Raw genomic sequence first — 41103 nt, forward strand, 5'->3', positions numbered from 1 at the left:
CAGCCCACACCATGCCATGTTGCATCGCAAATAAATTAATCTGCTGCAATACCGCCAATTTGTCGCCACTAAGACCGCCCCCATTGGTAAAACCAGCAGCCAGTTTGCCTTGCCATGCCCGCGCCAACCAACGTTTAGACGAATCTTCCATAAACTGTTTCAATGCAGCCGTGAGACTGCCCATATAGGTTGGACAACCAATAACGATCACATCTGCTTGGTCTAATAAGTCCCACTGTGGCGCAGCCACAGAAATGAGATGCACCTCTGCACCTGCCTGCTCGGCACCCTGAGTAATATATTGCGCAACTTTGGCTGTATGCCCATAAGGACTGTGATAAACCACACAAACTTTAACTTGGGGAATAATTTGCTCAATAACAGACATGGAGAATTTTAAAAACCAATGAATTAGATCAAGTTTAACATTTTCACTACGACATGGCGAATCAACAACACAAGGGATGCAATTTATTGCATGAATACAAAAGTTGCCATTCGTCCTGTTTTTGCATCACGACGATAAGAAAAATAATCTTCGGCTTGTTGATAAGAGCACTGATCTCCACCTAAAACAGTTTCCACGCCCAAACGGTTTAAAATAAAGCGTGCAATCGCATAAAGATCCGCATGATATTTACCCACCACTTGACCCGCAACAAAAGCAGTTTCGAGTTCAGGATATTTTTCACAAAATACGGCTTTAACTTCGGCACCTATTTCAAAACACGGTTGGCTAATTGCTGCACCTAGCCATGCCCAACTCGGCTGAGACTGCATTTCAGTGACAGTATTTTCAATAATCCCATTGGCTAAACCACGCCAACCGGCATGCAAATTGGCAACCTCAGTCCCTTCGGCATTTCCCAAGACTACAGGCAGGCAATCAGCTGTCATCATCATTAAAGCATGACCTGCTTTTTGCGTAACCAAGCCATCGCCTTCAAGCGCAATAAATGGAATTTGTTCATTTACGGTATGACAAATAGTGCTATGGGTTTGCGTCATCCATGTGATTTTATCTACACCAAATACAGATAACTGATTCAACAAGACCATACGATGCTGTTGAACACGTTGTGCATCATCATTGACATGCAAAGCCAGATTAAATCCAGACAGATTTTCATTTGCTGTTGCAATGGTTTGAGCATGTTCAATTCGTGTTTGCCCAACATAAACACCATTAGGCAGACCTTTTACAAATTCCATAAAATCCCTCCCAACCTCCCTTTTCAAAGGGAGGAGCTGAACAAATCATCCTTTATTAAAAAGGAACTTTACTTAATAGGCTTCATTTTCACTACGGAGGACTTCAAGCAACTGAGTAAAATCTTCAGGCCAATGTGCTTCAAACATCATTTCTTCACCCGTACGTGGATGTACCAAACCAAGTTTAGCGGCATGCAAAGCTTGACGCTTAAAGCTACGTAACTGATCAGTTAATGTTTCTGATGCGCCTGCTGGGAAACGTACACGATTGACATAAACAGGATCGCCAACCAAACCATGCCCAAGATAGCTAAAGTGCACACGGATTTGATGAGTACGCCCTGTTTCAAGTTGGGCCTGAATACGGGTAAAGTCACGGAAGCGTTCTTTCACATTATAATGTGTTACCGCATCACGCCCGCCGGGTAAGATCGCCATTTTGACACGATCAACAGGATGACGCTTAATCGGCTCATCAATGGTGCCACCCGCAATGACATTGCCATAGACAACTAAATCATAAACGCGATAAACGCTTTTCTTGGCTAACTGCTTGCTCAGAGAGAATTGAGCTTCTAAATTTTTTGCAACCACCAATAGGCCACTGGTGTCTTTATCAATACGATGTACCAAGCCTGCGCGAGACAGCTCTGCCAATTTTGGTGCATGATAAAGTAACGCATTCACCAAGGTTCCGGTTGGGTTGCCTGCACCAGGATGAACGACCATCCCCACTTCTTTATTGATCACAATAATATCGTCATCTTCATAGACAATATTTAATGGAATATTTTCAGGCTGGCTTGATGTTTGTGCTTCAAGTTCAACTTCGAGCGTAAGCAGCTCATTGCCTTCGCAACGGTACTTAGGTTTAACAATGTTACCATTTACCAACAGATGTCCGTCTTTCATCCATTGCTTGAGTTTTTCACGAGAAAACTCGCTCCAAACCAATGCGGCAACCTGATCAATACGTTGACCTAAATAGTTTTCATCAAGTTGAATTTGCAACGATAAACGTGTTGCAGTTGAGTCAGAATTATGATTATCTGCATCGACAGAATCTTCGAGTAAGAAATCTGTTTCAGAGATGTTTGAATTGGAAGATTGTGCTGAAGTCATTTGATGATCGGTACAAAAATGGTTTAATAGCACCATTGTAGCTCATTGCCCAGAATAACAGAGGAGTTTTTATGTCGCTACCACGTTATAAAATTACGGTGCTTGCACTTTCTTTAGGTGTAGCATCTGCATTTGTGGGCTGTAGCAGCAATCCAAGTAAGAAAGAAGTGGTGGATAAAGGTCCACAATCAAGTGAACAAGTTTACTTCGAAAAAGCACAAAAATCGCTTGATCGTAATCAATATACAGATGCGGTAAAGTCACTTGAAGCTTTAGATACTTACTATCCTACTGGGCAATACACACAACAAGCTCAACTAGAGCTTCTTTACGCGAAATTCAAACAAAAAGATTATGAAGGCACAATTGCGCTTGCAGATCGTTTCATTCGTTTAAATCCGCAGCATCCAAATGTAGATTACGCTTACTATGTCCGTGGCGTAGCGAATATGGAAATGAATTACGACAGCTTAATTCGTTATACATCTTTACAGCAATCACACCGTGATGTGAGCTATGTAAAAGTCGCGTATCAAAATTTTGTTGATCTGATTCGTCGTTTCCCAAGTAGCCAATATTCAGTTGATGCAGCTCAACGTATGAAGTTTATTGGTCAAGAACTTGCTGAAAGTGAAATGAATGCAGCACGTTTCAATATTCAACGTAAAGCATGGCTTGCTGCTGCTGAACGTGCGCAATGGGTCATTGAACATTATCCACAAACACCACAAACCCCTGAAGCGTTAGCGACTCTGGCTTATAGCTATCAACAGCTTGGTGATAAAGCGACCTCGCAACAATATATTGATATCTTAAAACTGAACTATCCGAACTTAGTAAAATCGAATGGCGAAGTGAATTTACGTGCTGCACGTAAAGAAGGTAGCTGGGTGAATCGTGCAACTTTAGGTTTGTTGGGTCGTGAATCTAAAACCAATCAAGTCAAAGATGAAGCGAAAAGCGATACTGAACAACGTAGCTTAACCAACCGCTTAAGCTTCGGTTTGTTTGGCAAACCGGAAACGGAACAAGCGACACCTGCTCCAGTTGCAGCGCCTGAAGCACCAGCAGCAACGGAAAATAAACCGAGTTGGAAAAACCGTTTAAGCTTTGGTCTATTAGACAAACCAGAAGCTGAAAAAACAACTGAGGATGATGCTGCAAATTAATTTGCAATCTTCTGATTCACAAAACAGGCAAGTATCCCCTTGCCTGTTTTTCATTTTATGCAACAATGATTTCTGACATTTTTGCCGAGCAAGAATGTTCTCTCCCTGTTTTAGATGGTTAAACACGCATGGCTATTCCACAACATACGATTGATCAAATCCTAGATCGAACCGACATTGTCGATTTGATCGGTCAGCGTGTGAAGTTAAAAAAGACGGGGCGAACCTATTCGGGTTGCTGTCCTTTCCATCAGGAAAAGTCCCCCTCATTCCATGTTTATCGAGATAAGCAGTACTATCATTGTTTCGGTTGCCAAGCCAATGGTAATGCCATTCGCTTTTTGATGGACATTGACAGTCGTAACTTTGTCGATGTAATGAAAGATTTATCTAATCAGACAGGCATCGAATTACCCAAAGATAATCACGACAATAAAAAACTTTCTTATAAGCGCAGCCCTCAACAGACTGCTGCTCAGCAAAAACCACAACCACAGCAAGAGCAGTCAATCGCACCAGCTCAGTCTATCCATGAAGCACTGGACGATCATTTTGTCGATATGGATCGCTTTATTGATGATCCTTTTGCACAGTTTGACCCTTCATTTAATATTGAAGAACAGGTACAAGAAGGCAACCTTTATGACCTATTGCAAAATGTTGCCCAATTTTATGAACGTCAACTCCCCAATAGCCAGAAAGCACAAAACTATTTCAAACAACGTGGTTTATCTGCACAGACCATTCAATTTTGGCGTTTAGGTTATGCGCCAGAAGATTGGCAACATTTAGAAAAAGCCTTCCCACAAGATATTGAAGGTTTAAAACAAATCGGCCTTATTCGTTCTAGTGACAGTGGCCGAGACTTTGACTTATTGCGTGAACGAGTGATCTTTCCAATTCGCGATCATAAAGGTCGAGTAGTTGGCTTCGGTGGCCGTGCTTTAAACGATGAGATCAAACCCAAATATATCAACTCCCCTGATTCAGAAGTATTCCATAAAAATCAATTGCTTTATGGCCTATATGAAGGCCGTAAACTCAAGGCCAATGACTGGTTCATGGTTGAAGGTTATATGGATGTGATCGCCTTACAGCAATATGGCATTAATGGTGCAGTCGCCACACTTGGCACAGCCAGTAACGCAGATCATTTAACCACGCTATTTAAACAAAATTCTCGAATCACCATCGCTTTTGATGGTGATGCTGCAGGGCAGAAAGCAGCACGACGTACTTTAGAAATTGCGCTTCCGCTACTCAATGATGGTCGTGAGTTAAAATTCTTTGTGCTTCCCAATGAACACGATCCAGACTCTTTAATCCGTCGCGAAGGCTTAGAGAATTTCCAAAAACTATTACAGCAAGCACCGTTATTATCAGACTTCGTATTTGCACATCTAACTGGACAGCATGACGTCAGCACTCCTGAAGGCAAAAGCTTGGTCATGGGTGAACTGCGCGAATTGACTGAATTATTACCTAAACATGGCTCATTCCGTTATTTGTTAACGCAGTCTTTTCGTGAAAAGCTTGGTCTCGGAAAACGTTTCACTCCACAAATCAGCCATGATGCCTCTTTATCATTTAATATTCAGACCAAAGATGAAGACTTTGCGGTTGCAATCTTAATGCATCACCCCTTCCTGTATATTCATTTTGAAGAATTACGCGCGGTGATTGATCAAAATGAACTCTTGGCGAAGATTTTAGCTGCACTGAATATTGTGTTTGATGATCTGCCAGATGATCAAGAACTCGCAACCTATTATGTACTCGGGGCCTGTAGCAGTTATAGTCATGAATTGGCTGATATCATGCAACGCACCAATATTCAGGCCTTAACCCAAGCACCAGAAGTTGCCGATAAACTTGCGAAGGAATATGCCTTGGGGCTGCAAGAGAAATATTTGCGCTTAAAGCTCAAATCACCCATTTCTTTGATTGAATCACGTAATTTACGTCAACAATTGAATGAGTTGACCAAGCAGATTAGTTTACGTTTATTGTCTTAATTGTCTATTACTGGCGTGGCTTACGCTCATGTTCAAACACATCTTGTAGATGTTGTTGCAGCCATTCAAAGTAATCTGGATTTTCAGCTTTAGCAGCTTCTCTGAGTAAAATTGAGGTTGGGTGCATTAGCTTTTGGGTTAAACGATGTGCAAACTCTTGCAGTACCTGTTCAGCTGAATTTCCATGCTGCAAAGACTCTAGCGCATGTGACAACTCTTTTTGGCTTACTTCTTCACTATGCTGGCGATACGCTTGAATTGTACCACTCGCCTCTTTTACTTTTTGCTGAGTCATCAATTGAGTTGCCAATTGATTGACCATGATTTCAGCTTCAACAGCAGCTTGACGACGTTGTGCTAAATTTTCATCAATCACGCTTTGCAAATCATCAACGCCATATAAATAGACGTTATCCAACGATTCAACTTTCGGATCAATATCACGTGGAACCGCTAAATCGACCAGTAACATTTGTTGGTAACGGCGTTTCTTTAAAGCAACTTTAACGTCAGCATATCCAATCACTTGATGCAAACTACCTGTACAACTTGAGATAACATCTGCTCTATGCAAATTTTGTGCAAGTTCTGCAAAAGGAATAATTTCCACATCGACTTGATGGGCAATTTCTTGTGCCAGAATATCTGCGCGTTCACGACTACGGTTACAAATCAGGATCTTCGCCACACCCATTTCTGCTAGATGTTTAGCGACAAGACTGTTCATCTCACCTGCTGCAACCACCATGACGGTTAATTTTTCAGGACGACTAAATACTTGCGATGCCAGCTGAGCAACCGCATAACCCATTGAAACAGCATGACTTCCAACGGATGTCTCTGAACGAACCCGTTTTGCAGCATAAAACGCATATTCAAAGACACTATTCAATTCAGGCGAAACAGTTTCTGCATCTTTAGACAGCGCCAATGCACTTTTAACTTGCCCTAAAATTTGTGGCTCACCTAACATCAACGAGTCTAAACCACTGGCAACACGCATTAAATGTGTAACAGCTTGAGCATTCTCGTAACGATAAACATGATGAATTAACTGTTTTACATCAATATTATTCACTTGGGCCAACCAATTCAGAACGCTATCCGCATCCTCTGTCATGGCATACACTTCAGTGCGATTGCAAGTTGATACAACCACCAAATCATTCAGTGATGAACCTTGGTTTTGTTCAAGCAATAGCGCAGCTAACCGCTCTGCATTGAAAGCGATTTGTTCACGAAGTTCAACAGAAGCTGTTTGATGGTTGACACCCAATGCAAAGAAAGACATATCAGATCATCATTTCGCTAAATTTATGTTATTGTGCAACATCGGTGTCATAAAAAGCATTACTTTGGATCAATAAAAATTGCGTCAGCTATATCGCCGTACCCTTTTTAGCGGCAAGACGATTAGACGGTATTCTACCACAATCTTGTTGTTAGGTAGCATGAGCTCTTATGTCTCTGCACAAGCAATACACGACATGTATGCAGATAACAGCTTTGAACATGCGCTTCAACAGAGCATGATTGCCGAATTTTCTCTTGCTTATGATGATATTGCAACCGCGCTACACAACTATACTGTACTTGCGATTCGAAGCAACTCAACCACAATTAAGCAACGCGCGTTAGATATCGCTTTAGAATATAATGACTTACAGTCAGCTTTAGACATTGCAACACATTGGGTTGAACAAGAACCAAAAGATGTTCCAGCTTTATTTTATTTGTCACATATTGCATTAAAAACACATGAGTATGAACTCGCAGCAAAGACTCTAGATAAAATTTTAAATATCGATCCGACTGCTGATCTTGAAGAGATTTTAGCGGGGATTGCACCAGAACAAGCACAAGATCGTGAGATTCTGCTCAATGCACTTCGAGCAAGCGCAGAAAGGAACAACCCTTCCATTTTGGCCCTCATTGCGGGTTTAGAAGCACAAGATGGCTTGTACGAACAGGCACTGAATAATATTAATCGCGCATTACGCAAACGCTCCAAATCGACCAGCTTTATTTTAATGAAAGCTAACTTATTGATGGCTTTACGTGATGATGAAGAAACGAAAAATTGGTTTGAAAAAGCCAGCCGAAAAAATAAAAATAATATTGATATTCGAATGGCTGAAGCACGTTATTACATTCAAATCAATCAACAACAAGAAGCTTTGGATAAACTTGAAAGCATCATTAAAGATCATCCTAAAGCTGAAGAAGCTCTTTTTATCGCAGGCTTAACCAGTATCGATTTAAAGCAGTATGAAAAAGCTGAGCAATATTTAGTCGAATTACGCTCATCTGCGAAATATCAAAATGAAGCTTATTATTACCTTGCGATCAATGCACAACGTAAACAACATTATGAAACGGCAAAAGCCTACTATCGCTTGGTTGATGGCAGTTTATACATCGTTTCACGTCGCAATATGATCGCAATTTTTGAAAAACAGGGACAACTCAATGATGCTCTGCGCTTTTTAACGCAAGAACGAGTCAACTATCCACAGCATGCCAGTTTCTTATATCAAGCGCAGGCCGATATTTTAAAGAAAATGGACAATAAAAAAGCAGCTTTGGCCTTATTGGATGAAGCGATTAAGAGCCTTCCTGATGATCCCGAATTGATTTATGCCGAAGTATTATTACTTGACCCATATACCGATCGAGATAAATTAGACAAAACTTTAAAACAGCTCTTAACGATTGAACCAAATAGTCCGACCTATCTAAATGCTTATGCCTACACATTGGCACTGCAAAACCGTCGTCTCAAAGAGGCACGAAAATACGCAGAATTGGCACTGGATTTCGCGCCTGAACAGGCCTCTATCCTCGACACATTAGGTTATATCGCCTTCTTGCAAAATGATTTTGATACCGCATCCAAAGTCCTAGGCCAAGCGTATTCACTAAGTGAGAATGTCAATATTGGTATTCGTTATGCCAAAGCCCTATATATGCAAGGCGCACTCACGCAATTTAGCGAGGTGTTACAGCAATTGAAACAAAAACATGCCAATGCCCCACAATTACAACAACTTGATAGCTTAATCTTACCCATCACCGTAAAAAAGAGTTAAATCCATGCGCTTGTTTTCAAAATTGTGCATCACTGTATGTAGTAGTAGCGTTCTATTTTTGACAGGCTGCCAACACTTAAGCCAACCAAATAAAGTAATTGCATCACCACAAATTCAAGATGAAAATAATTTTAGCTTACAAGGCAAAATTGGTGTCCGTACACCACAACAATCAGGCAGTGCTTTTTTTACATGGGTACAGCAACAAGAGCAATTCGATATTGAACTCACAGGAATTTTAGGTGTAGGTAAGACCCAAATTGAAGGCAAACCAGGTGAAGTGACGTTAAACAGTGCCAAAACTGGTCTAATTACAGCTGCTACACCTGAAGAATTACTAGAGAAAGCCACAGGTTGGCAAGCGCCGATTATGCATCTCGCTTATTGGGTACAAGCCAAACCAGCGACCTCAAATGCACAAGTGAATAAAGATGAAAATAATCGTCTAAAGCAATTGGTTGAAGATGGCTGGACGGTTGATTTTAGCTATAACGATGGTCAAACCCTCCCCAATAAGCTTTTGTTGAAGCAAGCACTTGCCGATGACAAAGAAAACCGTATTACAATGGTGATTCAAAACCGATAAGTTAGATTGTTTTTTTATGATTAGAGTGCCTTCCCCTGCTAAATTGAACTTGTTTTTGCATATCACAGGTCGTCGTGAAAATGGTTATCATGAATTACAGACTATTTTTCAACTGATTGATCTATATGACTGGATGACGTTTGAGCAAAATCCAGAACAAACCATTCAAATTAAAGGCTTAAGCGAAGTTAAACTTGAACACAATTTGATCTATCGTGCAGCACAATTATTACGCCCGCATGCAAAAAAACCATGTGGGCTAAATATCAGCATTGAAAAAAATATTCCAATGGGTGCTGGTCTCGGTGGTGGTTCATCCAATGCAGCAACCACACTGATTGTACTGAATCAGCTTTGGCAATGCGGCTTAAATGAACAGCAATTAGCTGATTATGGCGTACAGCTTGGGGCGGATGTTCCGATCTTTGTTTTAGGTCGTAATGCATGGGCAGAAGGGATCGGTGAACATTTATCATTCATAGACTTAGCTCAAAAAAAATTCATAATTTTAAAACCTGACTGTTTTATCAGCACTCAACAGCTTTTTTCGCAAAAAACATTGACAAGAGATTCTAAGATCACTACATTTTGCGCCTATCAGTTAGAACCTTCTAATTTTGGAAATAACTTTGAACCTCTGGCTCGACAGTTATACCCTGAAGTAGAAGAAGCAATGCAATATTTAGATCAGTTTGGTCTAGCAAAGCTTACAGGTACAGGTGCTTGTGTTTTTATTGAAGTAACCGATGAAATGAACGTAGAGCAAATTTTGCAAAACTCACCTTGTAAATCTTACTTGGTTAACAGTTTAGCAGAATCACCTTTAAGACATTTTTCAGTTGCATGTTAGGGGCGTCGCCAAGTGGTAAGGCACCGGGTTTTGATCTCGGCATCCGTTGGTTCGAATCCAGCCGCCCCTGCCAATTTTCATCTGTAGATATATGTAATATTTAGGGGCGTCGCCAAGTGGTAAGGCACCGGGTTTTGATCTCGGCATCCGTTGGTTCGAATCCAGCCGCCCCTGCCATTACATATCATCAAATTTAGGGGCGTCGCCAAGTGGTAAGGCACCGGGTTTTGATCTCGGCATCCGTTGGTTCGAATCCAGCCGCCCCTGCCATATATTAAGACAGACTTGTTTTATATTGATATTTGATCAAATATATTGACATTATCATCTAAAACCTTTAAAGTTCTGCCGCATTAGGGGCGTCGCCAAGTGGTAAGGCACCGGGTTTTGATCTCGGCATCCGTTGGTTCGAATCCAGCCGCCCCTGCCATCCAAATTCATTATAAGCCAACCGCCAAGGGTGCTTCATGCCCAATCTTGTCGTTTTTAGTGGAAGTGCTCATCCACATTTCGCTCAAAAAGTCGTAAGCCATTTACATATTCCTTTAGGTGCTGCTTCTGTAAGCAAGTTCTCTGATGGTGAAATTTCAGTTGAAATTACTGAGAATGTTCGTGGTAAAGACGTTTTTATCGTCCAGTCTACCTGTGCGCCGACCAATGATAACCTAATGGAAATTTTGGTTATGGCTGATGCTTTGCGTCGTGCAAGTGCTGGTCGTATCACTGCTGTTATTCCTTATTTCGGTTATGCACGCCAAGATCGTCGTCCACGTTCTGCTCGTGTACCAATTACAGCGAAAGTCGTTGCAGATATGCTGACAACCGTTGGAATTGACCGTGTTGTAATGATTGACTTACACGCAGACCAAATTCAAGGTTTCTTCGATATTCCTGTTGACAACATTTACGGAACGCCAGCGTTACTTGCTGACTTGCGTCAACAACAACATCATAACCTCGTGGTGGTTTCACCTGACGTAGGTGGTGTTGTTCGTGCCCGTGCTGTTGCTAAACAAATGGGTGATATCGACTTAGCTATCATCGATAAACGTCGCCAAAAAGCAAATGAATCACAAGTGATGCATTTGATTGGTGATGTAAATGATCGTGACTGTGTCATTGTCGATGACATGGTTGATACGGCAGGTACGCTTTGCAAAGCGGCCGATGCACTAAAACAATTTGGTGCTCGTCGTGTTGTTGCTTATGCAACTCACCCTGTTTTATCTGGCAAAGCCATTGAAAACCTTCGTAACTCTGTGATTGATGAACTTGTTGTTACCGACACGATTCCTCTTTCAGATGAAGCATTGAGCTTAGGCAAAATTCGCCAAGTTTCTGTTGCTAGCATGGTTGCTGAAACAATTCGTCGTATCAATAACGAAGAATCTATTAGCGCAATGTTCGATAGTTATCTATAATAGCCCAGCTTTTTTTCTTAAACCCTAGCTCGCTAGGGTTTTTCTATCACTAAACTGGTCGCAAGTTTAGTTACTCAAACTCAATGAGGATATGCCCATGGCAAACTTCGTATTAAACGCTCAAGCACGTGAAGTAGCACAACAAGGGAAAGGTTCGAGCCGCCGCCTTCGTCACGCTGCTCAAATCCCAGCAATCATCTACGGTGGTAGCGCTGAGCCTGTAGCAGTTACTTTAGAGCTTCGTGAAATTGTTAAAGCTTTAGAAAACAACGCTTTCTTCGAAGAAGTTATCGAAATCAAAATCGGTGATAAAGTTGAAAACGTTAAAATCCAAGCGTTACAACGCCACCCTGCTAAAAACACGCCTATGCACGCTGACTTCAAACGCGCATAAGTGTTAAAGGCGTAAATTAGTGTCAAATATTTCGCTAATTGTTGGTTTGGGCAACCCTGGAAAGGAATATGCCCAAACCCGCCATAATGCAGGTTTCTGGTTCGTTGAACAGCTTGCAGATCGTTATGGCATTTCTTTAAAAGCTGATCCTAAATTTCATGGATACAGTGGTCGTGGCCAAATTGAAGGTCATGATGTACGTTTATTACTCCCTACCACTTTTATGAACCGTTCTGGTCAAAGTGTTGTTCCTTTCTCTAAATTTTATCAAGTTGCACCAGAATCAATCCTGATTGCGCATGATGAACTGGATATGGATCCTGGTGTTATTCGTTTGAAAACAGGTGGCGGACATGGTGGACATAATGGTCTTCGTGATATCGTTCCTCATATCGGCGCAAACTTTCACCGTTTAAGAATTGGAATTGGGCATCCAGGCGCTAAAGAACGCGTTTCTGGTCATGTGCTTGGCAAAGCGCCTAGCAGTGAACAAGCTTTAATGGACGCCGCAATTGATCATGCCTTAGCTAAAGTGAAAATGCTTGTTGATGGACAAGTTTCACAAGCCATGAATCAAATTAACGCTTACAAACCCGCATAAACTGAATTGTTGATCAATCACACTTGCCATATTGCATTTTTAAGCGCAAAATGCGCATCGAACCGCCTGTAGCCCGCGGAAAACGTGACAAGTCAACCATAAGATATTCATCTTAGGTCTTACTCAGGAGACGCTAGCCATGCTATCTCGTTTATTAAAATGTAAAATTCACCGTGCAGTTGTGACTCATGCAGAGCTTCATTATGAAGGTTCTTGTGCAATTGATGGCGTATTAATGGACTTAGCAGGGATTCGTGAATACGAAGAAATCCACGTATGGAACGTAACTAACGGCAAACGCTTCACAACTTATGCAATTCGTGGTGAAGATGATTCAGGCATTATCTCAGTCAATGGTGGCGCTGCACATCAAGCTGATGTTGGTGATTTAGTGATTATTGCGACCTTCGGTGACTTTACTGAAGTAGAAGCGAATCTTCACAAACCACGCCTCGTTTACGCAAATCCAGACAATACAGTGAATCACACAGCCAACTGTATTCCTGTGCAAATTGCATAAGCAATAAAACAGATTCCGAAAAAGCCAGTCAATATGAACTGGCTTTTTTATTGTGAGAAATTTCCAAATCACCCTCTCTTAAAAATACAAAAACACTGAGAAATAACCCCAAGTTTTACTTAACCCAACTTGTAAAACGGTGCTAGGCCTTATTCAATAAATAGACAATAACGATAATTTGAAAAATATGGATATTCTTAATATTCTCTGCAAAGTCAGTCTCTTTGCAGAATTAGATCATACGACGCTAGAGAGCTTGGTCCCCTATTGCCATATTCGTCATCTGCAAACGGGACAACAGCTGTATTGTGCTCATGATATTGCTGATCATGTCTATATTGTTGCTTACGGTCGAGTAAAGCTCACCAGCTCAGCGGGTTTACTCACTTATTATGGCCGAAACGAAATTGTTGGTGAAACAGGTGTCATTTCTAACCAACCACATCACTGTACGGTCAATGCCATTCGAGATACTGCATTATTGGGTATTCCCCAGCAACAGTTCTTAGATTTTATCCACCAATATCCAAAAGTTTTGTTTGCACTGTCTCGTTTGATCATTCATCGTTCCCAACCTGAGCAACAACTCACCCATGCAATGGGACATAGTCGAACCCTCTCTGTCATTCCTGTTTCAACACATATTCCCGCCACTCATCTGGCAGAAAAACTCACCGAACATTTACAACGTTGGCCTCATGCACGTTTAGTCACCGCAGCACATGTGGATGCGCTATTTGGTTCTGGGTTTAGCCAAACACCATTGGATTACAGTACCGAAGATTTACAACTACGCCAATGGCTTGCCAGCCTAGAAGAAAAGCATTGCTATGTGCTATATGCCGCCAATAACAGTGAAGATGAATGGTCGAAACGTTGCCTACATCAAGCAGATCGAATTTTGATATTGGCTGAAGCCAATCAAACACCGACACAAACACCGCTATCTCATGTGCTCAATCAACATGAGTGGCAAAGCCCAATTGAATTAGTACTATTACGTTCCGAAGGTGACCCTTCCCCACATACCCTGATTTGGAAACAACTGTACCATGCCCGCGCCCACTACTTTATCCACCCTTGGGCTCAAGCTGATATCTGTGCCGTTGCCCGCCAAATCTCCAGTCAAGGGGTTGGTTTAGTGCTGGGTGGCGGTGGTGCACGTGGTTTTGCCCATATTGGTTTAATTCGAGCACTGGAACAACTACATATTCCGATTGATATTGTTGGTGGTACCAGTATGGGCGCATTTGTGGCAGCCCTTGTCGCCTGTGGCTTTGATAGCGTGGAAATGACTCATATTGCTTACGAAACCTTTGTGGCGCGTAACTATCTCAATGACTACACCATGCCACGCGTTTCTCTGATTCGAGGACAACGTTTCCATACTCGCCTGCATGCTATCTTTGGACATCGACGAATTGAAGAACTCAGACAAACCTATTATTGTATTTCGACCAACCTCACCACAGGTCAAGCCGTGATTCATGATCAAGGTGAACTTGCGACTTGGGTCGGCACCAGTATGAGTGTACCTGGTGTGGCACCTCCCGTGGCTTGGCATGAAAACCTACTCTGCGATGGCGGCGTGATTAATAACCTCCCCACAGATGTCATGCAAAATTTAGAAAGAGGTACCATTATTGCCAGTAATGTGAGTCTGCATGATGATATTCGAGTACCTGGTATTGGCTTGGATGAACCTGATCAAAGTGCCTTACTCAACTGGAATAAAATCATTAAAGATAAATTGCTTCATGCGCCAAGACTGGCAGAAATCTTAATGCGGACAGCAACCCTCGCCAGCGATACCATGATTCAGACCGCAGCAATTGAACGTGCAAATTTACATATTCGTATGCCCATTGAAGGCATTGGCATGTTTGACTGGCATAAATTAGATACCTTGGTAGAACGTGGTTATGAGCATGCTTTAGAAACCTTACTTCCAATCCGAGAGACTTTACCAAACGTTTAGTTTAACCAAGCGATGCTGTCACCGATGATTGAATTTGGTAGCGATCCAATAAACCATCTAGATATTGATAAGTTTCAGGGTCTAATTGCTGCATATAACCATCCAAAATACGATGGCATTGTTGCTGCTTTTCAACTGGCATACGTCGCATAATGTCAAATGTGACCTCCCATTGTGAACGTAACAATGAGGCATAGGCAATGTGATGTAATACATCCTCATCAATCTGGGCAATGGCTGCTGCTACCGTCTGTCTTGCTTCATCTTGCATATAATTGACGATCACCAGCATATCTGCCCATAAATCACAACGATCTGCAGCTTCAACAATACTTCGAATAATTTCAACTTGTCTCAAAGCAGGTAGATTTGCCACAAAATTTTGTGCTTGTGGAGATAAGCATGCCACCACAGGCAACATATCTTCCCAAAGCTGATCTTCCTGTGTCGCTTGAATAATCGCATTTACAACAGATTCACCTTGCTGAACCGCCAAATCACCCAGTTCCTGTTTCAGACCATAACTGATATAACTCATTAAAGCCAAAACTTTGGGCCATACCAACCGCTGGGTTGGATCACCAACAATCAATAAGGCTTGCTCAATGCGCTCTTTTGGCAGTACATGCACCAAATGATCAATCTGCTCACGAGATTCTATATAAAATGCAATTTCCAGCAGGTCACTTTCACTTTCGACAATCTGTGCAACATCCAATAAAACAGTATCAGATAACATACTGACAAAGCGCCCTATGGTCACAAAATCACGTTGCTCTAACAGGACTTTGGTAATATCCGTAATTTGATGCGTTGTCAGATAACCCAATAACTCTCTGGCTAATCTTGGATCTAAATGCACTGAAATAGCAGCCACTGTTTTAGCTGGTAAATGCTTAGCAATTCGATAAGAACTTTCCGTAGACAAATACACTGCAATTTGTGCCACGATAAAAGGGTCCAAGAAGTGCTTTACCATAAAAATACTGATCCAGCGCGGCAACCAATTGACCCAGGTCGCTAAATAACGAAAACGCTTTTTTTGCTGACTCTGTAAGCGCTCTAATATCGCAAAACGGAACTGCCTTAAACTCTCAGGTGCCAAAGACTGCATAAATGCTAATTCTTGTTCTGAAACCTTAAAAATACGAGCGAGCTTAATAAGCTCTGCCTGTACTGCAAGTCGAGTCATCGTATTCCCTCCTTATTTATCTCGAAATAGCCAACGCAAGAAAAATGGAGTTTGATACAAACTTTGATTCAGCTTCTTATCTTCATTTTCTATGGTTTGTTGTAATTGCTGATTGAGCCAAACCAAATCTTGGTTGGATATCTGTGAAAATGTTTGAAGACTCATCACTGGCCGATGTAACTGTTGCGCCAATTGTTCTAACGCTGTTTTATCTGCTTTCTCCATTAGAGTGATCCTTCCAGTTATTGTTGTTTTATCTTTTGAGTCTATGCTCAATTCAAATGGATTACCAGTTTCGATGATCAGACAAAAAACAGCTTCAAGTCTCAGCAATTTTTTTCATTTTTATAGAACGATACATTCTATAAAAAGTTGCCTTTTCTCATAAAAATCTGGCTATAATCAAAGCACATCGCTTCAGGGCGGGGTGAAATTCCCCACCGGTGGTAAGTTAGGCATTGTAATCAAATGACCTAATCAGCCCACGAGCCTGTATATATTTTTATATACTCGCAGATTTGGTGAGAGACCAAAGCCGACGGTATAGTCCGGATGAAAGAAGACGAAACCACTGAAATACGCTTTTTTGCGTTGTTTTTGTGCACGCTTATTTTTTACATCAGTCCTGAAATGTTCAACCGTATCCAATTTACGAGAGCGTTTCATTATGTCTAGTTTAATCCAACCCGAACTTTTCTTTTCAGCCCTTTCCCCTGCTGAACAACGTATTCAACAAGCTTTAGAAGATATCCGCCAAGGCAAACCTGTATTGGTGATGGATGATTTTGATCGTGAAAACGAAGCTGACTTGATTATTGCTGCTGAAACTTTAACTGTCGAAACCATGGCGCAAATGATTCGTGATGGTTCAGGTATTGTTTGCTTATGCTTAACAGAAGCCTTAGCTGATCATTTAGAACTTCCACCTATGGTCGTCGACAATTCCAGCCAATTTAAAACAGCATTTACAGTAACGATTGAAGCGGCACAAGGTGTAACCACAGGCGTGTCTGCTAAAGACCGTGTCACCACTGTTTTAGCTGCAACCAAGGATGGTGCAGTTGCAAATGACTTAAGCCGTCCAGGTCATGTATTTCCTTTACGTGCGCGTGAAGGCGGTGTTTTAACCCGTCGTGGTCATACGGAAGGTACAATTGATTTAGCTCGTCTAGCAGGTTTAAAACCATCTGGAGTGCTGTGTGAATTGACCAATCCTGATGGTTCCATGGCTTCAGGTATTCAAGTACTTGCTTATGCACAAACCCATGGTTTAACTGTGATTAGCATTGAAGAGCTGGTGCAATACCGCTTAAAACACAATGTCTAATTAGAGATAAAAAAGCCTCGAATCATCGAGGCTTTTTTTCAATTTGTTTTATGAAACTTTTCGCTCGGCGTTCAATTCAGCAACAGCTTCAATCAACTGACTAAATTGCGAAATTTGGGTCACAGGTTGTGCTTGAGCCAACTCTTCTGCCGTGCCATAACCATAATTCACAGCAATGGTTTCAATCCCATTGGCACGCGCACCGATGATGTCGTATTGGCGATCACCTACCATAATACATTGCTGTGCATCTAACTGTTGTTGTTCAAGAATATAAGCGATTAAATCCGCTTTATTGGTTCTCTCACCAGTCAATTCACTGCCATACATTTCGGTAAAATACTGGGCTAAATCAAAATGAACCAAAATTTGCTTCGCATAAACTGTAGGCTTTGCTGTTGCAAGAAACAAAGCATAGCCTTGTGATTGCAATTGTTGCAAAGTCTGAGCAACTAAAGGATAAACTTCATTCTCAAATAAACCAGTCACTGAGAAACGCTCACGATAAGCCAGCAATGCCTGCTCAGCCAGATCATCATCTTGAGTATTGAGTAATTTTGCCAGAGATGCTTTTAAAGGTGGGCCAATAGTCCAGTCTAGATCGACCTCATCGGCTACGGGCTGACCTAACTTTTCTAAAGCAAAACGAATTGAACCATGAATTCCAGTTTTAGGATCGGTTAAGGTTCCATCTAAATCGATGAGAATATTTTTGATCGTCATTCGTTCAATCTCTTACAGTCTTACACAACACAGTCGAGAGTTTCTCGAAACTTCCCTATACTACCGTAGATTGCAGAATAAAAGGAAATTGCAGTGCGTCCGACCGTACTTTGTTTTTCAGGTTTAGATCCTTCTGGTGGGGCTGGCCTACAGGCAGATATTGAAGCAATTGGACAAAGTGGTGCACATGCTGCAATTGCATGTACTGCTTTAACCATTCAAAACTCACAACAAGTGTTTGGTTTTGAAGCGACTTCAAAGGAATTATTGCTCGCACAAGCCAATGCGGTGGTCGGTGATTTACCAATTAAATGTGTGAAGTCAGGTATGTTAGGCACGACCGACAATATTGCGGCACTGGCTGAATTCTTACGTGAACATCCAGATTATTTATATGTTCTAGACCCCGTTTTGGTCGCAAATAGTGGCGGTTCATTGGGTGACCAAGCGACATTAGTCAAAGCCTTTGCTGAGCTGATTCCATTGGCAACAGTGATTACCCCCAATACCGTTGAGTTAAGAGCCTTAACAGGTCTTGATGATATTGAACAAGCCACACAAAAACTTTTCGAAATGGGTGCAAAAGCAGTATTGGTCAAAGGTGGGCATGAAGATACCCCAGATCATATCCGCAACGTGCTGTATGCTGATGGTAAAATGCTTGCAGAAAGCCGCTGCCCACGCTTAGAAGGTCAATACCACGGTTCAGGTTGTTCATTGGCAAGCTTTATTGCAGGACGTTTAGCACTTGGTGATTCGCTTAAAATTGCGGTTCAACATGCGGAAACATGGTTATTTGGTGTGTTAAAACATGCAGAAACACCAGTACCGCATGGGCAAAAGATTCCAAAACGCTTTTAAGCTGTTTTAAAAAATCATTATTTTCAAGAAATGATCGAATAAAAAAGGCGCATTCAGCGCCTTTTTTATTGTTCAAAATTATTGTGGAATACGGAGTACTTGACCAGGGAAAATGTCATCTGCATTTTTAAGTAACGGACGATTCGCTTCAAAAATTTTGTTGTACTGGTTTGGGTCACCATAATATTCTTTTGAAATCTTAGACAAATTGTCTCCTGATTTCACAGTATAAAACTTACTTTCTGGCTCAGGTGTTTCCACAGTAAGTTGATCATCAACTTGCGCCACATGATCAATATTTCCGACAGCAAGTACAATCTTTTCTTTATCAGCCTGAGTTTTAACCTGCCCTTTAACTGTTGCCGTATCAGTATTGCCATTATATGTGACTGATAAACCATCAATCGGAAGACCTAAACTTTTAATCAAACCTAATAATTTATTCGCAATCTCTTGAGCTGATGGTTCAGCTGGCGTTGCTGGTGCAGCTTGTGGCTCTGCTGGTGCTGTATTCTTCTTACCAATACCTTTAACAAAATCAAAAAGACCCATTGTTATTTCCTCTGTAATTATTAATTGAATATAGTCAAAAAAGACCTACATCTAGTTATACAGAAAAAATAAATCACTCGAGTTTCAATTTAGCGCGGTCTTGTAAATATATGTATATAAGTTAGAACCCGATGAAAAACACACTGTTGCGAAATATCTGGGCACAAAAAAGCCACCTTGCGGTGGCTTTTTGATCATGCAAGATGATTAACCAAGTTTCTTAGTTACGTAATCGATTGCAGATTGAACAGTTGTGATTTCATTTGAATCTTCATCTGGAATCGTGATGTCAAAATCATTTTCAAAAGACATTACAAGTTCAACCAAATCTAAAGAGTCAGCACCTAAGTCATCCATGAAAGATGCTTCGTTTTTAATCTCTTCAGCACGCATACCTAATTGTTCAGCTACTGCTTGTTTGATGCGTTGTTCGATATCGCTCACAGGAATTCTCCTCATTGCTTGTGGCGTTTTAATTTGCCACTAGTTTAATTGAATATAAGATTTTTTAAAAGTTTATACATCGCCACTTAGGCCATGTATAGACCACCATTTACGTGTAAAACTGTACCAGTAATGTAACTAGCCTTATCGCTCGCCAAGAAACTCACTGCATCTGCAATATCTTGAGGTTCACCTAGACGATTTAAAGCTACTTGATCAGTCATTTTTTTACGAATATCTTCGCTTAACTGATCAGTCATTTCAGTGGCAATGAAACCAGGTGCAACACTGTTCACTGTAATCTGACGACTACCCATCTCTTTGGCTAAACTACGACTGAATGCTTCAATCCCTGCTTTTGCTGCCGAGTAGTTCGCTTGCCCAGGGTTGGCAAAATGTGCAACCACTGAACTAATATTAATAATGCGGCCAAAACGTGCTTTGGTCATACCTTTCAATACACGCTTAGACAAACGATAAACCGCTTTTAGATGAATATTAAGAATATCGTCCCAATCATCTTCTGACATACGCAGCAACAAGTTGTCTTTGGTAATGCCTGCATTGTTGACCAAAATCAACACTGAGCCATATTTTTGCTCGATGTCTGAAACCAGTGCATCAATCGCTTCGCCATTGCGAACATCAAGTACAGCACCTGTCCCATGTTCAGCAAAGCTTTCTGTCAGCTTTTGCGCGCCTGCTTCAGAAGTTGCGGTACCAACCACAAAAAAACCGTCTTGAATGAGTTGCTGTGCAATCGCTGCGCCAATGCCTCGGCTTGCTCCTGTCACTAACGCAACTTTTCGTTGTTGTGTCATGCAATTTTTCCTTCTGCCACTAACACTGCGTTTAGGGCATCTTCCATACGTGCTTTGCTATCAAGGGCAAATGCTTTTTCTATGTTCGGTAATCGCTTAGCAAGATTACTCAGTACCGTACCAGGGCCACATTCAACCACGTACTGGATACCTTGATCTTGCAGATACTGCATCGTACGTGTCCATTGTACTGATTGGTACAATTGAGCCGTTAAAGCCTGACGTAATTGAGCAACATCTGTCGCGATTTCCGCGTTGACATTTTGTATTACAGGAAGACATGGTAGCTCAATGGCAGTTTGTTCCAAAGCTGCGGCAAACTTTTCCGCTGCTGGTTTCATTAATGTGCAATGAGATGGGACAGAAACAGGCAATGCAATTGCTTTACCTGATTGTTCTTTTGCTTCTGCCATGACCTGCTGAACCAATGCTGCACTACCAGCGATCACGACTTGACCCTGTGCATTATAATTTGCCGCTTCAACTGAACCTTGACCTGCAGCAGAAGCATTTTGACAAAGCTCGACCACTTTCTCATCAGCCAAACCAAGAATTGCAGCCATTGCACCTTCACCTGAAGGAACAGCACTCTGCATCAGTTTGCCACGTAAATGAACCAGTTTAACTGCATCAGCCAAGCTCATTGCTTCCGCTGCAACAAGTGCACTGTATTCTCCCAAAGAGTGTCCAGCCAAGTATTTCGGCACAATACCACCCAGCTCTAACCATACACGCCATAGCGCGATACTTGCAGTCAGTAACACAGGTTGGGTATTTTCAGTTTGGTCCAAGCCTTCACCTGTTTGGGCAATCTGCCAAAGGTCAAAACCTAGCGCAGCTGATGCCTCCGCAAATGTATCTTGAACGACACTAAACTGCTCTGCAAGTTCAGCCAGCATACCTGCTTTTTGAGAACCCTGACCAGGAAAAACAAATGCTGTTTTTGTTGCTTGAGCAGCCTGCTCAAGTCGTTTAGTCGACATATAAAAATCCTTAAATTAGTCTACCGCCAATTTTATCAATACTCATAATTCTACATGAGAATGACAATAGACTCTTTAGCGATGCGGCAATTTAACACTGATTAATTCTTTTTATAATTGCGAAAAACAACAAAAAAGGGAGCTTTCGCTCCCATTTTTTCTATACTTTAAGCTAACGCTTAATGCATATAGTTCAATTATTCAGCATCAGCTGCTTTAGCGAATAATTGACGACCACGGTAAATACCGTCTTTAGTCACGTGGTGACGACGATGAGTTTCACCAGTAGTTTGGTCTACAGATAATGCATTCTCGGTTAAAGCGTCATGTGAACGGCGCATGTCACGGCGAGAGCGACTTTTACGGTTTTGCTGAACGGCCATGATGGCTCCTTACAAAGATCGAAAAAATGGATCAGAACAAATTCAGTTGTCTTAACTCAACATTATAACATAAATTATGAGTTAAGTTTACCCTTCAGACCTGCCAAAACATCAAACGGATTATCCCGTTTCTCTTCGACAACGTCTGGAGTGGTAGGTTGATGCTTATGCTCGCAAGCATCATGCTTAGGAGATAAAGGCACCAACAATAACAGCTCATCTTCTAGTAGTGCGAGTAAATCTATCACTGCAGGTGCATCATAATCACCTTTTTTTGAAGATTCACTTTCACCTAGAACGATGAAATCAGCATCCTCATCCAATCGCTCTATCAGTGACTCATCATCAATCAAAGCTAAATGAAAGTCTGAAACCAATTCAATTTCAACGGCTTCCAAACAACGTTGGCATACCATTGGAACTTTTGCTTCAGTATGTCCATCTAACCATACAATACGATGATAGATATCCATTGATAGCTTACAGTCTATGTTGATCAATTGATCATCAATTGAACCAACAGCTTCTCGAGCAATACGAGCAAAGCGAGACAATGGCAGTGTTCCTGACCATGTAAAGCCCTGTTCAGCCCATTTAAATGGCTCGATTTGGCTTGGAAAAGTATTTGCTGACATAATTAAGGCGGCAATTCTACAAATTCATCGGTACTCTGTCAAAGATTAAGATACAATTTTGTACTTCTTTAGACAGAACTCGGGGTAAATTAAGCAATGTACCTGTTGCAGCCGCAACTTGAAGTAACATCTTCATTACTCGTAAGCACCCATTCAACCTCTGTTCCTGTGTTAGCGCTAGATCAAGTGCAACGTTCATCTTGGCAAAAGGTAACAACAGAACCAGAACAGGTCGATTGGCTTATTTTACACTTTAATCATTGGTTTTCCCACCATAATGTCACACTTGTTAAAGGTGATTTTGAACCAGAATATTTCCCAGCCACTTCTGAGCACCCTGCAAAGATCCAATTTGCTCATGGTTTCTTCAATAGTGCCCTACATGAAATCAGCCATTGGAGCATTGCTGGCGAGCAACGTCGCCTACTTTCCGACCTTGGCTATTGGTATGCGCCCGATGGACGAAGTTCGGAACAACAAGCCCTATTTGAGCAAGTTGAAATTAAACCTCAAGCCATAGAATGGCTATTTGCGACTGCCTTTGGTCGAAAATTTCGTGTGTCACTGGATAACTTAACTGGCGATGGCGGTAATGGAGATCAATTTAAAGATCATGTTTTTGCCCAAGTACAACGTTATTTTTCTGGCGAAGCAAAATTACCGCGTGATGCTGCACATTTCATTCATTACATCTGCTTGTCTACCCGCAATGGAACACCATTACAACTCGATGAATTTAAACGTGAATACCTTGATTAAATGACAAAATTATCACATCTAAGACTTGCAACATGCCCCTAACAAGTTTCATACTGAATTTAGCCGTATAAATCAGGGAGTTAAAATAATGTTGCATTTACATATTCATCCTGAAAACCCACAGGCTCGCTTAATTACACAAGCAGTAGAACGTATTCGTGCTGGTGATGTTGTGGTCTATCCAACAGATGCTGCGTACGCGATCGGTTGTCAAATCGGAAATAAAAGCGCAATGGAACGAATTGCACAAATTCGTGGTTTGGGGCCAAAGCATCAGTATGCGATTATGTGTTGTGATTTATCCGATATTGCGACCTATGCCAAAGTCGATAACGCCATGTATCGTCTATTGAAAAATAATACGCCAGCAGTTACGACTTTTATTTTGCCAGCGACCAGTGAAGTACCAAAACGTTTAATGCATCCGAAGAAAAAGACCATTGGTCTGCGTATTCCAAGCAATCCCGTTGCTCAGGCTTTATTAAAAGAACTCGGTGAACCACTTTTAACCAGTACCTTGATTTTGCCTGATCAAAAAGATCCGCTTGATGATCCATTTGATATTGAAAACCAACTAGGTAAACGTATTGATGTGTTTATAGATAGTGGTTTCGGAACTTTGTCCACCACCAGTATTGTTGACTTATCTGGAGAAAATCCTGAAATCGTGCGTCGTGGTGTAGGTGATGTCAGTGCTTTTGAATAATCAATAAAAACTTACCTATTTTATCTCCGCCTGTTAAGCTTTATGGTTTTGGTTGACCCAAAACCATAAAAATACGTCATTTATTAAAACTAACCGTACTTTTTCTAATGAAAAACACTCCCAACAAGACAAGAAGCAATGCGGGCAGCATGAAAAACGTGATAGTCTCATCGAGAAATAAAGCGCCTAATAACAAGCCTATAATTGGCACAAGATAATTCGTTGTTGCTGTAAAAACAGAACCCACCTGATGAATTAAATAATACATCAACAACAATGCGCCTGCGGTCGAGACTAGAGCCAAACTAATCATGGCACCCACAGCCTGCAGACTAAAATTAACATTCCAATCTTGGGTCAGAAGCATAAATGGCAAACTTATCAGGGCTGATATAGATAATACGTAAGCATTAGTTACCGCTGGCCCAACATTTCCTAACTGCCGTGTTTTATAAACTGAATATCCATAAAAAATTGCAGACAGAAAAACTGCAAAATGCCCTTTGGCATTTTCTCCCCCATATTTCAAAATATCTTGAAAAGAAAGCAGGAGAATTCCTAAAAAACCAAAAACAAAACCCAAATAGACTTCTTTACTGAAACGAATTTTCTCCTTGCCGAAGTATTCAAAGATAGCGACAAATAATGGAATTAACGCCATATATACAGCTTCAATCCCACTTGCAATATATTGAACCGCCCATGCGATAAGTGAAAAAGGAATAACTGTAGAAGTAAATGCCAATGTAATAAAAATTTTCTTATGAGCCTTCCACACAATATGATAAGAGTGTGTGCTATATAAAACATAGGGAACAATGACTATTGCCGCAAAAAAGAGTCTAAAAAAAACAATACTAGCCGTGGAAAAAGATTGACCTGCCAATTTCATAAATAAAAATGCAGAACCTTGCATGATGCCCAAAAGCAACAATAAGTAAAAAAATTTTAATTTCATTCCTTATCCTTATAAAAGAAGATAGGTTTAGAGAACCTATCTTCTTAAAATTTTAGTCTCGGAATGCATATGTTTCGTGAGTAACCTCTCGATTAATGTCTCTAGCACGTTCCCACGCCATATTCACAATAATTCGAGTCGCATCTTGCTCTAAGGGTGTCACTCTATGTAACGTTGTATCTGATTTTAATAAATAAATATCCCCTGTTTCATGATGATAATTTTTCACAGGATTCCGTAACAAGTGCTCTTTAATCCTAGCATTTTTCTTATCCCAATATGTATGAGGAACACACTCTAATATACCTCCATATTTTAACGGAGGAGCTTCAACGATCCAAATCATACTATAAGGATAGTCTCCCCAATGAAAACCGTGCGTATCCCCAACTTTATGCTGATTATTAATAATAAATTTCTCAAATTCCCATGGATTAGGAATAATTTCTTCTTTAGCTAATTTTCCCAAGAATTTAATTAAACTTTCTGAGTGATAAACTGCTGGGATTACTTGGCCATATTCAGCAATATCAACTTGACGAACGTTGCTCATAAAACGTGGTGTATTCCCCGTTGACTCCATATGGAGATCACGCCTTTTTGCATATTTTCCAAGAAGCTCTCTAACCTCAGCATAGAATAGTTCTTTTATGTTATCTGGAATTAGATTAGTAACTTTTAAATACCCATCTCTAAGAAATGATTGGGCTGCCCAAAAAACTTCATCATTGCTCATGAATTTCTCTTCAAGATGTAATGAAATTTCATCTTCAATGAATTGTTTTAAATTTTCCATAATTTTAAATTCACCATTCAAGGAGGCTTAAAATTAGCAAAATAATTTATATCCACCAATAAAAAATACAAAAAACATACTGAATAATCAATAACTTGTCCCTTATTATTAAACCATTAAATTCGTCACAAAAAAATAAAATAGTTCCCATCTTGAAAATCCATGTACATTGAAGCTCATGATTACTAACAAGCTTGCAGGCACGACCTCTATTCTAATACCCAAGCATTTAATGCATCCGAAGAAAAAACCATTGGTTTGCGTATTCCAAGCAATCCCGTGACTCAGGCATTATTGAAAAAACTCGGTGAACCACTGTTAACCAGTACCTTGATTTTGCCCGATCAAAAAGATCCCCTAGATGATCCATTTGATATTGAAAACCAGCTAGGTAAACGCATCGATGTATTTATCGATAGTGGTTTTGGTACTTTGTCCACCACCAGTATTGTCGACTTATCTGGAGAAAATCCTGAAATCGTGCGTCGTGGTGTCGGAGATGTCAGTGCTTTTGAGTAATTCAATTGCTATTGATTACTGCACAGATGCAGCCTGTTCTCTGGGAGCACTTTGTGCTGCTGGAGCAGCACTTGGGATAAAAGTGACTTCTTTCATGTCTTCAATCACGTCACCTTGTTTAGCAACTCGTATTTTATGGAAGTTTGGGCATTCTGAAATTCTTTGTTGAAAGGAAAATAACTCTTTCCCAAATTTATCTTTAATCGTCAAATAGAAAGTTACTCTATCTTGTTCAAAAACATTCAGCATAGCCAACCGTGGTGTAGCTTCCATCGCGGTCAACCCATTTAATTGGCTACACCAAGCCTTTTGAAATGCTTGTTTATCTAACAGTTCAGGAATTGGAACAGCATCAACCAAAAAGTTTTGATAAATACGAATGTTCGGATATTGATTTAAAAAATCAATTTGTAAACCTTGTGGTTGTCTAGATGAAATTTCCTTTTCTGTCTCATCTACCCAAGTCGTTTTTAAATATTCTCTCGCTTCTTTTTCATATTTATATGATTGATATTTTGGATAAATCACTTGCCAAAATATTGCCAATACCACAAATACAATAAGGATGTTTTTCACTAAAAGTTAGCCCTAGATAACAATGGATTTTTAAATTTCTAATCTTAAAATCTACAAATTGGGAATTAAATTAAACTTAGGCAATACTCTGTTTTAACACTTGAAATTCAGGGCATTGAGAAAGTACTTGCTTGTGTTCCATTAAAACGTTGCCTAAACGATTTTTAACAATATAGGTCATCACGACATTATCGTGCTCTATCACACTTACAACAGCTTTAGCCTTATCTTTATATTTATTATCTTGCTGGGGTAGTTGAGAAAAATAACCACAGGCTAGCTTCTGACTATTTTCTAGTAATTTAGGTCTAATGAAAGCTTCCATCCCTTGAGGAAGATCCTGAGTAAAATTCATATAAAAGAAAATATTAGGATACTGATTCAAAATATCACTTTTGATCGGTAAGTCTTTAGAAGCACTTTGCATCTCTGGAGTAATGGCAAGATTTTTTAAACTATTTCTTTCTTGTTCCTCAAATTCATATTGCCAATATTTTTCAGTACCAAAATATAATGCGGCAATAATTGCTACCCCACCTACAACAAACTTAAAATTCATTTGTATTTCTCTCTTAATATTTAATTTTATAATTCATGAGTTCACACTCATTTAATGATCGAGTATTATTTATAAATAATTATTAAATTCAACAAAATAAGACAAAAATAGATCAAAAAAACTTACTTTTCCGATGACTAGATAATCAACATCAACTTTATGATGAATTCTTAAAAAATAGGATAAGTGAATTTTAACAATCACTCATTCGTCTTCAATAAAATCAGACAATCGTTGTTTCTGAAAACCTTGTGCATCAAAATTTTCAGGGCTTAACCACTGTTGATAGATTTTTTCTAATGCGGACCATTCTTCGTCAATGATTGAAAACCATGCCGTATTACGGTTATGGCCTTTGGTAATTCGATCTTGGCGAAATAACCCTTCATATTGAAAACCAAAACGTAAGGCTGCGGCTTTAGACGGTGCATTACAGTCATCACATTTCCATTCCACCCGTCGAAAATCACGAACAAAACATTGTTGTAACAGTAAGAAGATCACCTCAGTTGAAGCTTTGGATTTTTTCATTTTATGGGAAAAATAGACATTGCCAATTTCAATGGCACCCTGCTCTAGCCTTGGATTTAATAATGCAATCCAGCCTTGAATCTCACCTTCTACCTCAATCAAAAAATGAGTTGAGCCTTTAAAACCAAATAGATTTTGTAAATCCTGTTTTAAGAAAGCTTGGCTTTGCGGTGCAACATAAGGTAAATAAGTCCAACAGGCTGCATTCGGTTCGGTTGATACTGCTTCCCAAATTTGCTTTGCAGCTGAATCTGAAATCTCATCGGCAATATGAATCAGTTTGACGTATTGTCCCACAAGATTCTGATTGATGACTTTGCTGGGTAAATCACTTTCGACCAAGAAACCCACACTTTGTCCGAATTGGTTCTGTTGTGTTCTTAAATATTTTTTCATCGCAATTTATAATTTAATAAAAATAATGATTTCGTTGTTAATTTAAGCATAAGTTTTTTATATACCCTAGCTAATCGTATATAAATAAAGAAAATACCCTGAGAAGTTTAAGGTTTTTGTAAGCTACTAATTTATTAAATTGGGGATTTCGATTAGAATAGGCTTGCTCTCGGTAGCATGTGCCCTTTTTTGCACACAAAATTATATCTTTCATGCTTTTGAAAATTCGCGTGGCTCATAACGGTAATGAATCAAATTCTCCCTTCAACAACTTTGGAGCTAACACCTTCCATTCGTGTCCTTGACGAGTGGCAAGAAGTCATACCCGAAGATTTGTATATACCACCTGCTGCATTTGAAATTTTACTTGAACAATTTGAAGGTCCTTTAGACTTTCTGATCTATCTGATTCAAAAAAACGGTTTTAATTTATTACAGCTCGATATCTCCCCGATCGCCACTCAATATTTGTCCTATATGGATAGCATGAAATCGCTAAATATTGAACTTACGGCTGATTATATGGTTATGGCAGCCCTACTCGCAGATTTGAAATCGCGTTTACTGCTCCCGAAACCTGCGGCTGTTGATCAATTTGAACAAGATCCAAAACAAGAACTGATTGATCGTTTAGAAACCTATTTACGTATTAAGCAAGCGGCTGAAAGATTAGGACAAATGCCAATCTTTGAGCGCGATACTTTTAGCACCAACGTGAGTATTGGACACATTGCGCCTATTTATGAAGGTTATGATGTCGATGCCTTACGTGATGCGTTATTCTGTGTATTCAATCGCCCTGAGCCGATTACCCATGTCGTGGCTCAAGAACCGGTACTTTTAGAAGAACGGATTGCGTTTATTGAAAGCCAACTCGCATCTGGCGAGGCCTTAAGTTTTATTGAATTATTAAATCCCCAACAAGGTCGTATGGGTATGGTGGTGACCTTTATGGCGGTACTAGAATTGACGCGTCAGCAAAAAATTCAGATTATTCATAGTGGTATTGAGGCTCCTTTGACCATTCAAGGAGTTGCAGCATGAGTTTAGAGCAACTTGACCCAAATGAAGGTATGTCACTCGAGGACATTCATCATGATGTTTTATTGCAAATTGAAGCAATTTTGTTTGCCAGTGACTCACCAGTTTCACTTGCGCGACTAAAAGAAGCTTTTCAAAACCAATATAATAAGCAGCAATTACGCTTTTTTTTACAGCAATTGGCGATGTTACAACATGGTCGATCAATTGAACTGATTGAAACTGCACAAGGTTTTCGTTTTCAGGTACGTGCAAAGTATAGAAATATTATTGCCCAAGTTTGGCCAGAGCGCCCGACTAAACTGTCGCCTTCATTACTCGAAACGGTAGCAGTGATTGCATATCATCAACCCGTAACTCGTGCTGATATCGAACAAATTCGTGGTGTATCCAACAATAGCCAAATCTTAAGAAATCTTTTTGACTGGAACTGGATTAAAGAAGCTGGTTTCAGAGATTTGCCTGGAAGACCTGCGTTGTTAGTCACAACGCCCCAATTTTTAAATGCATTTGGCTTAGCATCGCTAGGTCAATTGCCTCCCCTGCAGAACGCCAAGGAAGCATTCATGACACTCGACGCACATGCGCCGAAGTCCTGAGAAAGGTGAACTGTTGATCATTATGTCTAAGGTTGTGCTGTCATGAGTGAAAAATTACAAAAGGTTTTAGCGAGAGTCGGGTTAGGCTCGCGTCGCTATATGGAAGAAGTCATTGCTGCTGGTCGTGTCAGCATCAATGGTCGTATTGCCCAAGTGGGTGAGCGTATCGAACCCACTGATGAACTCCGTATCGATGGTCGTAAAGTACAGTTCCAAATTGAAGATGAAATTCGTCGTCGCGTCTTAATTTACTATAAGCCAGAAGGTGAAATTTGCTCACGCAATGATCCTGAAAAACGTCCAACGGTATTTGATCATTTACCGCAAATTGCCAATGATCGTTGGGTGATGGTCGGTCGTCTGGATATTAACAGTACTGGTTTATTGTTATTCACAAACGATGGTGAGCTTGCAAACCGCTTGATGCATCCATCAAATGAAGTTGAACGTGAATATGCAGTACGTGTTATGGGTGAAGTGACACCACAAATTCGCAATACCATGCTCAAGGGTGTTGAGCTTGAAGATGGTCCGGCTAAGTTCGAATCATTCTCTGAAATTGGTGGTGATGGTATCAACCGTTGGTACCAAGTTGTGGTTAAAGAAGGTCGTAATCGCGAAGTACGTCGTATCTTTGAATCTCAAAGCTTGAAAGTAAGCCGCTTATTGCGTACTCGTTATGGCACGGTTATCTTACCGCGTGAGTTACGTACAGGCCGTTGGATGGAGCTGGATAAAACTGATATCGACAATTTAGCAAAATCAGTTGAATTAAAACCACGTCAAGGTACTGGCTTGTTTGGTATGGCAAAACGCCGTACTGAAAAAATGGCAGAAAAGCCATTAGCTTCACGTCGTGGTGGTTATTTACGTCAGCAACGTCGTGATGATGAACAAGATCAATCACAACAACGTCCAAGCGGTAATGGCAACAATAACAATGGCCGTAAAACCATTGGTTTCAATAAAGGCTTTAAGAAATTCTAATTCTTGGCTTTAATAAAAAAAACGCTCTAAATAGAGCGTTTTTTTATTATTAAATATTAATGATGATGGCTTACACCCTGCGGAATGGCATTCAGCAGTTTCTTGGTATATTCATGTTGTGGGTGTAAATACAATTCATCCGAATTAGCAATTTCAACCAACTCACCATGATTCATCACCATCACTTGGTCTGAAATATATTTCACTACGGATAAATCATGCGAAATAAAGATATAACTCAAACCAAATTCATCCTGTAGATCCTGCAATAAATTCAATACCTGTGCCTGCACCGAGACATCCAATGCAGAAACAGATTCATCACAAATCAGAATCTCTGGCTTTAAAGTTAAACAGCGTGCAATCGCAATCCGCTGCCGCTGACCACCTGAAAACTCATGTGGATAACGATCATAGGCTTGTATCGGTAAACTCACCCTTTCCAATAGCTCAAGTGCAATTTTCTTGCGTTCAGCATCATTCTGTCCAATACCATGAATTCGCATCGGCTCTAACAAAATCTGCCCGATGGTAAAGCGAGGATTGAGTGAAGCGTATGGATTCTGAAAGATGATTTGAATCTTGCGTTGGTACTGGCAAAACTCTTTCTCACTCATTGCCAAAATATCTTTTCCGCCAATCAAGGCTTGTCCACCTGTTGCTTCATGCAAACGCATCAGCAATAAACCAATGGTGGTTTTCCCAGAACCCGACTCGCCAACCAAACCTAAAGTCTTGCCTTTTGCCAATTGGAAAGATACGCCTTTCACGGCCTGAAATTCATCTCGCCCCCATAAACCTTTACGGCTATAAAACGATTTTTTCAGGTCTTTGACCTCTAAAACAATTTGTTCTTCACCTGTAAGTCCTCGCGACCGCTGTTTCAGATTCAATTCGGACAAATTGGTTGCTTCGACCAATTGTCCATTTTCGTCCTGTTTCATAAAATCGCTAGTGACAGGTAAACGATATGGTCGGGTTGAAAGTTGTGGTCGACAGTGCAACAAAGCACGGGTATACACATCTTTCGGCTGTTCCAACACTTGTTCAACGGCGCCACATTCACGGATTTCACCATGCCGCATCACGATCACTTCATCAGCTATTTCACCAACCAATGCTAAATCATGGGTGATGAACAGCATCGACATTTCATGGCGTTGTCGTAATGATTCCAACAAATCAATGATCTGCTTTTGAATGGTGACATCTAATGCCGTTGTTGGTTCATCTGCAATCAATAGCTTTGGCTCACAAGCAATTGCCATGGCAATCATGACCCTTTGCTGCTGACCACCAGAAAGCTGACTTGGATAAGCATCTATTTTTGTTTCAGGTGCGGGAATGCCAACTTCTTTAAGCAGTTCTAATACGCGTGCTCTTGCCTGCTTGCGTCCCATGCCTAAATGAATACACAACACTTCAGCAATCTGGTCTCCCACAGTAAATACAGGATTCAATGAAGACATCGGCTCCTGGAAAATCATGGCAATTTCCTTACCACAGATTTTGCGAATCTCTTTTGCAGATAAATTCAGTAAATCCTTACCCTCAAAAGTAATACGACTTTGCGCTGCAATTTGACTTTGCCCTTTCGGCAATAAGCCCATTACCGCCAAGGACGTGACTGATTTACCACTGCCTGACTCTCCCACCAAAGCCACGGTTTTATTTTTAGGAATTGAAAATGAAATCCCTTTCACCGTTTCGATCCATTGTTTATTTTCGCCTTTAAAGCTGACCCGAAGATCTTCTACTTGTAATAGCGGTGTTTCATTTTGATGTTGCATATTTTCTCTCCGCTATTTCAACTTAGGATCTAAGGCATCACGCAATGCATCGGTAAACATGGAGAATGCTGTGACTAAAATAGCCATAGCGATTGATGCCGCTGCCAATTGCCACCATTTGCCCAAAATCAATTCACTTTGCGCCTCATTTAGCATACTGCCCCATGACACGACCCCAACAGGAACACCAAAACCAAGGAAGCTTAAAATGACTTCCGATTTGATAAATGACACCACCAAAATTGAAATTTGAACTAGCGCGATATGACTGACATTCGGGAAAATGTGTACAAACATTCGACGTAAATGACTGACACCAATCGCCTTCGCTGCAAGTACATATTCACGCGATTTATGCTTCATGTATTCGGCACGAATCAAACGGAATACCCCAGTCCAACCGGTTAAACCTAAAATCAAGACAATCGACAGAATCCCTTTTTGTTGTAGTACTGCCGCAATGGCCAATACCAATAACAGATAAGGAATCGAGGTAAAAATGTTATAGAACCAGTTTAAAACATCATCGACCCAACCACCGAAATAGCCCGCAATTGCACCGAGAAAAGTACCAATCACGACAGCCAACAGAGCGGACAACAAACCCACCAAAATTGAGGTTTCAGCGCCCTTAATGGTTTTTAACAAGATATCTTGTCCCCACTTATCCGCCCCAAAAGGCAAAGTAGTTTTTAACTCTTGTTTTTGTTCAAGTAAATGCCCACCGAGCTGTTGATCAATTTGCTGTATATCCTCTGCTAAAGGATCAACCACGCCATAATTATCAATAACTGAATCACCTTGCTGTTCAGCCTGAATTTCGGTATTAAGCTGTTGAATTACATCTTTCAATGGATCAACTGGATTATCAGGTAATGCTTGAGTCGTTTGGGTATTGGCTTTGATTTGATCTGATTCAGTATCAGCGCCTAAAAATGTCGGTGGCGCATAACTGACTGCCACTTCTTTATTCCAATTTGAGGCGATTACCCCTGACATCGATAAAGCGAGCAGTATGAAATAGAATAGCACCACCAAGAAAGAAACTACGGCAATCCGATCTGATTTCAATCGATTCAATGCCAACTGCCATAACCCTGTTGAAGCAGATGATTCATTTGAGGAGGTTTTGCCTTTAAAAATTGTACTTAGCATCATCGTTCCCCTACTTCAACTGTACACGAGGATCGAGGAGCTTATATATCAGATCGGCGATCAAGTTAAAAATCATGGTCACAGCTGCAATGTACACGGTGATGGCCTTAATCACAGGGAAATCACTACGTTCAACCGCAATAATAATTTCACGACCAATACCAGGAATACCAAAGAATCGTTCAATCAAGAATGCACCAATCAATAACGCAGGTAAGCTGGCCATGACTTCGGTAACGATTGGAATCGAGGCATTCCTCAATACATGCACACCCAGTACCCGCGACTCACCCACACCTTTGGCACGAGCAGTTCGGACATAATCTTGGTTAATTTCATCCAGCACAAAACTACGATACAAACGTAAAGTTGGGGCAATGCTCACCACCAACATAATCAAGATCGGCAATAAGGCATAGTGAAATAAGTTTTCGCTAAAATTATCACTCCAGCCCTGTACTGGAAACCAACTGAGTTGATATGCCAAGACATACTGGAACACGATGATATAAACCAAAATACTAATCGACATGCCAATAGTACAGAGCATCATCACCATACGATCTGTGAGCGATCCACGAACTGAAGCAACCGCTAAAGCCAGAATAATTGAGATTACCGTTTGTAAAATCGTTAGCGGAATCAATAAAGTCAGTGATGGTCCTAAGCGCGTCAGAATAATTTGCGATACAGATTCTCCCGTACTCCAGCTTGCACCATAGTCAAAAGTCAGAATCTGTTTGATAAAAATCCACAACTGCACATAGTAGGGCTGATCTACCCCCAACTGTTTACGGATGTTATCAATTTGCTCTGGGTTGGACATTTTCCCTGCCAGAATATATGCAGGATCACCACCTACCCAGTTAAATAAAAAGAAGATCAGCAAAATGACACCCAACATGGTCGGGATCATTTGCCATAGTCTGCGTACGACATAAGCGAGCATAATGGCAAATCCTTATTTGACCCGTTGACCTGTAATTTCATTAAAGAAGGCTTTGTTATCAGGCTTTCGACCTAAGAAGTCTTTCACCAACTGAGCTGCATCTTTTTGGCTACCCTGCGAAAGAATAGCTTGACGATAACGCTGTCCAACTTCTGGATTATTTAAGTTATTGCCAAAAGCAGACAACATATCGAGCGCCAAGACTTCAGACCACATATAGCCATAATAGCCCGCTTGGTATCCCATCAAATGCCCAAACTGACCAGGGAATTCGGTATTCGGCACATAACCCAATGCGGTTACTGATTCCATTTTTTTCCACACATCCATAGGCTGTACTTTGAGCGCATCAGCCCCGTGTAATGCCATGTCGTATTGTGCATATAAGGTCTGACGTGCATAACGCATACCACGCCCATAGTTATGTACTGATTTCAGACGTGCAATCAGTGCATCATCAACTCGAGGACAAGCAGGGTCACAATAATCAGCAACTTTAGATAATGTTTCTTTACGGCGTGCCCATTCTTCATACATTTGAGATGGTGCTTCAACAAAGTCACGTTCTACCGATGTACCTGACTGACCTGCATAACGGGTTTTCGATAAGATGCCATGTAATGCATGACCGAACTCATGGACAAAAGTTTCTAACTCGTCACTATTTAAACCTTTGCGGTTAAAGTTAGTCACCAAGACTGAAATTGGCTTGCGCTTGCTTAATGTACTTCCACCGTAGACACCCCATACTGCTGCATGCCCATATTTGCCTTCACGTGGAAATTTATCCATGTACAGACCACCCAGTACTTCACCAGTTTTCTTGTCTGTTACATCATAATATTCAACTTCATCTTGCCATGTATCAACTTTGGCAGGCTTGAACTCAATGCCATATAAGTCTGAAGAAATTGCAAATAACCACTTTTGTGCAGCAAGCGTCGGGAAATAATCGCGTAGTTTTTCTTGGTCAATCTGATATTTATCTTTACGCAGTTTTTCACTCCAATACCCCACATTCCAGCGATTAATTTCAGCCTTATCCAAAGAGGTATTTAAGGTTTTTGCTTTAAATGCACGTAACTCACCCACCTCTTTTTGCTCTAAAGGTGCAACGACTTTGTGTACATCTGCTAAGAAGTTATTAACTGTTTTTGGCGTTTTCGCCATACGTTTCTTTAATGCCCAATCGGCATAACTTGGCTGACCAAATAACTGTGCCAATTCATAACGTAAATCGATAATTTGTTTAAGCAAGACTAAATTCTTTTCAGTACCCCGTCGTGTAAATGCGGTCTGATAACGTTTTCGAGCAGCATCACTATCTGCCAGCTCCATAAAGGGTTGATATTCAGGATACTCAAACCCTAATAAATAATTGCCTTTGTCATTTTTCTTTAAAGCTGAAATATAACTATCAGGTAAGCCCTTAAGTTCAGCAGGTGTAAACTCTAACTTTTCAGGATTATCACGAATATTGCGAGAGAACTCTTGCGAGAGTTTGGTTAACTCATCAAAAATAGTTTTGACACGTGTTCTTTTTTCGGGTGGAAGTTGTACCCCTGTATCTTCAAAAGCATCAAGAATATCTTGGCGGTACTTCGTATCAATTGCATCATTGGCTTTGGTATTTTTAAAACGTTGATACAACTTCGGGTTCTGATAAATTTCGGTTTGTAATTGATTCAATTTTACTTCACAGTCTTCAGCTGCTTTACGTAAAGTGGCATCAGGATCAACATTGCTATATAGGCTGATCGGTCCTGCAAAGTCTTCAACAGTTGCCATCAATTGATCCCACTCTGCCAGTACTGGTGCGGCATCGGACTGCGGCTTAATATTTTGCTTCTCAAGTTGAGCAATACGTTGTTTTAAGCTTTGTATATTGGCATCACACCACTGAGCACTGGCGCTAGTTTTTAAAATAGGTAAGCTTGTACGTGTACCTTGTTCAGCCCAAACACCTTGACTGATCCCTGTTACGGCCATCGATAACAAACCAAAGGCTGATAATTTCAACATTTTTTTCGCCATGCTTTTTCTCCAATTTAATTTGTTGGTTATTTCTTATCTTGAATATCGATATACATCCACTCTGCAGGCAACACAGGATGCTTTTTATAGCCAATGACGCGGGGTTGTACGACTACCGTACGGTAACGAGTCGACATGAATTGTACTGGTGAATAAAACTCTAAAAGACGTGACATTTTGCGATACAGCAAATCGCGCTCAGGCCCATCATCAAGTTTCTGGGATTGCTCATATAAACGGTCATATTCGGGTAATTTAAAACAGGTATGGTTGGTTGCATGAATATTGTTGCCATAGAACAACTGTACAAAATTATCTGCATCTGGATAATCCGCAATCCAAGCGGAGGCCTTAAACATGGTCTTACATTGTTTTTCTGCCTTTAAACCTTCAGCAAACGGAACTGGTTTCGACACCATATTAATCTTGATATTGGTGAGCTCTTTTTTCAGCAATTCTGCCATTTGCATACTACGCGCACTGCTGGTTGAAGGCATGAACTCAATCACCAAAGGCTTGCCATCGGGTAACGTCCTCCAACCATCTTTCCCCACTTTATAATTGTAGCGATCCAGTAAAAGATTCGCGGCTTTGACTGAGTAAGGAATACTGCTTTTATAATTTGGATCGTGTCCTGCTACACCATATGGGATTGGAGACTCCAACTTTTGAGCATTGCCTTTGGCTAAAATCGTAATAAATTTTTCTTTGGAAATTGCCATAGACATTGCACGGCGTAGTGCAATTTTTTCTTTACTCAGACCACCGACTACGGGATTTTGGATATTCCAATACATATAATCAATCGATGGATCTAAGATACGAGACAGTTGGATGCCCTTCTTAGCAAGTTCAGGTTTTAATGAACCATCAGATTGCAAAGCCTGTGCAGGTAACTCACCATCCAAGGTAAATAAATCTAATCCATCTTTTTGAAAGGATAACCAACCCGATTGCGATTCCTCAATCACCTGAATATCGACAACACCAACCTGCGGCATTTTTTTGCCTTGCATCTGTTGCACGATTTTTTGATCTTCAGGATTACTGGCCTTAAAGTCCCATGTAAAACCACGATAATCTGGATTTGCTTTCAGAATAATCCGTGAACCTGGTGTCCAATGAGCAAGTACGTAAGGACCTGTTCCAACTGGACGTCCCATCACATAACCGGCTTTATCTCGATAATGCTCGATCACCTCTCTTGCGACAGCACCAGTGGGTTGATGCGCCAACAGCATTGGAAAATTATGATTCGGCTCTCTTAAACGAAGGACCAAAGTATAGCGATCTGGTGTTTGTATACCTGCAATTGGCTGATCGTAATTAAATTTCCCAGTTTTACCCGCCTGTTGAATCAAAGGTTCAATCCCTACCAACTTATCTTCAAATAGCCAGCTATTTGGTGAATGTAGGTTGGGATCAATTAGACGTTTAAATGAATAAGCATAATCTGCCGCAGTGAGCTCACGTGGCTTGCCTTTAAACACTGGGTCAGGTGTAAAATAAATGCCTTTCTTGATTCGAATGGTATAGGTTAAGCCATCTGCACTTACTTCAGGCAAAGCAACTGCTGTTTTTGGCACCAACTTGGCAGGCGAAGCTAAATAATCGTAGGTATAGAGCGTTTCAAAAATAGAATATAAGACATGAGCCGAATACAGGTCTTGTGTGGCAACTGGATCAAAACCCGTTTCCGCCACAGGAAAAGCATAGCGCAGAACTTTCTTCGGATCTGCTGGACTTTTCGCCTCTGCTACAGATACTCCAAAACTTGTAGCTGCTCCCAGTAACAATGCCAAACCGTAAGGTGATATAGAAAATTTAAAATTTTGTTTCATCATACATGTATCACTTATTTTTCACTTGGTGAAACAATATCTAAGTATTGCCAATTGGTATTCATAATTGGATGTGCTTTAAAGCCTTGAACTTCAGGTTGAATCAGCCAGTTACGAATTCGTGTGTCTTGTAAAATCCATGCATTGTCTGCTTCGATTTGGCGACTCATTTTTTCATAGAAAGGCATACGTTTTTCAGGCGGTTGCTGCATCGCTTGTTTGTATAAACTGTCATAAGCCGCTGACTTATAGCAAGATTGATTACCACGTCCAACATTCGGACCATAAAGTAACTGTGTAAAGTTTTCACCCTCTGGATAATCCGCATGCCATGCTCCACTCCACATCATGTATTGACACTGGGTTGCGGCCTTTAAGTTATCGGCAAAATTACTGACTTTGAAGTCTGCTCGAATCCCAATCACATCTAAATTTTTCTTCCACAATTCAGAATACATCATCGAAGCTGTGCCACTTTCAGTATTGATTTTTAAAGTTAAGGGCTTACCGTTTGGCAGGTTACGATAACCATCTGATCCTTTTTTATAGCCAAAATGATCTAATAATTTATTGGCTAAAACAGGATTGTAGCCAATACTGCTACGATAATTCGGGTTATGTCCATTAATCCCTGCGGGTACCAGCATTTCGGCTTTAACCGCCTGTCCCTTTCTTAAAATACGGATATATTCATTGACATTAAAAGACATCGCGATTGCTCGTCTTAACGCAATTTTATCGAGGCTATTACCACCAACAACAGGATCACGCATATTCAACATCGAATAGGTAATTTCAGCTTCTTTATTGGCATAAAGACGTATGCCCTGCTTTTGCATCGCTGCTTTTAACTGATTATTTTGATCAAGCACTTTAGGAATTGCACTTGAAGTGACCTTATCAAAATCGAGCTGTTTGGACTGAAAAGCGAGCCAACGTGATTGTTCTTCTTCGATAATGCTGATATTGACCTTGCCAATTTGTGGCATTTGTTTGCCACTCATTTCTTTGACCAACTGATTGTCCCAAGCTGTACCTGTCGATTTAAAGTTCCAGACAAAACCGCGATAATCAGGATTGGCAACCAGTTCAATCTTACTCCGTGGTACATATTTACTGAGCATATATGGCCCCGTACCAACAGGATGCATGGCTAAACGATCTTTATAATATTCAACGACTTCTCGAGCTGTTGCACCAAAGGTACTGTACGCCAATATATAAGGAAAATTATAATCAGGTTGTGTCAGCGTAAATTGAATTGTATATTTATCCAGTGCCTTGATCCCAGCAATTTGAGCATCATAGTTAAATGTGCCCGTTTTTTTGGCCTGATCAACCAGTGCATTAGCACCCACAATTTTATTATCAATAAAAGAAAATGATGAAGCGTGATTTTTAGGATCTAATATTCGTTTAATGGAATAGACATAATCTTCAGCAACCAACTCTCTACGCTTGCCTTTAAAAGCAGGATCATCGGTAAAATAAATACCAGGCTTTATTTTAAATATATATACCTGACCATTTTTTTCAATCACAGGTAGGCTTTCTGCTGTCGATGGAACCAATTTTACTGGGTTAGCGAGATAATCGTATTGAAGCAATCTTTCAAAAATCACATCGGCCACATTCCCGCTGTAAAAATTAAAAGTTTTAACCATATCAAAACCATCATCTGGGGCTTCAAAAGCAACACGGAGTACTTTATCTGCCTGAGCAGGTGTTTTTGCATAGCCCATCGGCATAAATGCAATAACGGTTGATAATACAGTGACCGTAAAAAAAGTTGACTTCAAATCAGTGCTCACATCATCGTTTTTTAATAAATACTAGACTTTCGCATAGCATTCAACACTACAACCGTTTCCCTTTCTGCGTTTCTTATTCCAATTTTTTATTAAAAAATCATTTATTTAATGATGTTTTACCAGTTGGAAAAATTAAGTCAAAAGAAAAACCCCTTAAAGATCGAAAATTACCTAGCTATTTTCATGCCACTTTTCAAATAAAAAAATTAAGATTATTT

41 protein-coding genes, 4 tRNA genes, 1 pseudogene and 1 riboswitch (1 of these 47 cut by a window edge) are annotated in these 41103 nt (G+C 40.5%); of the genes and pseudogenes, 22 read left to right on the top strand and 24 right to left on the bottom strand.

Going from position 1 to position 41103, the window contains the following annotated elements:
* The 3 genes from GBI66_RS14290 to rluD form a co-directional block, all read right to left on the bottom strand.
* Positions 1-388, bottom strand: the 5' portion of a protein-coding gene (locus tag GBI66_RS14290) for a flavodoxin family protein (protein ID WP_151716560.1). It extends 185 nt beyond the left edge of the window; only the first 388 of its 573 coding nucleotides appear in the window; its start codon is at positions 386-388; its stop codon lies off the left edge, out of view.
* Positions 389-471: 83 nt separating this feature from the next.
* Positions 472-1212, bottom strand: a complete 741-nt coding sequence (gene pgeF, locus GBI66_RS14295; RefSeq protein WP_151716561.1) for a peptidoglycan editing factor PgeF — start codon at positions 1210-1212, stop codon at positions 472-474.
* A 72-nt stretch (positions 1213-1284) separates the two neighbouring features.
* A complete protein-coding gene (rluD, locus tag GBI66_RS14300) occupies positions 1285-2334 on the bottom strand; it encodes a 23S rRNA pseudouridine(1911/1915/1917) synthase RluD (protein WP_151716581.1) in 1050 nt (349 codons plus the stop codon).
* 71 nt (positions 2335-2405) lie between these two features.
* On the opposite strand from rluD, the gene GBI66_RS14305 reads away from it, so the two are divergent.
* Both GBI66_RS14305 and GBI66_RS14310 read left to right on the top strand, forming a co-directional pair.
* Entirely contained in the window at positions 2406-3503 is a 1098-nt protein-coding gene (locus GBI66_RS14305) for an outer membrane protein assembly factor BamD (RefSeq protein WP_151716562.1), read from the top strand.
* Positions 3504-3631: 128 nt separating this feature from the next.
* Positions 3632-5518 carry a DNA primase gene (locus tag GBI66_RS14310; RefSeq protein ID WP_151716563.1) on the top strand — a complete coding sequence of 629 codons (1887 nt, stop codon included), beginning with the start codon at positions 3632-3634 and terminating at the stop codon, positions 5516-5518.
* 7 nt (positions 5519-5525) lie between these two features.
* On the opposite strand, the gene hemA is transcribed toward GBI66_RS14310, so the two are convergent.
* A complete protein-coding gene (gene hemA / locus GBI66_RS14315; RefSeq protein ID WP_005190999.1) occupies positions 5526-6809 on the bottom strand; it encodes a glutamyl-tRNA reductase in 1284 nt (427 codons plus the stop codon).
* A 79-nt stretch (positions 6810-6888) separates the two neighbouring features.
* On the opposite strand from hemA, the gene GBI66_RS14320 reads away from it, so the two are divergent.
* From GBI66_RS14320 to GBI66_RS14375, 12 genes are all read left to right on the top strand, one after another.
* Positions 6889-8607, top strand: a complete 1719-nt coding sequence (locus GBI66_RS14320) for a tetratricopeptide repeat protein (RefSeq protein ID WP_151716564.1) — start codon at positions 6889-6891, stop codon at positions 8605-8607.
* Positions 8608-8611: 4 nt separating this feature from the next.
* Positions 8612-9193 carry a lipoprotein insertase outer membrane protein LolB gene (gene lolB, locus GBI66_RS14325; RefSeq protein ID WP_005191003.1) on the top strand — a complete coding sequence of 194 codons (582 nt, stop codon included), beginning with the start codon at positions 8612-8614 and terminating at the stop codon, positions 9191-9193.
* Positions 9194-9209: 16 nt separating this feature from the next.
* Positions 9210-10043 carry a 4-(cytidine 5'-diphospho)-2-C-methyl-D-erythritol kinase gene (ispE, locus tag GBI66_RS14330; RefSeq protein WP_005191005.1) on the top strand — a complete coding sequence of 278 codons (834 nt, stop codon included), beginning with the start codon at positions 9210-9212 and terminating at the stop codon, positions 10041-10043.
* Positions 10042-10116: transfer RNA gene (locus GBI66_RS14335), tRNA-Gln, on the top strand. Before ispE ends, GBI66_RS14335 begins: the two co-directional genes overlap by 2 nt.
* A 29-nt stretch (positions 10117-10145) precedes the next feature.
* Positions 10146-10220, top strand: a tRNA-Gln gene (locus tag GBI66_RS14340).
* Between the two features lie 18 nt (positions 10221-10238).
* Positions 10239-10313 (top strand) — tRNA-Gln (locus tag GBI66_RS14345).
* 85 nt (positions 10314-10398) lie between these two features.
* Positions 10399-10473 (top strand) — tRNA-Gln (locus GBI66_RS14350).
* 37 nt (positions 10474-10510) lie between these two features.
* Positions 10511-11464 carry a ribose-phosphate pyrophosphokinase gene (locus tag GBI66_RS14355; protein ID WP_005151027.1) on the top strand — a complete coding sequence of 318 codons (954 nt, stop codon included), beginning with the start codon at positions 10511-10513 and terminating at the stop codon, positions 11462-11464.
* 97 nt (positions 11465-11561) lie between these two features.
* Positions 11562-11858 (top strand): 50S ribosomal protein L25, encoded by a 297-nt coding sequence (rplY, locus tag GBI66_RS14360; protein WP_004663523.1) that lies wholly within the window; start codon positions 11562-11564, stop codon positions 11856-11858.
* A 19-nt stretch (positions 11859-11877) separates the two neighbouring features.
* Positions 11878-12459 carry an aminoacyl-tRNA hydrolase gene (gene pth / locus GBI66_RS14365; protein ID WP_005191009.1) on the top strand — a complete coding sequence of 194 codons (582 nt, stop codon included), beginning with the start codon at positions 11878-11880 and terminating at the stop codon, positions 12457-12459.
* 139 nt (positions 12460-12598) lie between these two features.
* Positions 12599-12979: an aspartate 1-decarboxylase gene (panD, locus tag GBI66_RS14370; protein WP_004655255.1), complete on the top strand. Its 381-nt coding sequence runs from the start codon at positions 12599-12601 to the stop codon at positions 12977-12979.
* A gap of 187 nt (positions 12980-13166) precedes the next feature.
* Complete coding sequence (locus GBI66_RS14375; protein WP_005191013.1) at positions 13167-14957, top strand: patatin-like phospholipase family protein; 1791 nt, start codon at positions 13167-13169, stop codon at positions 14955-14957.
* Between the two features lies 1 nt (position 14958).
* Here GBI66_RS14375 and GBI66_RS14380 read toward each other — a convergent pair whose 3' ends face one another.
* Positions 14959-16149, bottom strand: a complete 1191-nt coding sequence (locus tag GBI66_RS14380) for a hypothetical protein (protein WP_151716565.1) — start codon at positions 16147-16149, stop codon at positions 14959-14961.
* A gap of 12 nt (positions 16150-16161) precedes the next feature.
* Positions 16162-16374, bottom strand: coding sequence for a hypothetical protein (locus tag GBI66_RS14385; protein ID WP_005191019.1), 213 nt, complete (start codon positions 16372-16374; stop codon positions 16162-16164).
* Between the two features lie 185 nt (positions 16375-16559).
* Positions 16560-16717, top strand: a riboswitch (FMN riboswitch).
* Between the two features lie 99 nt (positions 16718-16816).
* On the opposite strand from GBI66_RS14385, the gene ribB reads away from it, so the two are divergent.
* Positions 16817-17476, top strand: a complete 660-nt coding sequence (ribB, locus tag GBI66_RS14390) for a 3,4-dihydroxy-2-butanone-4-phosphate synthase (protein WP_151716566.1) — start codon at positions 16817-16819, stop codon at positions 17474-17476.
* Between the two features lie 48 nt (positions 17477-17524).
* On the opposite strand, the gene GBI66_RS14395 is transcribed toward ribB, so the two are convergent.
* Positions 17525-18199: an HAD-IA family hydrolase gene (locus GBI66_RS14395; RefSeq protein WP_151716567.1), complete on the bottom strand. Its 675-nt coding sequence runs from the start codon at positions 18197-18199 to the stop codon at positions 17525-17527.
* A gap of 93 nt (positions 18200-18292) precedes the next feature.
* Here GBI66_RS14395 and GBI66_RS14400 point away from each other — a divergent pair, with 93 nt between their 5' ends.
* The gene (locus tag GBI66_RS14400; protein WP_151716568.1) at positions 18293-19060 is read left to right on the top strand and encodes a hydroxymethylpyrimidine/phosphomethylpyrimidine kinase; all 768 of its coding nucleotides are present in this window, start codon (positions 18293-18295) and stop codon (positions 19058-19060) included.
* 78 nt (positions 19061-19138) lie between these two features.
* On the opposite strand, the gene lysM is transcribed toward GBI66_RS14400, so the two are convergent.
* The 6 genes from lysM to GBI66_RS14430 form a co-directional block, all read right to left on the bottom strand.
* Positions 19139-19612: a peptidoglycan-binding protein LysM gene (lysM, locus tag GBI66_RS14405; RefSeq protein ID WP_005191027.1), complete on the bottom strand. Its 474-nt coding sequence runs from the start codon at positions 19610-19612 to the stop codon at positions 19139-19141.
* 207 nt (positions 19613-19819) lie between these two features.
* Entirely contained in the window at positions 19820-20056 is a 237-nt protein-coding gene (acpP, locus tag GBI66_RS14410) for an acyl carrier protein (RefSeq protein WP_004655272.1), read from the bottom strand.
* A gap of 86 nt (positions 20057-20142) precedes the next feature.
* On the bottom strand, positions 20143-20877 hold the full coding sequence (gene fabG, locus GBI66_RS14415; RefSeq protein WP_005191030.1) for a 3-oxoacyl-ACP reductase FabG: 735 nt from the start codon (positions 20875-20877) through the stop codon (positions 20143-20145).
* Positions 20874-21860 carry an ACP S-malonyltransferase gene (fabD, locus tag GBI66_RS14420; RefSeq protein ID WP_151716569.1) on the bottom strand — a complete coding sequence of 329 codons (987 nt, stop codon included), beginning with the start codon at positions 21858-21860 and terminating at the stop codon, positions 20874-20876. Before fabD ends, fabG begins: the two co-directional genes overlap by 4 nt.
* A gap of 197 nt (positions 21861-22057) precedes the next feature.
* On the bottom strand, positions 22058-22243 hold the full coding sequence (gene rpmF, locus GBI66_RS14425) for a 50S ribosomal protein L32 (protein ID WP_004638135.1): 186 nt from the start codon (positions 22241-22243) through the stop codon (positions 22058-22060).
* A 74-nt stretch (positions 22244-22317) separates the two neighbouring features.
* The gene (locus GBI66_RS14430; RefSeq protein ID WP_005191036.1) at positions 22318-22878 is read right to left on the bottom strand and encodes a DUF177 domain-containing protein; all 561 of its coding nucleotides are present in this window, start codon (positions 22876-22878) and stop codon (positions 22318-22320) included.
* Positions 22879-22974: 96 nt separating this feature from the next.
* Between GBI66_RS14430 and GBI66_RS14435 the strand changes: the two genes are divergently transcribed.
* Both GBI66_RS14435 and GBI66_RS14440 read left to right on the top strand, forming a co-directional pair.
* Positions 22975-23637, top strand: a complete 663-nt coding sequence (locus GBI66_RS14435) for an elongation factor P hydroxylase (RefSeq protein WP_151716570.1) — start codon at positions 22975-22977, stop codon at positions 23635-23637.
* A gap of 88 nt (positions 23638-23725) precedes the next feature.
* Positions 23726-24343, top strand: coding sequence for an L-threonylcarbamoyladenylate synthase (locus tag GBI66_RS14440; protein WP_151716571.1), 618 nt, complete (start codon positions 23726-23728; stop codon positions 24341-24343).
* Between the two features lie 76 nt (positions 24344-24419).
* Here GBI66_RS14440 and GBI66_RS14445 read toward each other — a convergent pair whose 3' ends face one another.
* Together GBI66_RS14445 and GBI66_RS14450 are read right to left on the bottom strand one after the other, a co-directional pair.
* Positions 24420-25301, bottom strand: a complete 882-nt coding sequence (locus tag GBI66_RS14445; protein WP_151716572.1) for a DMT family transporter — start codon at positions 25299-25301, stop codon at positions 24420-24422.
* 52 nt (positions 25302-25353) lie between these two features.
* Complete coding sequence (locus tag GBI66_RS14450; protein WP_151716573.1) at positions 25354-26097, bottom strand: ArpA protein; 744 nt, start codon at positions 26095-26097, stop codon at positions 25354-25356.
* A gap of 193 nt (positions 26098-26290) precedes the next feature.
* On the opposite strand from GBI66_RS14450, the pseudogene GBI66_RS14455 reads away from it, so the two are divergent.
* A pseudogene (locus GBI66_RS14455) lies at positions 26291-26616 on the top strand (Sua5/YciO/YrdC/YwlC family protein); the annotation flags it as partial.
* Positions 26617-26631: 15 nt separating this feature from the next.
* Here the strand turns inward: GBI66_RS14455 and GBI66_RS14460 are convergent.
* From GBI66_RS14460 to GBI66_RS14470, 3 genes are all read right to left on the bottom strand, one after another.
* Positions 26632-27192 carry a hypothetical protein gene (locus tag GBI66_RS14460; RefSeq protein ID WP_151716574.1) on the bottom strand — a complete coding sequence of 187 codons (561 nt, stop codon included), beginning with the start codon at positions 27190-27192 and terminating at the stop codon, positions 26632-26634.
* Positions 27193-27268: 76 nt separating this feature from the next.
* A complete protein-coding gene (locus GBI66_RS14465) occupies positions 27269-27751 on the bottom strand; it encodes a hypothetical protein (protein ID WP_151716575.1) in 483 nt (160 codons plus the stop codon).
* 204 nt (positions 27752-27955) lie between these two features.
* Positions 27956-28678, bottom strand: coding sequence for a GNAT family N-acetyltransferase (locus tag GBI66_RS14470; protein WP_151716576.1), 723 nt, complete (start codon positions 28676-28678; stop codon positions 27956-27958).
* A gap of 246 nt (positions 28679-28924) precedes the next feature.
* Between GBI66_RS14470 and GBI66_RS14475 the strand changes: the two genes are divergently transcribed.
* The 3 genes from GBI66_RS14475 to rluB are packed head-to-tail and all read left to right on the top strand — an operon-like array spanning position 28925 to position 31305.
* Positions 28925-29722, top strand: coding sequence for a ScpA family protein (locus GBI66_RS14475; protein WP_151716577.1), 798 nt, complete (start codon positions 28925-28927; stop codon positions 29720-29722).
* Complete coding sequence (gene scpB / locus GBI66_RS14480) at positions 29719-30318, top strand: SMC-Scp complex subunit ScpB (protein ID WP_005191051.1); 600 nt, start codon at positions 29719-29721, stop codon at positions 30316-30318. Before GBI66_RS14475 ends, scpB begins: the two co-directional genes overlap by 4 nt.
* Positions 30319-30360: 42 nt before the next feature.
* A complete protein-coding gene (gene rluB / locus GBI66_RS14485; protein ID WP_005191054.1) occupies positions 30361-31305 on the top strand; it encodes a 23S rRNA pseudouridine(2605) synthase RluB in 945 nt (314 codons plus the stop codon).
* A 56-nt stretch (positions 31306-31361) separates the two neighbouring features.
* On the opposite strand, the gene GBI66_RS14490 is transcribed toward rluB, so the two are convergent.
* Genes GBI66_RS14490 through GBI66_RS14515 form a run of 6 tightly spaced genes read right to left on the bottom strand, consistent with a single transcriptional unit; the run spans position 31362 to position 40873 of the window.
* On the bottom strand, positions 31362-33095 hold the full coding sequence (locus GBI66_RS14490) for an ABC transporter ATP-binding protein (RefSeq protein WP_151716578.1): 1734 nt from the start codon (positions 33093-33095) through the stop codon (positions 31362-31364).
* A gap of 12 nt (positions 33096-33107) precedes the next feature.
* Positions 33108-34250, bottom strand: a complete 1143-nt coding sequence (locus tag GBI66_RS14495; protein ID WP_032857505.1) for an ABC transporter permease — start codon at positions 34248-34250, stop codon at positions 33108-33110.
* 10 nt (positions 34251-34260) lie between these two features.
* A complete protein-coding gene (locus GBI66_RS14500) occupies positions 34261-35199 on the bottom strand; it encodes an ABC transporter permease (protein ID WP_005191062.1) in 939 nt (312 codons plus the stop codon).
* A gap of 12 nt (positions 35200-35211) precedes the next feature.
* Positions 35212-37233 (bottom strand): M3 family metallopeptidase, encoded by a 2022-nt coding sequence (locus GBI66_RS14505; protein WP_151716579.1) that lies wholly within the window; start codon positions 37231-37233, stop codon positions 35212-35214.
* 26 nt (positions 37234-37259) lie between these two features.
* Entirely contained in the window at positions 37260-39074 is a 1815-nt protein-coding gene (locus tag GBI66_RS14510) for an ABC transporter substrate-binding protein (RefSeq protein WP_032864531.1), read from the bottom strand.
* A gap of 14 nt (positions 39075-39088) precedes the next feature.
* Positions 39089-40873, bottom strand: a complete 1785-nt coding sequence (locus tag GBI66_RS14515; protein WP_032864532.1) for an ABC transporter substrate-binding protein — start codon at positions 40871-40873, stop codon at positions 39089-39091.
* Positions 40874-41103: the final 230 nt, after the last annotated feature.

This window comes from Acinetobacter sp. TUM15071 (assembly GCF_008980925.1).
Taxonomy (GTDB): Bacteria; Pseudomonadota; Gammaproteobacteria; order Pseudomonadales; family Moraxellaceae; genus Acinetobacter; species Acinetobacter dispersus.

What these genes read in the sequence shown, in the direction of transcription:
- GBI66_RS14435 (WP_151716570.1), top strand. Translation starts at nt 22,975, where the DNA reads ATGTACCTGTTGCAGCCGCAACTTGAAGTAACATCTTCATTACTCGTA.
- GBI66_RS14500 (WP_005191062.1), bottom strand. Translation starts at nt 35,199, where the DNA reads ATGCTCGCTTATGTCGTACGCAGACTATGGCAAATGATCCCGACCATG.
- fabD (WP_151716569.1), bottom strand. Translation starts at nt 21,860, where the DNA reads ATGTCGACTAAACGACTTGAGCAGGCTGCTCAAGCAACAAAAACAGCA.
- GBI66_RS14510 (WP_032864531.1), bottom strand. Translation starts at nt 39,074, where the DNA reads ATGAAACAAAATTTTAAATTTTCTATATCACCTTACGGTTTGGCATTG.
- GBI66_RS14495 (WP_032857505.1), bottom strand. Translation starts at nt 34,250, where the DNA reads ATGCTAAGTACAATTTTTAAAGGCAAAACCTCCTCAAATGAATCATCT.
- GBI66_RS14430 (WP_005191036.1), bottom strand. Translation starts at nt 22,878, where the DNA reads ATGTCAGCAAATACTTTTCCAAGCCAAATCGAGCCATTTAAATGGGCT.
- GBI66_RS14385 (WP_005191019.1), bottom strand. Translation starts at nt 16,374, where the DNA reads ATGGAGAAAGCAGATAAAACAGCGTTAGAACAATTGGCGCAACAGTTA.
- GBI66_RS14310 (WP_151716563.1), top strand. Translation starts at nt 3,632, where the DNA reads ATGGCTATTCCACAACATACGATTGATCAAATCCTAGATCGAACCGAC.
- ribB (WP_151716566.1), top strand. Translation starts at nt 16,817, where the DNA reads ATGTCTAGTTTAATCCAACCCGAACTTTTCTTTTCAGCCCTTTCCCCT.
- panD (WP_004655255.1), top strand. Translation starts at nt 12,599, where the DNA reads ATGCTATCTCGTTTATTAAAATGTAAAATTCACCGTGCAGTTGTGACT.
- GBI66_RS14355 (WP_005151027.1), top strand. Translation starts at nt 10,511, where the DNA reads ATGCCCAATCTTGTCGTTTTTAGTGGAAGTGCTCATCCACATTTCGCT.
- GBI66_RS14375 (WP_005191013.1), top strand. Translation starts at nt 13,167, where the DNA reads ATGGATATTCTTAATATTCTCTGCAAAGTCAGTCTCTTTGCAGAATTA.
- GBI66_RS14490 (WP_151716578.1), bottom strand. Translation starts at nt 33,095, where the DNA reads ATGCAACATCAAAATGAAACACCGCTATTACAAGTAGAAGATCTTCGG.
- GBI66_RS14395 (WP_151716567.1), bottom strand. Translation starts at nt 18,199, where the DNA reads ATGACGATCAAAAATATTCTCATCGATTTAGATGGAACCTTAACCGAT.
- rplY (WP_004663523.1), top strand. Translation starts at nt 11,562, where the DNA reads ATGGCAAACTTCGTATTAAACGCTCAAGCACGTGAAGTAGCACAACAA.
- GBI66_RS14380 (WP_151716565.1), bottom strand. Translation starts at nt 16,149, where the DNA reads ATGACTCGACTTGCAGTACAGGCAGAGCTTATTAAGCTCGCTCGTATT.
- rluD (WP_151716581.1), bottom strand. Translation starts at nt 2,334, where the DNA reads ATGACTTCAGCACAATCTTCCAATTCAAACATCTCTGAAACAGATTTC.
- GBI66_RS14445 (WP_151716572.1), bottom strand. Translation starts at nt 25,301, where the DNA reads ATGAAATTAAAATTTTTTTACTTATTGTTGCTTTTGGGCATCATGCAA.
- rluB (WP_005191054.1), top strand. Translation starts at nt 30,361, where the DNA reads ATGAGTGAAAAATTACAAAAGGTTTTAGCGAGAGTCGGGTTAGGCTCG.
- scpB (WP_005191051.1), top strand. Translation starts at nt 29,719, where the DNA reads ATGAGTTTAGAGCAACTTGACCCAAATGAAGGTATGTCACTCGAGGAC.
- rpmF (WP_004638135.1), bottom strand. Translation starts at nt 22,243, where the DNA reads ATGGCCGTTCAGCAAAACCGTAAAAGTCGCTCTCGCCGTGACATGCGC.
- GBI66_RS14475 (WP_151716577.1), top strand. Translation starts at nt 28,925, where the DNA reads ATGAATCAAATTCTCCCTTCAACAACTTTGGAGCTAACACCTTCCATT.
- ispE (WP_005191005.1), top strand. Translation starts at nt 9,210, where the DNA reads ATGATTAGAGTGCCTTCCCCTGCTAAATTGAACTTGTTTTTGCATATC.
- GBI66_RS14465 (WP_151716575.1), bottom strand. Translation starts at nt 27,751, where the DNA reads ATGAATTTTAAGTTTGTTGTAGGTGGGGTAGCAATTATTGCCGCATTA.
- hemA (WP_005190999.1), bottom strand. Translation starts at nt 6,809, where the DNA reads ATGTCTTTCTTTGCATTGGGTGTCAACCATCAAACAGCTTCTGTTGAA.
- GBI66_RS14450 (WP_151716573.1), bottom strand. Translation starts at nt 26,097, where the DNA reads ATGGAAAATTTAAAACAATTCATTGAAGATGAAATTTCATTACATCTT.
- fabG (WP_005191030.1), bottom strand. Translation starts at nt 20,877, where the DNA reads ATGACACAACAACGAAAAGTTGCGTTAGTGACAGGAGCAAGCCGAGGC.
- GBI66_RS14305 (WP_151716562.1), top strand. Translation starts at nt 2,406, where the DNA reads ATGTCGCTACCACGTTATAAAATTACGGTGCTTGCACTTTCTTTAGGT.
- pgeF (WP_151716561.1), bottom strand. Translation starts at nt 1,212, where the DNA reads ATGGAATTTGTAAAAGGTCTGCCTAATGGTGTTTATGTTGGGCAAACA.
- lolB (WP_005191003.1), top strand. Translation starts at nt 8,612, where the DNA reads ATGCGCTTGTTTTCAAAATTGTGCATCACTGTATGTAGTAGTAGCGTT.
- lysM (WP_005191027.1), bottom strand. Translation starts at nt 19,612, where the DNA reads ATGGGTCTTTTTGATTTTGTTAAAGGTATTGGTAAGAAGAATACAGCA.
- GBI66_RS14505 (WP_151716579.1), bottom strand. Translation starts at nt 37,233, where the DNA reads ATGGCGAAAAAAATGTTGAAATTATCAGCCTTTGGTTTGTTATCGATG.
- GBI66_RS14470 (WP_151716576.1), bottom strand. Translation starts at nt 28,678, where the DNA reads ATGAAAAAATATTTAAGAACACAACAGAACCAATTCGGACAAAGTGTG.
- GBI66_RS14440 (WP_151716571.1), top strand. Translation starts at nt 23,726, where the DNA reads ATGTTGCATTTACATATTCATCCTGAAAACCCACAGGCTCGCTTAATT.